Below are 47,255 nucleotides of genomic sequence, written 5' to 3'. Positions count from 1 at the left end.
ACATCGAAGCCTTTGGTGAGAATACAGTTCCCTATCAGCGACGGCGGGTATTGCCCAGCCGTGTCAGCGGTGAACTGCCGTTCAACATCAAGTCTCCTCGCTACGATGCCTACCATCGAGCCAAGTTGGGCTTCCCACAATTTGTATGGCAAACAATTATCCGCAGCTACATTGCACCAGATAGAACGCCGACCGCAGGTAACCCGGCTCTATTCCTAGATATGGCAAGAGGTATCAATCCTCAAGGCAAATTGCCTCAACGGATTTCAGCCATGAACATTGATATCGAAAGTACAGTTCCCTATCGCAAAAGATAGATAGACTTAACAACTGTGAGAGAGCGGGAACTGTCGTCCATTCATAGGCAGTTTCCGCTCTTTAAGTTTTATAGCGGTTCTCCCTCACGGTCACTAGATTCTGACTTCAGAAGCCAGGAGAGTTTTGTGACTCTGACTCCTAGCTTCTGAATTCTAACCAAGGAGTTGTAACTCATTCATTGGGAAATTGCTATAAACCAGTTCAGATTAAGCACATTCATCATTTTCTGGGCTAAACCCTAGTTCTAGAAGGGCTTTATGAATTTTTGCTTTCGATGGGCGGATTTTTGGTGCCGTTAATCCTAGTTCTCTGGCAGTTTCAAACAGTTCCCGCATGATTAAATCCAGAGAGCTATCATCGGTGTCTTCCGGGAGATTCTCAATTCTACCTTTATAGGCTAAAGTATACAACTCTAGGTGATGTTTTCCTATGACTCTAGCCATTTTCCTCAAGGTCTCAGGTGTCGGGCAGGTGCCCTTAAAGCAAGCCCCACGCAGCCTCGGTTGCGGAATCCCAGACAATTCAGCCAGATGGTTCATGCTGATCCCCTGCTCTTCCAGGTATTGAAGAATTAATTGCCCTAGGGGAGAACAGTCTTCCGATTTTATTTGCAACCTTGCTGGCATTGGTTTGGAATGAGGAAAATGATTACTAACTTAATATCTGATTCCCAAAAAGCATTTCAATGGGTTTTGGATCAGATTTAGAGGATGTTTTAAAGTCTTTGTTCTTGACATAAAAAAGTGACTAAAAGACCTTGCCTACACTCCTAAATAATCCAATTTGATGGCTGGAGTGGCTGGTCGTCATCAAGGCTTAATGTATATTACTGTAAACAAAAATCTGGAACCGTTCACACAGTTATCCGTCGCCGCAGGATGGTGAGGAGGGTGGTAAAGCTTTCTGGTGGCGGGGCGATGGCGCTAATCCAGTGACCAGACTGCGGGTGTTGGAGCTGCAATTTCCAAGCATGTAAGGCCTGACCGGGTAAGTTAACACCGACGAAGCGACCAGAACTGTAAACCGAGTCCCCCACGATCGGATGCCCCATTTTGGCGCTGTGGACTCGAATTTGATGGGTACGCCCGGTCTCTAGTTGAAAGTGCATCAGAGTATAGTTCCCTAGGCGTTCTTCGATGCGCCAGTGGGTGATGGCCCGTCGCCCGCCTGCGGATTCTGGCACCACGGCCATTTTCTTGCGGTCAATAGGATGACGACCAATGGGAAAATCTAAGCTGCCGCTGTTGGTTGCCGGAACACCATAGACAACCCCCAAATACTCCCGTCGAGCTGTTTTTGCTTTCAGTTGAGCCTGAAGATGATGATGGGCTTGATCGGTTTTGGCGATCGCGATCGCACCGCTAGTATCTTTGTCCAAGCGATGGACAATTCCAGGGCGTTGTACGCCGCCAATGCCGGGTAGGTGGGGACAATGGGCTAACAGAGCATTGACAAGGGTACCACTGGCATGACCCGGTGCTGGATGCACTACTAAGCCAGCGGGTTTGTTGACAATCAGCAGGGCGTCATCTTCGTAAAGAATCTCTAGGGGGATAGCCTCTGGCTCTAGACTCAAGGGTTGGGGTTCGGGAATGGCGACCTGTAGCCGATCCCCCGCTTGAATCCCTACCTTTTTCGAGGTACACACCTGACCATTGACCCATACCTGCCCCTGTTCAATTAACCGCTGGAGGTGCGATCGCGATATATCCGGTAAACAATCGGCGAGATATCGATCTAGGCGATCGCTGGCATCCGTGACTTGCCATTCAATTACTGGGATTGTCATTCCTATCGTTCATTCAATTGAGCACTGCTTCGATTATGCGCTGGCGACAGGGCAGCGTTAAAATCCAGAAGACAACGAAGGTATATAAGCATGCCCACTCCCCTAGTTGGAACCCCTCTACAATGGTCTGTCGTAGGGCTATTGAGCCTCATTTGCCTGTCAACCCCAGCTTGGGCTGCCAAGCCTGAACAAGTGCAGCAACTGTTGGCAACCAAACACTGTCGGGGCTGTGATCTGCGAGAGGCAGCCCTACAAGGTGCCAATTTGGCAGGGGCGGATTTAGAAGGCGCAAATCTGGAAGCTGCCGATCTGCAACAGGCTCACTTGAGTGGTGCATCCCTGACCAGTGCTCGACTGTTAAATGCCAACCTAGCAGGGGCAGACCTCAGCGGGAGTAACCTCAGTCAAGCCAACCTCATGACCGCCAATCTCCAGCAGGCGCAATTACCATCTGCCAACTTAAAAACGTGCCAATCTGCAACAGGTGAATTTAAAAGGAGGGCAACCTCAGCCATGCCCAGATGGATGGTGCCAATTTAACAGGAGCGAATCTGCTCAACGTCAACCTCAGTCAGGTCTCCGCAGTGGCGACCAACTTCCGTCGGGTCAACCTTAAGGGAGGGAACTTGACCGCCAGTAACCTGAGAGGGGCGAATTTGAGAGGGGCAAATTTGGCAGGGGTGAACCTGCTCCGCACCATTCTAGAAAATGCTAATCTTGCCCAAGCGAATCTCCAAGGTTTGTTCTTGAGTGACACTAACTTCAGTCGTTGTGATTTACAAGGCGCAAATCTTCGGGGGGCTGTGCTGGCGGCAACGGAGTTAAGTCGTACCAACCTTAGTAATACGGATCTCAGTGGCCTGAATTTGCGGGGGGCAAATTTGAACAACAGTAACCTCACAGGCGCAAATCTGATGGCTACAGATCTGCGTGCAGTGAATCTTACCCTAGCAGTGCTCACCAAGGCCAATCTGAGTAATGCCAAATTGAACAATAGCTACCTGTACGGCACCAACCTGGAGGAGGCGAATCTCATGGGTGCTGACCTCAGTAAAACCTATCTCCGTCGTGCCCAAATGCACCGCGCCAATCTGAGTAATACCCAGCTCCAACAGGCTGATCTGAGAGGGGTAGCCGCCGTTGAGGCTACCTTCAACAATGCCCAGTTACAGGAATCGATTCTAGTTAGCGCTGATCTGCGGGGGGCAAATTTCCAGGGAGCCAACCTCAGTGGTGCTGACTTGCGAAATGCAGTTTTGTTAGGCACCAGCTTTCAGGGAGCCGTCTTGCAAAATGCCAAGGTGGAGGGGGCGATTGGTCTTGTTCGGTAAGCCTGGAGTTCAGTAATGAGCAGCAACGATTGGACTCTTTGGGTTCGCCTATACTAACCCCCATGATCATTGACCCTGCTTTTTATCTAGGCATTGACTTTGGCACCTCGGGAGCCAGAGCTGTGGTCATGGATGCCCACGAGCAGCAGTTGGCTGAAACCCGATACACCTTCGGCAACAATCGTGATAGAACTGCCACTTGGCGCATCGCCCTTTTTAGCTTAATCAGAGACTTTCCGACAGAACTTCGCAACCAGATTCGTGGGATCGCCATTGATGGTACCTCTTCCACGGTGTTGCTGTGCGATCGCGCTGGGAATCCTCTGGATCAGCCCTTACTCTATAACGATGATCGAGGGCAGGCTGTTCTCCCGACCCTCCAGAGGATTGCTCCCCCCGATCATCCTGTTTTGAGTGCCACCTCCAGTCTGGCTAAACTCCTGTGGTGGCAGCAGCAGTCACATTTTTCAGCGGCTCGCTATCTCTTGCATCAAGCGGACTGGCTGGCCTATTTGCTCCATGGTCAACTGGGGGTCAGTGACTATCACAATAGTTTAAAGCTGGGTTACGATGTCGTTCATTTCTGCTATCCCGACTGGTTGACCCGCTTGGCGATCGCTGATTTATTGCCTTCGGTTCGAGTCCCTGGAGAAGCGATCGCCCCCATCTTGCCATCCGTGGGTGAGGAGCTGGGCTTACCCCCTGACTGCCAGGTGTGTGCAGGCACCACCGATAGCATTGCCGCCTTTTTAGCCAGTGGGGCACAGGTGCCTGGGGATGCAGTCACATCCCTGGGATCTACCCTGGTGCTGAAGCTGTTGAGTCATATCCCCGTAGAAAACGCCCACTTTGGGATTTACAGCCATCGTCTGGGCGATCGCTGGCTGGTGGGGGGGGCTTCCAACACAGGGGGCGCAGTCCTACAACAGTTCTTTACCGTTGAACAACTCCAATACCTCAGCCAGCAGATTCCCACCCATCAGGAGAGTGCCCTCAATTACTACCCCTTGCTCAAGCCAGGAGAACGCTTCCCCATCAATGATCCCCAACTCCAGCCACGGCTTCAGCCGCGCCCCAGCAATGCCGTGACATTTCTCCATGGCTTACTTGAAAGCATGGCGCGCATCGAGGCCGAGGGTTATGCCCAGCTACAAGCGTTGGGTGCAACGCCTCTATCCTGTATCTACACAGCCGGAGGAGGGGCTGCCAATACTGCTTGGTCTCAGATTCGGGCTCGACAATTGGGCGTGACCTTCAGGCAGGCGGCATCTGGAGATGCCGCCTATGGTGCGGCTCTTTTAGCCTTCAGGGGTTGTTGATGGCTGTCCTAAGTTCAATGAGAGACGGGGGCAAACACCTGAAGATGAGATTTTCAGGCAGAATTATAAATTACTGTAAACAAATATAAAGAACTTGCGCTGATACCTAGAATTAGCTTTCATAATAAATCTTAGCTTTTGTCCTTAACAATTCTTGTAACTTAAACGGTGCCTCCTATGATTCGGCTACTTAAGAATCTCGTTGGTGGAATTTTTGCATTTCTCAGCGGCTTATTTAAACCCAAATCCAAGTACTTCATGGAGTATCAAGGGAGTTCTCCGTCTTCGGCGAAGTCCGTCGACCAGGATTCCAGTCAAAAGGTGGAAAAAGTTGTCAAACCTGCGCCCGTTGAGATGCCATCGGCTGCTCCTGTTGCTAAACCCCCAGCCGCAGCAGCACCCTTGGCAGCAACTGCCAAGACCCTTAACCTCCCTGCACCGACGGTATCATTTGCCCCCACCTACTTGAACCCGATCGAGAGTTCAAATGGGGGGCGTCGCAGCCCTGGTGCCAATATGACATCTTTCTTGGATATGGCTAGCAAACTCAATGCATCTAAGTAAATAGCGTCTCTGTGCTTGGTTCATCTGGAGTTAATGCGAAAGAGTTCACTCAAGTTTTTGAGTGAACTCTTTCGGAAAAATTGCAACTACTATTCGTATCGGTCAGTATGGTTCTTGGAAATCTGCTTGTTCGACCTGAGGCCGAACAAGCAGCAGGCTAGGCTTATGTTTGGTATCATTCAACACTTATGGTATTGCCTAAGTACTGAACTTATTAAGCTTCACTTACTTGAAAAATGATGGGATTTTCATCGCATACCTAACGGCGATCGCAGCTAGTTTTTAAGTATTTTCGATCACGGGCGGTAGCACAACTTTTTGGGCTATCCCTAAGCTTCTTAGAAGTTGAATTGACCACCACGTCATATCTATTTCCCACCATTTCCAGCCAGCTTTTGCCACATTAGGGTGAGCATGGTGGTTATTATGCCAGCCTTCCCCATAGGTCAGAATTGCTGCCCACCAAAGATTTCGAGAATTATCATTCGTGTAAAAGGTTCGGTACCCTCTTAGATGAGTTGCAGAGTTGATCAACCACGTACTATGCCAGAGCAAAACAGCCCTTAAGAACACGCCATAGATAACAAATGACCAACCGCCAATAACAAATAGGCCAACTCCCAGGGGAAGCTGTAGCAATAGAAAATAACGATTGAGCCAGCGATAGAAGGGGTCTTTGGCTAAATCCGGGGCAAATTGCTTATAAGCTTCGTACTCAAAAAAATCCCCCTGGGGGTAGAACAACCACAGCATATGACTCCACCAAAAACCTCGGCGAGCTGAGTAGGGATCTTTGTCAATATCTTCGGTGTGCAGATGATGCAGACGGTGTCCAGCGACCCAAAAGATCGGGCCACCTTGCAAAGCTAAAGCCCCAATCACAGCAATCACATACTCTAAAACCTTCGGTACCTGCAAACTCCGGTGGGTTAACAAGCGATGATACCCCAAGCAAATACCAATGCTGCCGAACAACCAGTGCAGAAATATCGTCACGCCCAAGGCTGACCAGGAAAAAAACCAGGGAGCCAACATCGCGATCGCATGCATTGAGCCGAAGAACACCACATTGGTCCAGCTCAGCTGGAGTGACGCTTCCTTGGGAGCCGTTTGAATTGAATTGGAGGTCATAACTATCCTTGATTGAGATGTCAGAGATCAAATTGCCTGATCCGTTATAGTTCCCTCGGCCCTCTGTAGACGGACTCAACCTTGCACCAGCGAAGAAAGCAGCTACAGTAAGAACAGGGAATGCAAGTAGCACTTACATTTTGTAGCTTAACAACGATTTCTTTTTTCTGCAAGTGACACTTGCATTTTATCTATGACGGCTCAACGACATCCCACTCGCCAGCGATTGATTCAAGCAGCGCTGGAGTTATTTGCGTCTCAGGGGGTAACAGAAACCACAACCAAGCAGATTGCAGAATTGGCAGATGTCAATGAAGTCACCCTATTTCGCCACTTCGGTAATAAGCATGGCCTGCTCCTAGCCGTGATTGAAGAAGCGGCTGTATTTACCCAGTTGGGGCAAACGCTGATTCAGCAGACTAGCCAGACCAGCAGTGTTTATCAAGCGCTCAAGGACTATGCAACCGCTTGCTTACAAGCATTAGAGGCGGTTCCAGAGGTGGTGCGCTCCGTTGTCGGCGAGGCCGGACAGTATCCCTCTGAGAATCGCGAAGCCCTGGGTCGGGGCTTCACCCAAGCTAATCGCTATGTTGCCGAATATTTTGCGACCGTGATGCAGCGAGGCCAACTGCACACCCATCTCGCAGCTGAAAAGTTAGCCAGTTTGCTGAATGGCATGCTACTCGGGTATGCCGTGATTGAATTTACCAGCGAATTCCATGAACTATGGCAAGATCGGGATGATTTTTTAGAGCATCTAGTAACGCTGTTTTTGCACGGGGCAGTGTCTCAGAATTCAGACGCTGGTGGAGAACCTGCGGATCTCGATAGACCCAAGTTAAGGGCGGCCAACATTGCTCCCGAAAAAGTTGCTGACTTACCCGCCCACTTAGTTCACACCCTCCTGCAACAGTCTAAAAAACTAGGGTTGCAAGAATATGCCGGGGTGTACCTCCTGTTTGCTGCCGGACTCAGTTCTCAGGAACTGATCCAACTGGAACGAACTCACCTTATTAGCAATACTCACCAGCAAATTTTACAGATTACCCCAGGAGCCATTCGCCAAGTTCCCGTCAATCAATGGATTTTAGGCAAGCGCTATGGTTCCTCCACAAACAATCCCCTCACTCGCTGGCTCAAAAGCCGTAAGGACAATCAAACCGCTCTATTTCTCAATGAGGCTGGGCAACCGCTCTCGGAAATTGAACTCCTTCAGCAATGGCAAGCCGTCACTGAAGGATACCTCACCCCGGCAGGTCACGCCCCTAGAATTGAACAAGCCCAGCAGACTTGGTGTGTGGAAATGTTGATGCGGGGAATTGCTTTAGAGGATCTATGTATTCTTTCAGGTTGGGACGCTAAACAACTACAGCCCTATGCTTCCAGAGCCAGGGAAAAGATAGCCCTAGAGCAAGCCCTGCGTCTGGATCAAAAAAACTAGCCAGGAGGTCACCCCCAACCCACAAAAATTAAGCGCTGCTGGCATAACTGTATGAGATCATTGAATACGATTAACGGCGATCAACGAAGCTTTAACAAAAATGGGACAAGATCAGAAATTAACAGTCGTAATCACAGGTGCCTCCTCGGGCGTTGGTTTGTACACCGCGAAAGCACTTGCTCAAAAAGGATGGCATATCGTGATGGCCTGCCGCGACTTAGAGAAAGCAGCTCAAGCTGCCCAATCAGTGGGCATGGCACCGGACAGCTACACCCTGATTCATCTCGACCTCGGTTCCTTGGAGAGTGTGCACCGATTTGTCATCAACTTCAGAGCTAGGGACTTAACCCTTGATGCTTTGTTGTGCAATGCTGCCATCTATATGCCTTTGCTCAAGGAGCCGTTGCGTAGCCCCGAAGGCTATGAATTGACAATGACGACCAATCACCTGGGTCATTTTCTCCTGTGCAACCTTATGCTTGAGGATCTGAAAAAGTCAACGGCTGCGGCCAAGCGACTGGTAATTCTAGGCACGGTGACCCACAACCCCGATGAGCTAGGAGGGAAGATTCCGCCCCGCCCAGACCTAGGAAATCTGGAGGGTTTTGCAGCGGGATTCAAAGCACCGATTTCCATGATTGATGGCAAGCAGTTCGAGCCCGTCAAAGCTTACAAGGACAGTAAGGTCTGCAACGTGCTGACCATGCGGGAACTCCATCGGCGCTATCACAGTTCAACTGGCATCACCTTTAGCTCTCTCTATCCTGGGTGTGTTGCAGACACGCCCCTATTCCGCAACCACTATCCGCTGTTTCAAAAACTCTTTCCTTGGTTCCAGAAAAATATCACGGGGGGATATGTCTCTCAGGAACTGTCGGGGGAACGGGTGGCAGCAGTGATTGCTGATCCGGAATACAGTCAATCGGGTGCCTATTGGAGCTGGGGAAATCGCCAGAAGAAAAACGGCACCTCCTTTGTACAGAAAGTTTCCCCCCAAGCCCGTGACGATGAAAAGGCTGAGCGACTGTGGGATCTGAGTGCCAAGTTGGTGGGTCTATTTTAACCAGTTATGGACTGGGTAGTTGGGTCGTTAATATCGTCAGGACTTACGCGGTTGGTAAAAGAGAGAACAAAGGAGCAGCTAAGTAGGAGCGCATAGCCCCCCGAACAATGTTGAGTTTGGACTTATACGAACGGATGCCTGTGTTCTGAAAATGCCCACGAATCGAGTTGTGAAAAACTCAAAAAGGCCCTTCTAAAGAAGATTCCAGCCTATCTCAATCTTTATCTCAACACCATTTATCTCAGTCTGGATCTTCAGGATTGAGCATGATAGTGTTATGAGCTATACACTTCCACGGATATGCAGCCACTATTCACTCAGATCTTAAACTTAGAAGGTGTTGCAGTTGAAGATTACCGAGACTCCCTCCTGGGTTTTACTTGCCAGACAGAAGCGTTACAGTGAGGGTTGCGGTCGAGAAATTCAGTCAGACTATGGGTGTAGGCAGCAGTTCACGGCAGATTCACTTCGGCACCGATGGATGGCGGGGGATCATTGCTCAAGACTTTACGTTCGCCAAAGTACGTCAAGTGACTCAGGCGATCGCTCGTTACTTGCAACCTAAATACCGTCCAGAACGTCCGGTGATCGTTGGCTACGATACCCGGTTTCTTGCGGATCGCTTTGCTGAGGCAGCTGCTGAAACTCTGGCTGGCCTGGGCTGGAGGGTGAAGATTGCCGAACGCGATTGCCCAACCCCTGCGATCGCCTACCAGGTCAAGCATCTGAACGCTGCTGGGGCACTGATGTTTACGGCCAGCCACAACCCGCCTAACTACTGTGGGCTCAAGTACATTCCCGACTATGCGGGGCCAGCCACCACAGAGATTACGGATGGGATTGTGGCTCAATTGTCAGGGGGCGAAACCCTCCCGCCCAAACAGATGGTCGGCGATAATCCTGCTATCTTCCCCTTTGATCCCCAGCCAGACTATCTCAAGTTCCTCTACTCCCAAGTGGATCAGGGACGTATTCGCAGCGCCCGACTCCGGGTTAGCTACGATGCTCTTTACTCCACCTCTCGGGGCTACTTAGATACCGCATTGACCGCTTGTGGTTGCCAGGTCACATCCTTCCATAACTACCGGGACGTGTTGTTCGGAGGGGGACTGCCCGAACCCAGTCCTCAACAGTTGTCGGCACTGATAACTGCTGTGGAGCATGACCAAACCGACTTCGGACTGGCCACGGATGGCGACGGAGATCGCTTTGGGATCGTGGACAACCAGGGAAATATCCTCAGTGCTGACACCGTTTTGTTGCTATTGGCCCGGCACCTCCTGCTCCACAAAGGCAAAACAGGCGCGATTGTCCGCACCGTTGCCACCACCCATCTGTTAGATCAGTTGGCGACTGCCTATGGCTTGGAACTCTATGAAACCCCCGTCGGCTTTAAATACATCGGGGCAGTGATGCGCCAGACCTCGGTCTTAATCGGGGGGGGTAAGAGTCGGGGGGGTTAAGCATTCTGGGGCATATTCCTGAAAAGGATGGGATTTTGGCGGGTCTGCTGGTGGCCGAGGCGATCGCCTATGCGGGCAAACCCTTGAGTCAACTGGCCGCCGAAGCGATCGCTTCGGCGGGAGGGCCTCGATTCACCCATCGCTTTGATCGATCCCTGAGTGGCATGGAGCAATCCTGGCTGTTAAAACTCCCTGAGGCATCAGCCACCGCAGACCGTTGCTGGCATCCCGGTGCAGCGTATCGGCTACCAAGACGGCCTGAAATTATATCTCGAAGATGGCAGTTGGGTTCTATTCCGCGCCTCTGGAACTGAGCCCCTGTTGCGGGTTTACCTGGAAACCCATAGCCCGGAACAGGCCACCCAAATCACCCAGGCGCTCCAACAGCAGTTGGTCGCTATGCAATCTCGCATCGTTTAGCTATGCACCTTTTGATTCCTGCGGTGGCCGCTGGCTTGTTCGCCCTCTGGATGGCCGCGATCGCCATCCTCGCCGTGCAAAACGCGACCCCGGCTTCGCTCCAGTTTTTTGTCTGGCAGTCCATCCAAATTCCGATCGGGGTGATCTTGGCCTTTAGTCTGGCGATGGGTCTGTTGGGCGGCAGCCTTCTGATTGCCCTCCTGGCATTCGAGCGATCGCAGCTGCTCCCTGGAGCCGATGACGACGATTGATTAGGGATTGCAGTATAAACATTGAGCTGGGTCAGCGAACTCTTGTCCATTGGGGAAATACATTAACTGGCTGAAATCACACTTTTGGCATCGATGGGTCGATGCCAATTTCAAATCGGTAGGAAATCCACACAGGGCACAGGGTAATCCTGTTTTGTGCTCAACAGCCGTATATCCCGGACAACCACACTGGGGACAACGTTGGCTAAGGTTGTGAATTAGATTCTGAGTTGCTTCGGCAATCACCTTCATCCGCGTTGGATTGTGCATTGCCCGCATATCGGTTTCAAGATATGCTTGCCCAAATTTCTTCAGTAGCCAAGTTACGATTTCTACCAGTTCAGACTCCCGCGTCACCCCCTTAAATATTTGTGAGGATTGTATCTGCTCTGCATCCGACATTGCCACTAAACCATGGTCAGAGAAGCCAATTTTCTGGGCAAAGGCTAGAGCTGCCTCGAGGGTTGTCACGTACTGATGCCCATAGTTGGTTGTGGTTGAAAGCGCTTGACCAATCACTTCGATCCCCTGATCGCGATCGCGCATCAACACAATTTCATGGTCACTGATCAGCAGGGGCAGCGAGGGGTGAGGGCCAAAACTTCCTTCACTGGCAAATGCCAGGGTCAATCCGGTTAATGCTAGGGCTTTTTCGGCTTTAAGTTGGGCGGCGTTTAGTTGATCACCGGGACGTTTAATATCGCGGGTAAAGGTGCCGAACTCATCGGTATTCAGTCCTAGAGGGACAACAACTTCGATCCCAAGATGGTGTTTCAAAATGGGTGCGATCGCCTGCTCCTTCCGGTGCATTGTCGCCAGTACCCCAGACTTTTGGTGGAACCATGCTTGCAAGGATGAATCATTGATCATCAGCAAAATTCTTGAAAGGGACATCCATCACTGAATTAGCCATCGACCTGATGTTGCTGAATCAGCTGTTGTAAATGGGTGCTTTCCATCGCTAAGACACGCCTAGCAAAATCACAATCTCGTTCTAGCAGATCATCAAACGTATCAACTGGAATTGCCAACAATCGCGTCGGTGTTGCCGTTGCTACGATGGTACTGGACTGTTGAGTATGGGCCAGTACTTCTAATTCATCCAACACCCGACCGGGCAAAAGGTCTTGCGTGATCATCGGATGATTTGGCAGAGACCGTTGAATTTGGGCACTGCCCTCCATCAGCAATAACAACTCACGACAGGTATCTCCCTGCTCCGTGATTAATCCATGAGCAATGTAGGTCTTAACGACGGCGCGATCGGCCAATTGGATGAGGGTTTCACCCTGAACGCCACGAAAGAAGTCGCTATTGTACAAGAACACTAACTTTTCTAAGGATTTTAAAAGACACCAGTTCCAGGGCTGAGGTTGTTGCTGGTTCCAGAATGGTGGTCGCCACCTCCTGCACTAGCGGGGATAGTTGATAGTGAAAATCCACCAAATTTCTGGCCTGCTCCCGACCTCGCTGGGCATCGAGTTGATACACCATAAACAGGCTGACTGACTGGATCAGAGGATTTGGTTCAAAAACCAGGGCTACTAAATGGGTGGTAATCTCGCCGAGGGATAACTCCAAAGAACAGGTTGTTACCTGCTCACTGGGGTGGGTTAACAGAGCCAAAATCTCCGGACTCAGACGCAGTTGCCAGCGGAGAGAAGGATCCGAAAGTAAGGAGCTTTCCGCCAGTAAATCCTGGAGGATCGTGGGTGAAAGCTTAGCAAGGGTAAGTGCAATCTCGAATCCACCAGAAGTTGCGGTGCTCCCTGCCGATGAGGAGGGGGGGGCGAGATGCTCCAAAATTTCTAGCAATCCCGTCACCAAGAGCCGCTTTTTCAGCCTCACCGTAGCGCGCAAAAGGGTTAAAGGAGCATCCCATTGGTGCAATAAAGGCTGGTTCAACCCTTGGTAGCATCGAATTAAATCAGCGAGGCGATGGAGCAATAAATCTGCCCGTCGAAGAATCATCGTTTCTGGATCAAAATTCCCAAGAATCTCCTCTTCTTCTCGCAGGGTGACGGAATATTCTCGGCCTAAGCGTTGAATTGATTCTGGCTCTTGAGACAGCAAGTTTTGAATCGTTCTTTTGCCCATGGCCTTAACATCGATTTGCGGAGCTGAACGCTGTTGGAGGGACAGCACCCGCTCGAGGGCTTTGCGATACCCAGTCAGCCGCACCAAATTTTCCAGCGATCGCTGTCGATTTGGATCAAGCAGCTCTGGATCTTCTACTCCCAGCTCTTCCAAAATTAACCGATGATCTTCATTACTAATATCAAGCTCACTACGAATCTGTTGCAACATTTCCAAGCTACTGGAGGTGTTAATATAACCTTCTTCCAAGGACTCTTTCAAGACTCCCTTGTAGGCCTGACACCGCTTATTTTTGGTGAAACCCGGCAGCACCTTCGCCAGCACATACACTTCATCCGTGGTTAGGTCTGTGAGCGATCGCCCCTCTAAGAATTGAGCAACATTCAATTGCAATCGACTGAGTTGCCGCTGTAAGCGACTGGCAAGGCTCTCACGCAGGTAACGTTCAGGGCATCGCTGCCAAGTCTTGTAAAGCCAAAGTGTACTGAGCCCAACTAGAATCCCTTCATAAAAGAATTGTAGACTGAGGGGCAAGAGCAAAATCAGGGGTCTACCACCAAAGATAAAGAAGAAATTAAAAATACTAAAGGTACAAAGGGTAAACATCCGATGCCGCACCAATTCTGGACTCAGGACTTGCTTCCTGTCTTGGATATAGGTGAAATATTGAGTCTCTAGAAATCGCCCTAAACCGTAAAATCCGACACTAAATAAGGCCAAGGTGAGCGGCACTGCAACTAGCTTAGGAATTGGGATCGGGGTATTGAATAGGTACAGGCCAGGATGAAATAAAGTATCAAGCTGATTTTCTTGATGGGTCCAGATTCCTGAAAAGTAATAATCCCAATTCCCGGCATAGAGATAGTAGTAACAAAAGTAGCCAACAGCTAACCCGACATAGGCATAGTAGATAAACGGCTGTTGTGGTTGTTGAATTTGATCCCAGTAGGAGCGTTCAGAATCAATATCGATGCAGGTTTTCTGGCAAGCCACACAGGCACTTTGTTCTTTGCCATCATCCGTCACCCTTCGGCACATGGATTGAGTAATGCTTTGGTCGCCGACATGGGCTTGAGTGGCGAATAAGGCATTGGGCTCAGCAAAAATTGTTTGGACGGGAGCCATAGGGCAGAAATAGTGACACCAGGATTTGCCACCATAGAGAAAACCCACGGCGATCGCAGCCAAAATCGTCACCGTAAACCATAGCCCCAAGGCCAATCGGTTGGAGTTGATCACCAAAATTCGGGCACACAAACCAAGGTAGAGTAACCCAAATTGCAAATACAAATAATGACGCCCTAACCAAGAACCTGGCTTCACCTTCGCCAGCTCATATCGAACTTTTCCGGTTTGTGGATGCACTCGTTGGAACTGTCGTTGCCAACCCAAGGCTCTGGGAATTTGGGACAAAAAACGATAAGGGGCAAATGCGTCGCCACAACTCATGTCCAAAGATCAGGAGGATAAAAACTTGAGCTGGGTACGGCGATCCCCCAAAAGATCGTCGTACCCAGGGCATAGGGTTGCTCCACTAGACAAACACCTTGCACTTGGATGCATCGAGATGGATCAATGCTCAGCGGACTCAGGTGGTTATTAGGATCAGTAAACCAGGGAGAAATCGGATCAAAAAAAGTGAAAAAATCAGCAGTAGCCATCCACTGGTTAGAATCCATCGAACCGTATGCATCCGTTGTTCGGGAAGTTTAGCAACCATAGCTCCCTTGAAGAATCATCTGTAGTGATTTTAATGCGAATCAACAGCGTCAAGGACAAAAATGCTTGAAAGAAGAGTTCTGTCAGTCTAGGCATCTTCCCCTAGGAGTTCTCAGGGACGTCGTTGTCGGAGATTCATCACTCGCACAATCCAGTAGCTGATGGAGATGGCAAAAATCGCTACGGCCAGTCCCACCAGCTTGCCAACCGTATCGGGTTGATCAATATCCAGAATGATGATTTTTCGGGCTACGGCAATCAGGGATGTCACAATCACCATTTCCACGATTTGGGAAGAAACATCCGTTTTCAGATAGGCCGTAATGTTCTCTAAAATTTCTAAGGCAATCAACACGTTCAAAAACAGCCCAAAAATTTCCACCAGTCGCCCCGAGATTCTTCCTAAGGGCGGTGTTGATAGTTGCTGCACCAGAATCCATCCCAGATCAAAGGTAGCCGAAAGAATGACCACCAGCATTCCCAACGCAAGAATGCGAGAAGCAATCCCTTCGGCCTTTTTCAGCAGCTTAATAAACTGCTCATCATTGATACTAACCTCAATGACAGCTGCCAGGAGATGTTTTAACCACACCATGGGGGAGCGATCGCAGGGTTATTCGACATCATCATGCGCAAAGCGGTTATAGAGATAGTCCAGAATATAGTTTCGCATTTTATAGAACTCCGGATCTTCCATAATCCGATCGCGATCGCGGGGTCTGGGAAATGGAATCTCTAGGATTTCGCCAATCTTGGCGGCAGGGCCATTGGTCATCATCACCAGACGATCTGCCAGGAACAGGGCTTCATCAATGTCGTGGGTAATCATCAACACCGTACAACGATGATCATTCCAGATTTTCAGCAATTCCACCTGCAATTCCTCTTTGGTAATCGCATCCAGGGCACCAAAGGGTTCATCGAGAATCAGGACTTCTGGACGAATGGACAAAGCCCGAGCGATCGAGACTCGTTGACGCATCCCCCCCGAAAGCTGACCGGGACGCTTGTGGGCGGCTTCGGTTAGACCCACCATCGCCAGATGTTCCCGCACAATTTGCTTCTTCTCGGCTTCCCGTTTGCTGGGATAGACAGAATCTACCGCCAGATAAATATTTTCGTAGGCGGTGAGCCAGGGCAATAGCGCATATCCCTGGAAAACCATCATGCGATCGGGGCCGGGTTCAGTAATTCGTTTACCCTGTAAGGTCACCAGTCCAGCCGTTGGTTCCGAGAAGCCTGCCACCATGTTTAACAAGGTTGATTTGCCACACCCCGAATGACCAATTACACAAACAAATTCACCTTGTCGAACGTCTAAATTCACCTGCTCCAGTACAACATAGTCGCCCTTGGGAGTGGGATAGATTTTCGAAACATTTTCAATGTTCAGAAACGGTTCCGGGTTGCCCATCAGGGAGCTTATAGAGGATTGTGTGGTTAGAGTTTGCATCGTTAGAAATCATCCAAGAAGGTTAGGCAATTGTCAAAGCATGGGTTAATGGCACGTCCGCCATATAAATGTCATGCTTGATTTCCAAACTGTTGAGATAGGCGATGGGGTCATCGGCATTAAAGGTCGTGCCATCAAACAGTTGTACTGCCCCCCGACTATAGGTAATGTCCGTTAGTCCCAATTCCCGTGCGGCAGTACTAAAGGCACTTACACGACAAACTCGCTCGAGAATTTCTACCCAATTGCGAGGGAAGGGAATATCTCCCCACCGTGCCATTTGCGTCATCATCCATAGATGTTCAGTGCGGCTCGGACGATTGACACCCTGACCATAGAATTGATGGTGGGCATACTCCTTGGGGGAGGGATGAATACTGCACATCTGGGGATTGGGATCACCCAAATAAATGTATTGCAGGTCAGTTCCCAGGTATTCGCGGCGAGCCAGAATTTCACGGATTTCTTCGTGGTTGGCCTCATCAGTACAGTAACGACAGGCTTCTAGGAGTGCCTTCACCAGTGCAATATGAGTATTGGGATAGGCCAAAGCCCATTCCTCTCGTACCCCTAAAACTTTTCCTGGATGTCCATCCCAAACCTCTAGATCCGTTGCGATTGTATAGCCGATGCCCTCGACCGCTGCTCGCACATTCCAGGGTTCCCCCACACAAAATCCATCAATGTTTCCAGCTTGCAAGTTAGCAATCATCTGTGCTGGCGGAATGGTATTGAGGTGGACATCATGATCGGGATCAATACCACCCCCTGCTAGCCAATAGCGCAGCAACAAATTATGCATTGATGCAGGATGCACCACCCCAAACACATGCTGTTTATTTGGGGTTGCCAACAACATTTGCTTCAGATCTTGTAGGGTATGAATCCCCTGGTCATAGAAGCCTTTGTCAAGGGTAATGGCATTGCCATTACGGGTGAGGGTCAAGGCACTGACAGTGGGTAATGAGCGTCCCTCCATACCCCCCAAAGATAACCAGATCGGCATTCCGGAGGGCATTTGGGCAGCATCCAAATAATTCCCGGCAATCCCATCTTGAATCCCGCGCCAGCTAGATTCCCGCACAAGGTGAACTTCATCCAAGCCATGATGGGAGAAAAAACCTTTTTCTTGGGCGACAGCTAGGGGGGCGCAGGCAGTGAGGGGAACAAAGCCAATTTCTAAGTTGATTTTTTCTAAACCGTGACGGGCAACGGCTGCTTTTTTGCGCGATCGCAGTTGTTTTATCCGCTTTTGTTGATTGAGAAAATAGATGATTTCACTCCGCATTGAGTAGTAACTGGGGTGATTTACCACTTCTAAGCGTTTGCGAGGCCGGGGAATCTCGACTGCCATGATTTGGCCAATTTTGGATTCCGGCCCATTGGTGAGCATGACGACGCGATCGCTTAACATGATGGCTTCATCAACGTCATGGGTGACCATCACCGCCGTCACCTGACTTTCCTCACAAATTTGCATCAGCTGTTCCTGCAAATTACCCCGAGTAAGGGCATCCAAGGCTCCAAAGGGTTCATCGAGCAATAGCAGTTTGGGGCGGATGGCCAGGGCACGGGCGATCGCCACGCGCTGTTTCATCCCCCCTGACAACTGAGCCGGAGGTTTATCGGCGGCATGACGCAAACCCACTAAATCAATATGGTGTTCAATCATATTGCGTCGTTCTGGGGCAGATAGATGGGACAAGACCTCATCCACGGCTAGGGCAATATTTTCTCGCACCGTTAGCCAAGGCAATAATGAGTAGTTTTGGAAGACAACCATCTTGTCTGGTCCTGGTCGGCGAATTGTCTCACCATCTAGCAGTACAACGCCTTCCGTGGGTAAGTCCAAACCCGCAATCATGTTCAAAAGCGTTGATTTACCACACCCAGAGTGACCAATGAGTGAGACAAATTCGCCCTTGCGGATTTCTAGATCAATGCCTTTCAATGCCACATAGCGATCGCCGTTGGCTAAGGGAAAGGTTTTCTCAATATTTTCAACAGAAACAAAGGTTGTCATAGGAAGAAGGAAAGTAGGGAATGGGGGGATAGGAGTCAGGAGTTACCGTTGTTCTTCTGGCAAAATCACTGTTTGTACCCAAGCCAGCAACTTATCAAGCAATAGTCCCACAACGCCGATGTAAACCAATGCCAAAATAATTTCACTCACTTGACTGTTTTGGTAGGCATTCCAGATGAAGGAACCAATGCCAACGATTCCAGACATTACAATCTCAGCGGCAATAATGGCTAACCATGCCAGACCGATTGAAATTCGCAATCCGGTAAAGATGTAGGGCAATGCAGCCGGAAACAGAACTTTGAAGAAATACTTTCTTTGCGATAGCTTCAACACACGAGCCACATTGGTGTAGTCCTGGGGAATTTGTCGCACCCCGACGGCTGTATTGATTAAAATCGGCCACACCGCCGTAATGAAGATCACAAACAACGCCGCAGGTCGATTTTGCTGTAAGGCGGCGAGGGCGATGGGAACCCAGGCTAAGGGCGGCACCGTTCGTAAGAGTTGAAAAATCGGATCGAGGGCCTTGGATAAGGTTTTGTTCAGTCCAACTAGAATCCCGAGGCTGATTCCGATGATCGCGGCAAATGTATACCCAATTGCCACCCGTTGCAAACTAGCAAGCACCTGCCAGAATAAGCCCTTATCAGTACCACCTTTATCGTAGAAAGGATAGAGAATCAAAATCCACGTCTCTTGCACAACTTTAATCGGCCCCGGCAAGGTTGCATCGGGAAGCCAAGAGAAGAGTTGCCAGATGACGAGAAAAATGGCGATCGCAGTCATCGGAGGGAGCAAATCGCTGAATTTTTCCTTAATTTTGAACTTTGCAAGTAGGGGCAGATCGAACAAGGATTTAGTGGGTCGTTGGCGGGCAATCGTCATGGATACCTCCTGAAACTAAAGAAATGAACTGTGCTTACACTGCAAGTTAAATCCTATATGGCGGATGCCAAAAGCAATTAACCAAAATCTAAACTCGCTTAATCTTCAAGCTATCTAAATAAGCTTGGGGATTCTCAGGGTCAAACTTAGTGCCGTCAAAGAATTCCTCAACCCCGCGAGATGTGCTAGTAGGAATATCAGTTGCTGCGACTCCCAATTCAGTTGCCGCTTCCCGCCAAATGTCTTCACGGTTAACTTGTTTGATTAAATCCTTTGCCTTTGCTAAGGTGTCTTTCGGCAAAAATCCCCAACGCACACTTTCCGTGAGGAACCATAGGTCATGACTTTGATAAGGATAGGACACACTCCCCTTTCCATCCTTCCAATACAGTACCGCCATTGACTTGTCATCAATGGAACGCTCACCCAAGTTGTATTTGCCCATGAGCGGCTCAATTAGAAAAGTCTCTGATACACCAAAATATTCGCGTTTAGACAGAATTCCAGCCAATTCCTGACGATTATCAAAGTTGTCACACCACTGTTGGGCTTCCATCACTGCTTTGAGAATCGCTTTGGTTGCCTTAGGATTCTTGTCTACCCAATCTTTCCGAATTGCCAGATATTCTTCGGGATGATTCTGCCAAATCTCTGCGGTCAGGGCTGAGATAAATCCAATTTTATCTGTGACGATGCGGTTGGGCCAAGGATCACCGGTGCTAAAGGCATCCATTGCTCCCCGCTTCATATCAGCAACCGTTTGCGACGTTGGAACCGTCAACAATGAAACTTTTGCATCCGGATCAACACCATTCCCTGCTAACCAATAGCGAATCCAAAATTCTTGGTTTGCTTTAGGAAAGGTGTAGGCCGCTTTGAATTCCGATCCTTCCGACTTCAGCTTGTCAAAAAATACCGCTGGTTCAGCAATTTTAAGGGATAATCCCTTGCCTCGATGTTTGTTGGCGATCGCAATCCCATTCCCTTGGGTATTCAACTGTGCCAATACATACATCGGCACTTTTGTATTGTCAGTAATAATGCCTTCTGAGATCAGGTATGGCATCGGCATCTGCCACTGTCCACCATCAATCCCCCCACCAGCAGAACCAATTTTCACATTATCTCGCGCTGCGCCCCAGTTGGCCTGTTTGTCAATCTCAACATCCGGCATCCCGTACTTGGCAAACAATCCTTTCTCTTTAGCAACAATCAAGGGAGCTGCCTCAACAATTGGCAAGTAACCTAACTTGGCTGCTTTAACTTCTGGCATTACCTCCGGCTTTAAATCTGCAACCGGACTGGCTACAGTTGAACTTGGACTGGAAGTCGTTGTTTCGGGTGGATTCCCCAAACAACCCTTCAATAACACCGCCCCCGTGGATGCAGTGGCGATCGTCATAAACCGACGACGAGATACATTGGAAAAAAATGACATAAAACCTCCTTACATCCCAACTTCGGGTTGCAATCAAACATGTGTTATGCACAAACTGGCTTGTATTGCTACAAAACTTTCAGGCTCAAGCTGAACCCTATTCATTGCCAGCCAAGATCGCTAGAATCTTTAAGAACTCGAGCAAAAAGCAGATCTGAGTACTCTTGATGACTCAGAGCATTGATCAGTTCTTGACTCTTGAATAGATAAAAATCTATGCTTCCTAGAGATTGAATAGATAAAAATCTATTCTTAGAATACTTTAGCGGCACAGACTTAAAAGATCAATTGGATACTGTATATCGATTTACTATCCCAAAGATATCGATTTACTTATCATTACTGCCTAGGTAGCATCTGGACACTTATGCATTTTGAGCCTGAAATCCTTGCTTTTCCGTTGCTGCTGCCACTGTTAACGTGAATCCCGTCGCTTTTACATTTCGCAGCAAGGCTTGAGTTTTCTTGATGTTTGAGCAAATTCACATTAGCAAGTGATTTAATGAAGGCAACTCGCCTAGCCTTGCTATTCATGGAAGAGCCGCTGGATCAAGCCTTAGCAGTGGATGTATTAGCAGCCGCCTTGCAAATGGATGCCCAGGAATCGGGGGATTTACTGGAATTCTTGGCTAAAAAACTAGAACAAGCCTTGCCCCAATCGATCACGATCACCCGGAGAGGACGGTTTCTTTCCAATAAAAAGCCAGTTCAAGAAATTGTGGTGCGCTTTGATGATTATCATTATCTGATCGTGCGTGAGAAGCAGGGTTTTCTCACTGCCAAAGTGATGAAACTAGTGCGGGGAGTTGTCCTCAAAACCACAATTATCCCTATAGAACAGTGGACGGAGGAGATTGCCCAACAGCTTGCGATTCTAGCAGCGCGCAGTGGTAAAACCCGCACAGCATTGAGCAAATTTGTCTTAGGTGGAGGTTAGCTCCATGCCTCTCTGGGAATCTGAAGTAGATCGAAATCGCCGTGAAGCCCAGGAAGCCACGCGTCGAGCCTTGGAACGGGGGCAAATTCCCTACAAGGCTCGTCATCGATTAGAGATGCAACGTCGGAGTGGTGCCAACTTCTTCACCAGCGATCTAACCTCCAATGAGCATTTGCTCGCCCGTGAAGCCGGCTACGAGCCACTGGGTTTGGTGATGGGTACGGCCTTCTACAAAATCAGCTATTGGGGGTATTTCAACGGCTATCAAACCTACACCGGAGAACTTACAGCCTTAAGCCATGCCCAACTCGCAGCCCGAGAACTGGCCGTCAAACGTCTCCGCCAAGAAGCAGCTTTACTGGGGGCAAATGGCGTCATCGGGGTGCGTTTGAAGTTGAGGCAACAGCACTGGGGCGATCGCATTGTCGAGTTTACAGCGATCGGCACTGCCATTGGCATTCCCAATCGTCCTGCCGAAGCCCAGCCGTTTACCAGCGACCTCAGTGGTCAAGAATTCTGGCAACTGCATCAGGCGGGCTACTACCCCAAGGGCATTGTTTTCGGCGTTTGCTCTTACTACACCCACACAGATTGGAATACCCGCAATCTCACAAGGGGCGGGTTCTTTGGCAGGGGTAGTCGTACCAATCAGGAAGTCACCCAATACACCCAGGGCTTCCAAACTGCCCGCCATCTCGCCATCTCTCGGCTTACGGACGATATTCGCCAGCACCAGGCAGAAGGAGCTGTAGGAATGCATATCAATCTGGAGATCGAAGACATCGAATATGAACTCAACCAAACCACCTATCACGATCTACTGACACATTTTGTGGCGATCGGCACGTCCATCGTTCAGGATTCCCATGCCGCCGCATCTTCCCGAATCACCCCCTTGATCATCTTCGACCTGGCAACCAAAAAACAACATCCACTCAAAACCAATCACCTTTAAGCCTGTTCCCAGAGAAAACAACCACGCGTCCCGACTCACAACTCACGCTTCCTCTCTCCAACCCAGAAATCTACCGTCCTTCCACCTCCTATGACCAATCAACCCTTTCCCGCCGATCTGCCCATCCATGCCCGAAATCGTTTGACCGCAATGCGGGGCAAGGATGAAAAACATCGGCTGTTTACCAGTGATCTGTCGGTGAATGAATTCCTGTTGGTTAAAGAACTAGATTTTGACCCCCTGGGATTGGTGGTTGGCTGCTCAATGTACCACATTGGCTTTCAGTGGGCGGGTTTGAGCCAGAATCAGGAAATGACGGTGTTGTCCCAGGCCATGTACCATGCGCGGGAACTGGCGATGAGTCGGATGGAAGAAGAGGCAGATGCGCTAGGAGCCGATGGGATTGTCGCGGTGCGGTTGACCGCAAAACACATGGAATGGGAGCCGAATTTAGCGGAATTTGTAGCGATTGGAACGGCGGTGCGATCGCGCAACCGAGACATTCCTTGGCGGACGCTAGATCATAAACCCTTCACCAGTGACTTATCCGGACAGGATTTTTGGACGTTGTTACGGGCAGGCTACCGCCCCGTTGGCATGGTAATGGGCAACTGTGTTTACCATGTTGCGTACCAAGGACTCGGGCAGTGGTTCAAAAATATGGGCAAGAACGTAGAAATGACGAACTTTACCCAAGCCCTCTATGATGCCCGTGAGCTAGCCATGGAACGAATGCAGGCGGAAGCCACCCACCTTAAAGCAGAGGGCATTGTGGGTGTCCAACTTCACGAGGGGCGATATTCCTGGAGTTCCCATGTGATTGAGTTTTTTGCTGTGGGTACAGCGGTTCTGCCAATTCGTGAAGATCATCATATCCCAACTCCCCAATTGGTTCTATCGATCAACGATTAGCGCCATCCTTGGGTACAGGGGTGTCATTGAATAGAGGGCTTTACCCAGAGCCCGTGACGAGGATTGAACTCGTAACCTCACCCTTACCAAGGGTGTGCTATTGGTTTCTGAAAGTCTTGACTGATAAAGTTTTAGAGCATTCTCAATAACACATTGAGGCGTAGAACGGGGTGTGCTCACTAATGCGCTATTCTGCACTACTTCTTAAGCAGCAACAGAAATACACCAGCAACAACGCTAACAGAGAAATATAGCTCGTCTAACAGTGATAAATAATAAATAGATAATTTATCAGTTCCTGTGTGGTTGATCCATGCACGGGTTTTCTATTCGATGCCTTGGTATCGAGAAACGCTCCGATTGCAGGTGCTCTGGGTTATGCTGCACCTCCAGGGAAGAATGCAAGTTTAGCCAGAAAACCCAGTACCGTCAGGAAAGCCGCCGCGACAAAAGCCCAAAGTCGGTTGTCCTGGGAATCAACCCGTTTTTCCAGTCGTTCTAGCCGCTGGTCAATGCTGGTCAATTTTTCCTCAGTCCTGGCTGCAAATACATCAAACTTCTTGTCCAGGGACAAGATCAGATCTCGAATTTCTATCTCGGTTGATTGCGTCATGGGGTCGGTTTTGACATTGGGTGGCGTGCCGTTGGAGGAGAATATCTGGAAAGGCTTACCGGAGCAGTAAGTAGTAGAGGCGACCTTTGCTATTAATTAACCCAGCGCGATCGCTAGCTTGGGGGCCAGTTCCCATAAAAATATCCACCCGTCCGGGACCACGAATGGCATTCCCCGTATCTTGATCTAAAACAAAGCGATTAACCCACGGGTTGTCCTGCTGCCCACTGGGGGCTGAAGTTGGGATCGGAGCTTGGATTAAAGCCAATGCACCCGGTGGCATCAGAGTTTTATCCGTGGCAATGGAGCGCTCCGCCGTCACGGGGACCCCTAAACTGCCAGTAGCGGGTCGATTCCACGTCTCTTTAAAGAAGACAAAACTTTGGTTGCGGGGAAGATAGTCATCCATTGCCTCAGGATGGTGAATAAAGTAGTCCACCAAGGTTGGTAAGGTGAGGGCTTCCAGGGGAATTTTGCCATCCTTAACCAGTTCTCGCCCCACCCCGGTGTAAGGATATTGGGTGCGTCCAGCATAGCCCAGGCTCATGACACTGCCATCCGGAAAAAGCAGGCGGGCTGATCCCTGAACCTGGACGAGAAATGCCTGGAAGCGATCGCGCAACCAGGCTAACTCCAGCCCCCGCAATTTTTTTGTCCCGAGGCCATTGCGCCCCTCCAATTGTTCGCGGGTCGGATGGGGAGTGGCCCAGCGGTCAAAATCCGAGGGGAGCCGATAGAGGGGATAGCGAAACTCAGCGGTGGGAACGCGACTGGCCGCATAGATCGGCTGAAAATAGCCTGTAAATGCCACGGTTCCCTGGTGATCTTGACCACTGGCCTGGTAGAAGGCAAACTCTCGCTGCACCGCCTGCTGTAGCCCTGAGGGCGAGGTACTTTTGAGTAAAAGTTGACGAAATCGCTGCAAACTCCGCTCGACTCGACGGTGTGTCACCCCCGCAATGGGGTAGCGGCGATACACTGCTGCGGCCTGATCGGTACTTAAGTACTGTAAACTCCGGTCAATCGCCGTCACCAGGGCGGCGCGATCGCCCCCCGTGCCCCGAGGGCTGCCAAAGTTGAGCATCCCAACCGAGACAACGAAGGGAACAAACCGAGGTTGCGGTTTCCTGGAGACTCACCAATCGCAGCGGTGGAACTGCCCTGACGGGTTGCCACCAGAGGACAGTTGCCATGGCCAAACTACCCCAGATAGCAGCTGTATAGCGCCCCCCCCGTTCATCGCTCCACACTAGAACTAAAGAGCGGCTCCACTCGAATGGCGAGCACGGCCGAGGGCCGAATCACCATGTATTCTCCCTGAATATTCTTGATCGGCACCGTAATAAAGTCTGTGGAAGTAGACTTCGGCACCAGTTCGCCACTGTACCATTTCTGAAAATCCTGAATCGTGAGGAACCGGACTTCCTCCCGATGACCCCCTTCGATCATCAGATGGACGGCAAATTCTGAAGGTTTGGGCATAGCGCAGAATGGATGTAGGAGTGCAACGTCACCATTATCAATCGGGACAGCCGGGAAAGTATCGCTGTTTTATAGAAAACTCCGCTGCTTTTCCAGGTGACACTAGGCCAAGCAAATATACCGGAGTCTACCCATGCATCCCCTTCGCATTGCCCCTGCCCCTGGCCAGGAATCCGTCTGGGACTATCCCCGTCCCCCCCGCCTCGAAGCCACCCACCGCCATCTTCAGGTGATATGCAATGGCATCTCCCTGGCGGAAACCTGCCGTGGCCAACGGGTGTTGGAAACCAGCCATCCCCCGGTGTACTATTTCCCCCCTGAGGATATTCACCAACAATATCTTGTGGCCATGCCTCAGCGGAGTTTTTGCGAATGGAAGGGGCTGGCAACTTACTACACCATCGTCATCGGAGAGCACCGGGTGGTGAACGCAGCCTGGTGCTATCCTCAACCCACACCCCCCTTTGCTGCCCTCCGGAACCACATCGCCTTTTATCCCCAGGAAATGCAGGCTTGTTGGGTGGATGGGGAGCTAGTTCAGCCCCAACCGGGTAATTTCTATGGTGGCTGGATTACCATGGATATTGTCGGGCCCTTTAAGGGCGAACCGGGTACCGGAGGATGGTAGTATCACCGCCATGACCCCTCCAGACTCCTTCGAAAATTCTCACCTGCAACGGCTGCTGCTGTTTGTGTACCTGCTGCCGATCTTGGGATTACTCCCAGCATTATGGAGATTGTACCGTCCTTCAGGAAATCCCCAGCAACAGACGGTGAGTCGTCTGGCCGTCACCCTGGGGCTGCTGTGGCTGGGCGGTACCCTGTTAATGACAACGGGAGCCAACGGTTCAGAGTTTTTGCGCCTCCCCTTTCTGCTGGTCAGTAGTCTCTGGACATCGGGATATTTTCTCATCAGCCTGGGGTTAATGATCCGTATTTGGCAGCGACGACCACCCTGGTTACCGGGGGTCAGTGACTTGGGTGACCGTCTGTTCAAGAAATCCACGCCCCGATAGTTGCATTGAAACAGCGGGAACTTTCCCCAAACCCAAGCGTCTCTAGGGAAGGACGTGTTGATGTTTCTGCATCCGTAGCCCATGAGTTATTCTCTTCCTGTATCCTGGTCAGCAGTTGAGGCAGCCGCTCCTCGTGTACCTGTGTCCGTCGGAAAACTCTCCAACTATGATTTGATCCTGCTTTGTCAGGTTGGGGCTCACCCCGATCGGAGTGCGTTTTCTGAACTGTTGCGGCGGTATCAGTCCCATGTGGATCGGATTTTGTACCATCTTGCCCCCGACTGGCAGGATCGGGCGGATCTGGCTCAAGAGGTTTGGATTCGGGTCTACCGCAACATCAAGCGCTTGCAGGAACCAGAAAAACTTTCGCGGCTGGCTGAGCCGGATTGTCACCAATCTGTTCTATGACGAACTGCGCAAACGTAAACGGGTGAGTCATCCCCTATCTCTGGATGCACCCCTGATGTTGGATGACCGGGAAGTGGATTGGGAGATTGCTGCTGCCACGCCAGGGCCAGATGAGAACATGACCACCCAGGAGTTTTATGAGCACCTGCATACGGCGATCGCTGATCTCCCCGAAGCCTTTCGGGTCACCATTGTGCTGCGGGAAATTGAAGGCATGGCCTACGAAGAAATTGCCGAAATTATGGGTGTATCTTTAGGTACGGTCAAATCAAGAATTGCCAGGGCACGACAGCGATTGCAGTGCCAGTTACAGAGCTATCTGGAAAGCTAGCCAGACCTCCCGAGTGGGTGTGAGAGTTGAGCGGCGATATTTGTGCCCTATCAGTGATCTGAGTAATGTGAACAGGAAACAAGCTCAACGGTCATGGATATCTATATCAGAATCAGATTTTGCAGCCCCTGTGCATTTCCGTTCTGCCGGGATCTTTGTATGATTTTAGACTAGCTTCGTTGGTCTACTCCGCTGTGTGTTTTCCCTTAGCGTGATTGGGTAGTGACAAGACCATGACCTCTGATTTTGATTTTCAGCCTCCGTCCCACCAGGCATCGGCTGACTGCTTTGAACTCCTGAGCGCCTATTTAGACGGTGAAGTGACCACAGCCGAGCGGCGACAGGTTGAAAGCTGGCTAGACACCGATCCCAAGGTACAACGCCTTTATTCCCGGATGTTACGGCTCCGAGCGGAGGTAAAAGCCCTGCCCCTACCAGTGTCCCCTGAAGTTGCCGCGGATCAAATGGCCGCTCGGGTGTTTGCCCAGATTGATCGTCGGCCTCGGCGGATGCTGATCTGGGGAACTGCCGCCGCTGCGATCGCCGCCACCTGTGTAGCCGCCGTTGCTGGTTGGGTCGGGGGCGATCGCAGCTTGATCCCCAATGTCGCCTCAGCCACCAAAACGCCCCAAATCATTGCCTTTACCCCCACCCCGGAAGCGACCTCTGGAATTGACATCACGGATAGTCTCATGATTGCCCTCGATCAACCCGTGGTGCAAATACCCCATGCCCAAGGCTCCGAATCGCCCCAACCCCAAGGTCTTCAGCCTGATAATCGCAACGTGCGTTAATCTCCCACCGCAGTCCATCACCACTGACCGTCAGGGAGCAGACGACCGCCCCAGGTTTGAATCTTGTCCAAGGGCATGACGTAGGCCCAGGCTACTATCGCAAGATGGTTGGGACAGTAGGCAAGAACTTCGCAGCGCTGATATTCATTCTCCACCGGGAGCCGATGGGGGGCGTAATCTTCTAGTTCATCCAGAACCGAGAGAATGGTGGCGTCGGCAAAGGTGAGCAAACTCCCCTGTACCCAGCCCGTTTCCCCCAAAACCATGGCGGGATAGCCTAAGGGCAGTTCGTAGAGTTGACCCCGTACTTGAGCAGGAGAGGTTGCCAGAACCTGAGCTTGACAGACGGGGTAGTTACCGCCGCCAGGTTTGAGGGTGCCATAGACGAAAAGATGGGTCAACATCCGCCCTCGCTAAGCAATGCTGCCTCGCTTCCGAGCCTCTTTGTAAGAGGTGCCGACATTTCGCAGCCCCGATCGAATCATCTCCTGTTCAAGCACTGCAAAGAAACGAGCGCGATCGCCCCCTCGAACCACTGCCTGATTATGGGCTTCCGCCAAGGCTACGGGATAGCCATACCCCTTTTGAACCTGGGCCAGGATCAAACTCAAGGTGGTCTCCAACAAGGTCGGAGAGGCTGCAACCCAGGCTGGGAATTCCAGTCGGGCAATTTCCGTGCCCATGTGGACGTAACAGAAATAAATGGCGTGGCCACCGTAAAGTTCCAGAATCCGAGCAGAGCTGCGCCAGAGGGGACTGCGCTCTCCAGGTTGCAACTGGGTAGCCCAGAGAGAGGTGTCTCGTAGGGGATCGAAAACGTGGCAGGGAGCTGCGTCTGTTTGTCCCGAACAATGGGTACCACAGTCTGGTTGAGGATAGGGACAGACTTGTAACCGCAGAAAATTCAACGCTTCAGCGCTACGGGCAGCACTGAGATAGCCAACAATCGGAATGTTCAGGGTTTGGAGTTGATCCCAGGCCGCTAGGATCGGCGGCAGCAGGCGATCGCGGGCGGCACTCGGGAGGGTTTCCAGAAACCAATAGATCAAGGAGCCATCGACCATTGCCAGGGTCGGAGAAGCCGGTTGACTGAGGGTGAGGGCGGCTAATTCCGCCAGGGCAATGGTTTCTGAAACGGTGCGGCGATAGCCCATCCATTCCTCGGTGCGGAGACCCCATTGCCGACAAATATAGAGGTCTTCGGGGCGATAAAACACTTCGGGTAAGCTATCCAGGATCGGTTGGAGATTTTGTCCATAGTGCAAAGCCACCCGTCCGATATTAATCAGATAACAATAGGCAATTTCATGGTGGCTGGGGGCAATTTGAGAGCCATCCGTTGCCAGCACCGTATGAATCAGGGGGGCCGGGGAGATTCTCCGACGGGTATCGAGGGGTTCTAGGGGTGCCGCCGCCGTGAATCCCAGGCGATCGCGCCACTGTTGCTGTTGTGCCACCCACCCTGCCTGATCCGTGAGGGCTTGGCTGAGTAAGTTTTGTGCCAATTGCAAGCGTTGACGAACCGCAACGGATTCTTCTGCCAGGTGGTGACTGATTCCCTGCATTTGCTGAACCAGTTTGTTGAAATCAAGCATGGGGGATGCTGACAGAAGATTGGAAGTGAATCGATCAGTGAGGGGAGCTCCTCCCGAGGTCTAATCCTTAGAATGGAGCTCAAACGACCGACCAATGCTCTGCATCTTAGTTGATTCTGGCATCGGCCAATCGCCGAAGTCCTGTCCAAACATGGGGAGGGAGAGTAATTGCACCCGTCCATCCTCCTGAGCGGCTGACCGTTCTGCGGCGGTGTTGTAACCCCAATCTGCCAGATACAGCCGGATCTGGCTCAGATCTCCATGGGCTTGCACGGTTTGCAGTGTCTTCAGGCGGTCTTCGACAAACCAGATCCTGGAGGGGGCAGCCACTGCCATCAGGTGACGCAGAACTTGATATTTAGGTTGTTTAGACTCCTTGCCAATCATCGGATGGGTTCCCCAGTCAATGCCCTGTTGCTGCAACAATTGGCGAATGAAGCGGCTTTCTTTGGTGGAAATAATCATCGGCTGGGTTGAACTCGCAAGCACGACCTGCAAGCGTTCCACAACGCCGGGATAAAATCGGTGCAGGGACAACCATCCAGACAGATCCGTGTTTATCCATTGATCTCGGAGTTGATCGAGGGTGAAGGCGACTTCCTGGGCTTTAATGCCATGATCTGCCAGCAGCTGAGGGGCGATCGTCCCCCAGTTGCTGAAAATCTCAGACTCAGAAATATCTAGCTGCAATGCTTGAATTAAAACAGGCATCTCCCAGCCAGTTTCCACCACTGGACGGAGGCGATAGAAGCGATCTGCCAACGCCTCGGGAACAATGGCGCGATCTGGCTTCCAGATCTGGAAGTAGGCACGCCATGACACCTGAAAATACTCCAACAGACCATCACAGAGCACACCATCAAAGTCCAGTGCGAGAATTGCGGGGGTTGCCGACATCATCGTTTTTTCGTTTGTTTAATCGTGATGCATTGTAATCTTTAAGCTACTGTGCTAGAGCGGTTTTCAATTGTGTGAGGTACAGTAACAACAATTAGTAAACCAGTTGTAGATGTCTTGTAAAGACACTTGCCATCATCCCACCATTTCCTAAAGGAATACTAGACCATGGAGGAGGGGGGATAGTCCTTGGGCAAGCATCGCCATCCACATCCTTTCATGAGCACAGACCAGATTACTGGCCTCAAGTTGACCCTACGCGGTCTTCCAGTTGGAGCAGCGGCAGGCAGCAGCGACGCGCAAACAGTTCATATTGTCAGAGGTTAGGTCTGTGGGCTATCTTGTATTCATTGCTTTCGAGATGGCTTTGGGTTTAATCATAGTGGTTCTCGGTCAAGTGCAGTACGCTCATAGACCTGAATCCTTATGTTAGTCAGATGTTAGTGAGAAATTGATTGTACTTTATCAGCTTAATAATGACCATATTTGAGCCTTCACACTCAGAAGCCTTTTTCATACGGTTGTCATTTGTTACTTTCTAAACATCCTCTAAGGTGAAGCGATCGCTGATGAAAATCGAAAAAATGTTACTGACGGGATTAATGGGAGGATTAACCTTTGGGGTGACCCTGTTAGGCTTCTCTGGAATGGCGGCTCAAGCGCAATCTCAGGTTACTCAGAACCAAAATGCCGCCCTGAATGCGATCGCAAAGATGATGGAAGGGCAACGGACTTACTACGCTAAAAACGGACAGTGGCTCAACGTTGTCAGCAATGTTCAGAAAGATTTTGATGCGGTCTTGCCCCCTACTTTTGACTATGCTATCCGCACAACAACGGAGGCAGCCTATAGCTACGTCATTCCTGCTACTTCTCCCTTGATCAATCAGCTGAGTTCTTATGTTGGCGCTGCCCTGTTGGTGCCTAATAGCAAGGTACTGATCATCACGATTATCTGTAAAAATAATCAACCCGGTCAGATTCGGCCATCGGATCCACAAATCGTCAGAGGAGCAGATCCCACCCAACCCCCCCTTTACCTTGCCTGTGGGGATAATTCCGTTGAGATTCCAGCCTCTATCTATACCGAGAAGTAGGAACCCCATTCCTGGGCAATCAGGATTCAGAACTCACCCAGGGGCAACCCCACGTCGGTTCAATATCCCCAAGCCAATTGACATCTCCACTGGGATTGGCTGCGACTGTAACACGAATACCAGCAAGATCCCTGACATTCTGGTGATAATGAATGTAAGAAAGTAAACCACCAGCAGTATGACTAGTGGTTTACTTGACCTCATGAGATTGGTCTGCACTAAGCTACAGCAGCGATCGCAGCCTTTACGAATGAATAGGTACGATTTCTGGGAAGTAACAATCTTAAGTTCCCTGCCTTAGAGGATGTTTTAAAAGTCTTCCTGGGTGTATCCAACCACTCAGACCACCTAGAGACCGCTACGACAGAATCAGGGTTTATGGATTTTAGATTGCACCACTGAGTCGTATTTGAGGCTCAAGACGACCCTTTTAAAACATCCTCTTAGCGACCATCCTGTATCCCATATCGGACTTGGGTGATTGCCTGGTTGACGAGATCGATGGCTTTGACTCGATGTCCCCCCTTATTACCTGTTGCTGCTGACAGCTCAGCTTTCGCCTGTTGCAGAAACGACAGTGCATTTCGCATGCGGGGCTGATCTGCCGTTGCTCGACCCGCAACAAAGCTGCCCACTGCTAAACTCCCGATGAGTAGGCTTAGTAACCAGGTTGACAATTGTTTTTGGCTCATGGTGATGGCCTCCTCCAGTTCCAACGAACGTTCATTTGGATTTCAACAATCCCAATCCAGGGATCTGTTCCCTTAGTGGAGGAATGGAATGAACTTCAATTTGTTCCGAGGTTGGGGGAATTGGGTCGGGAAGTGAGCCCTCCTATGCTAAATTTCTTCCGGGATGGTAACTACCTTGAGTAATGGATCTAGCTGCATGTCTCTGCGCTCCCTTCCCCGTCGATCGCTGCTGTTCTGGTTAGGATTCACTCTCTGCACCTGGGGCTGGAATCCTTTGCCTGCGGCAATCGCACAACGGTTTAACGCCCCCCCAACTGGAAGCTATCGCCCCCCCCGCTCAACCCTGCCCGATCGGCGGGTGGGCATTGGTAGCAGAGGCCCCTGTATTCAAGGTTCCAAGGAACTCACAGCGTTAATTCCCTCAATGGGGCCAGCCCTGACCCTGGAGGCTTACCCCACCTTCTTTTGGTTTGTGCCACCTTCTTTGGCAGCGACGGCGGAATTTGAGCTGCTTGATGACACAGATCAGGAGCTGTATCAAACCACGTTGCCATTAACTACCCAGTCTGGAATCGTGAGTTGGCAACTGCCCAGCGATCGCCTGCCCCCACTAGAAGTGGGTAAGACCTACCACTGGCAATTTTCAATGATATGCAGTCCCCAGTCGCCCTCTGCCAATCCATTTGTTGAAGGGTGGGTGCAGCGAGTTACCCCATTACCTGAAGTAGAACAGGCATTACAGCAGTCTGACCCCCGTACCCTTGCCACTGTGTACGCTACTGCTGGCATCTGGCATAATCTCCTATCCTCCCTAGCCTCCCAACGCCAACAAGCCCCCAAAGACCCAAAGGTGAGTTCGGATTGGCAAACTCTCATGGAGTCAATTGGTTTGGGGTCTTTAGCCCAGGAACCTCTGATTCCTTGTTGTCGGGAGTCTATCAGGCCGTGATTAAACTAATCAGCACTCATTTTCCCAAGCTGATCACCAGAAGGCTAGGTCAACAGCATAACCCGGATGATGTGCTGCAACAATTATTTAGCGTGGATGAAATTGCCTGTGGACGGGATCTGTCGGGGGCATTGCCTAGACAAGACCGAGTGAAGCAGGAAAGTCTCAGGATCGATCTTGAGAAGCCCGCACTGTATGCCTAGCATCAGCGTCGGGAGTGGTCACCGATCATTACTCCTAGGGGCGTAAATGGATCGCATGGAAGAGACTCAAAACATCACACTGCCAGTCCGGTAATATCAGCGTCATTGCGATCTCTTCAAGGCTGTTAATCAGACAGAGTCCAATCGCCAGCCAGAGGGTGTTGGGGTAGGCAAACCCAAAGAGCCCAACAGTGGCGGTTAAGAGGGTGAGTCCCCATATCTTCGCAGTATAGGTGTGGAAGCAGGGGAATTTTTGAAACTTCAGCAGGCTGATGATGAACAAAACCATCTGAGCACTCATTGCCAACAATAACGGCATCTGGAAATCCAACACGACCTGGGGATATACCCACCACGTACTAACAGCAATGCTCAAATACAGACAGATATCGGCCCAGCCATCTGCCTGCCGCAGTTGGACAGTACTGACGCCTAATCGACGGGCAATAATTCCATCAAAAATGTCTGAAAGGACGGCAATCAGGTAGAGGGGTAGGAACCAGGCACTGATGGTGTGATCGCAGGCATCCAGAAGCAGGAGGGGGGCGATGGCAAAGCGAACCCCGATCAGAATGCTGGGAATCTGTGCCAGTTTGATCATGGATTCCCTTGACACAAGGTCTCAACCCGCTGCAGCACCGCCAGTAAGTTCAGGGGCAGATCCCGACGAATGCGGCGTTCAATCAAAGCAACGGGCATGGTGCGTTTGGGAAGAATCGTCACCGTGTAGTTGAGACCCGTCATGGGCTGATCGGATTGGAGGGTCGCCAGTTGCCAGCAACCCGAAAAAGCTTTGAAATCTCCTTCTACCATCTGAAAACTAATTTGCTGGAGAAATTGTTCTTCGATGTCAAGAACGACCCGAGCCGAGAAGTTGAGGCGCAACAGTCGTTGTGTACCCACCTGCTCAAGGCGAATGCCACCGCTGGGATGCTCCAAGCGTCTGCTGGTTTTAAGATTGGGAATAAAGTCAGACAGGGCTTCGTAATCCGTCAGCACTTGCCAGACAAAGGTTGCAGGGTAGGGAATTTGAATCCGGGCCGACAATTTGCGCTCTCGGCCTCGGGTGGCTTCTGTCCAAACTTCCACCTGTTGCAGCAGTTGGGAATCGATATCAACAGCGTCCGCTGACTCCGCTGCTAGGGCTAAATCGGCATCTTCTTCAAGAAAATCCTCTAGTTCGGCATCATGTTCGACATCCGTCACGGGGAGTGCCTCTTCTCAAGGGGGCTGATCTGGGGAGCAGCGTCAGGGGGAAACTTTGGATGGGGCAGGAGGCAGAAGCCAGGATTCAACGTTCTCCTGTCTCTTCGCTTCTGGATGCCTCCATTACCCTGCTTTCCCAGCTGAAGTTGGTAGCCTGATCTTCCCATAGCAGGGGTCTCACTGTCTCACCCCACACGGTTCCCATGCCATCCATACAGGCATGAGTCCCAGGATAAGGGAGTTTGTCTTAGACTACATTGGTTGCTGTAATCGTTTATCTGTGTTGTCTCTGTTCGAGCAATGCATGGTGTTGGTATTCCCTTGAACCTTGAACAATCGTATTTTTAACCATGGATGTCGTATCCCCTGCTGCCGCTCTGAGTAATCCGGTGATCGGCACGGTCAAAGGGCCGGGAGATCAGAGTAATCAATATGTATTTATTACCTCGGATCAGAGAGGGATCAAAATTGGTGAGTTTGTCTACTACGAAATTGTAGAGACCAGCAGCCAATCCCAGCCCTCGGCGACCCTGGAAATTTTGGGCAAAATTTCAGCCCTGCGGTTGATTGATCACCTCCCCGATCGGATTTTTGCCGATACCGCCATTAGCCCGGAAACCATTGCCGCCTTAGTGGGGTTTACCTACGAAAACCCGGAGATTTATGAGGTGATGGTGGAGGTGATCGGCCATTTTCACCCTGCCCTGGGGTTTATGAATCCTCGACAGGCACCGACACCGGGAACGCGGGTTTTTCTTGCCGGCGATCGCAGCTTACAGGCAATTCTCAATAAAAAACAACCAGGAGAGTTGGGATCTGCCCACATTGGTTCCCTGTTGTTGCGACCCGACAATGCGGTGCCCGTCGTGTTGGATGTCAAGGAACTCGTCAGTACCCACATGGCAATTCTGGCCGGAACGGGTTCCGGTAAATCCTATACCGCCGGGGTACTCGTGGAAGAATTATTACTCCCCCATAATCGGGCAGCGGTGCTGATTTGCGATCCCCACGGGGAGTATGGCACCCTGGCGCAAATTCAGGGTCACCCTGCCTTCCAAGCCCCCGATGGCTATGCCCCCACGGTGAAAGTGCTGACGCCGGAGGAGATTCGCATCCGTGTCTCCTCCCTGGACTACTACGATATCTTGGCGTTGTTACCGACGATGAGCGATCGCCAGAAGTCCATTTTAGATAAAGCCTTTTTAATTCTGCAGCGGCATCGGAAAGGGCAGTATCGCTGGGCGGTTCAGGATCTCATTAGCGCCGTTTATGAAGCCGACCGCCAAACCGATGAGGACGGAAACGAAAAAACCGGGTCTTCGGCACCAGCATTGGAGTGGAAACTCAGCCAACTCGAGCGATCGCCTTATTTTCATGCCTACGAGCACCTAGCCCCCAAGGATCTGTTTCAACCGGGACAGGTGACGGTCTTACAAATGAATGAAATTAGCCAGGATCATCAGCAGGTGATCTGTGCTGCGATCTTGCGCCAGGTGAATCAAGCCCGGATGCATACCCAAAAGGAGTCCATCAGCAGCGGCGATGAAAACTACCTGCCCTATCCGGTGTTTATCTTGTTAGAAGAAGCCCATCGCTTTGCCCCCGCCCACGAACCCTCCCGCTGTAAAGCGGTGCTAAGGACGATTCTCAGTGAAGGTCGCAAGTTTGGTCTGGGAGTGGGGCTGATTACCCAGCGTCCCGGTAAGTTAGATGCCGATGTGCTGTCCCAGTGTATGAGTCAGTTCATCATGCGAATTGTCAATCCCGTGGATCAGGATAGCCTCAAGTATGGGGTCGAGGCTGCAGGACGAGATTTACTCCAGGAACTCCCCGCTCTCACCAAAGGACAGGTGATCATTTCTGGGATGTGTGTTAATACCCCCGTGCTGTGCAAAGTCCGCCAGCGGCTCACAACCCACGGCGGTGAAACCCTCAACGCTCCGGCTCTGTGGATGAATTACTTCCAACCCCACCAAGTGCAGGCGCGAACCATTGAGCAGGCCCCCATGGTCAGTCGCCCGCGATCGCAGACGATTCGTGGCGTCAGTATTGAATAACAGGGGATAGGCTGTGCTCCTGAGGGATGGTCTTAACCGATGGCACCCAAGGTCAGCAAATCACCCATGCCCTAACTTTGCCTGCGGTAAAGTAATCGATGCGACAACGACCTTGTCCCATCCGCCTGAGAATTTTAAGATGATGGGATCTGCGCTCCTCCTCTTTCGGTAAGTGAATGTTGCAACTGTTTAGCTCCGGGTTACTGTCTCTCTGGCTGGATCAGATCAATCCGTCACCGATCCAGATTCCAGTGAATCCATCGGTGATCGAGCAATCTCCCCTGGTGTTGTTGTCCAACCCCACCAATGCCCCAGCAGACGCTACGGTGGAGCAGTATCTCAAGAATCTCGCCGCCAAGGGCTTTAATGTACAGCAGCAAGGGGTTTGGCTCCAGTCTGACTATGAGATTCTCGGTACCCACTTAGGCACTACCCCCCTCCCCGCTGCGTCCCTCACGAAAGCTGCTACGTCCCTCGTTGCCTTAAAAAACCTGGGGGCCGAATCACCAGTTCCAAACCTTGATCGGGGTAACCGGCACAATTCAAAATGGGGTGGTATCTGGAGATCTGGTCATTCAGGGGGGCGGAGATCCGTTATTTGTGTGGGAAGAGGCGATCTCCCTCGGCAATACCCTGAATCGCCTCGGCATTCGTCAGATCACAGGCAATTTGGTAATTGTGGGCGATTTTGCCATGAACTATGAACCCGATCCTAAATTGTCTGGGGAAATGCTCCGGCAAGGTCTGAATGCCCATAACTGGTCGGAGGAAGCCACCTATTACTATGAAACCCTGCCCGAAGGAACTCCCAAACCCGTTGTTGAAATTACAGGTACGGTTCAAGTCATCGCCCAACCGCCAACCGACCAAAAATTGCTGCTGCGCCACTGGTCGTTGCCCTTGGTGCAGATTCTGCGAGAGATGAATGTCTTCAGCAACAATGGCATGGCTGAAATCTTGGCAACCAGACTGGGTGGAGGCTCTGTGGTCGCCCAACGAGCCGCTTGGGCTGCCTCCGTACCCTCTGAAGAGATTCAATTGATCAATGGTTCGGGATTGGGGCCACAAAACCAAATCTCTCCCCGTGCGGTTTGTGCTCTGTTTATCGCCATTCATCGCTATCTGCAAAACTGGCGATCGCCCGCCGGAACTCCTTATACCATTGCCGATGTATTTCCGGTGGCAGGGCGGAATGAGGGAACCATTGCTTACCGCAAGATGCCCCCAAATGCAGTGGTGAAAACGGGGACTCTAGATGATGTCAGTGCCCTTGCGGGGGTGCTGCCCACCCGTGATCGTGGCCTTGTGTGGTTTGCCCTCATCAATCGCGGTGAAGATCTGGATGGCTTCCGGAGCCGTCAGGATCAGACCCTACAGATTCTGCAAAAGCAATGGGGAGTGACCTCCCTGGCACCAACTGCGGTGATGCCGATGGAACCCCCCGGTGTGGTTAATGCCCCAGCTCTGCCCACAGCGTTTGGGGCGGAGGGGCGTAACCAGGTTTTCTAAGTTTAGATAGCGGCAACACCCTTGCCGGACTTTCACCACCAGGGCATGGAATTGACATCCTCCCTCCCCCGCCTTATGGCTGAGGGTAGGGATTCCTCGGATCGCTCCGAAGATTTCCTGTTTCACAGCCAGTTGACTAGACAACATGACCGCCATCCCCGTTACCTCGGCTCCACAGGCATTTTCTATTCCCCGTTGCCCACGGGTACAAATCACTTGCGGTGCTGCAATATCTCTGGGTTTGGTTGAACCGCACTTTAGATTTGAACTAGCGCTGGGAGTCAACGGTTATCTGCGGCGGATCAACTCAATCGTTCCTTTTTGATTGATTGTTTAGCGGGTTACTTCTAACAGACGGGAAAAATAAAAGCGAGTCTTCGTCATTGCCTGACGTTGAACTTGCCACCCTTGGCTGGTGAGGATCTGAACGATCTCAGCCTCTGGGTGCAGGTAAGCACGAGTAGCCTTACTCGGGCCAGGGAAAAAACTCACCAATTTTCTTCAGCAGACTGTAGGCCAGGGTTTTGGGGGCAAAGCTGAATATTAGCCTTGACTCTGCCAGGGAGCAGAGATGGGCAATCATCTCTGCCATCTTTTCCTGGGGATAGTGAATCAACACGTCCAGGCAAATGACCGTATGGAATAGTCCCTGCAACGCCTCTAAGTCCTGAACTGCAAAGGTTAAATTCTGGGTAGAGCTGAGGGTAGCTTCCGCCCTAGCCTTGGCCTCTTCCACCATTTTTTCCGAGAGATCGCTCGCAAATACCTTGGCTCCAGCGGCTGCCAGGGGAAGACTCAGACTACCGACTCCACACCCCGCGTCACAGATCGACAGTAATGGTAAGTTATCATCCTGTTGGAGCCAGTCTAGAACTGTATCAACCGTTTGCTGATGTCCTTTCCGGATATCCAGCTGAACCTTGTTAACTTCGCCGTCTCCATAGATGCGATGCCAGCGATCAAACCCAGTGGAGTTAAAGTAGTTCCGGACAATTGTTTTGTCGTCAACTGCGGCCATACAGGTCAAGTTCATGCTTTTTAACAGGTTCACTCTATCATTTTGATGGGGATTACTAGAAGATTATGGTTAACCCACTCAGGTGAATACCTACTGCTAGGAATCCAGCCGTACCTCATTTTGAAAGCTCTGACGGTGTTTTAATCCCGTGCTGCTAGGTGCAGACAAGAAAGCGATTGTCCACAAAACCTGAGATCCCATGGGGGGCAACGATCTTTGTCCAGTAGCCAATGGATTGTCGAAATTGCACAACGGTTCCAGTGGCTAGGGTGCTGACGACTTTTGCATTCGGGATCGGGCTGGCTCGTACATGCACTGCGCCACCATCTAGGGTTCTGATCCGCAAGCTTGCCGGAACTTGAGTCGAGATAGGATGCTCCACTAAAAATTGGGTAGCCACCCAACCCGTTTTCCCCCCTGGGATAGTGACTTCTGCCCAATTGCCATCCCGATTGCTGAGATTAAACAGCACCTGAGTGGCGTTGGGAATCTCGCCCAGGATCTTGGCATCCGTATGAGGCTGCGATCGCAGTTTAAGAGACCTGCCATCAGGGGTTTTAACCTGCCTGAAACTCGACCCACAGGTTTGGGCAGTTTGGGCAACACCCAGTTGCTTGGCCAGTTGAGTTGGCGATGAGGCCGGGGTGAACTCAACAGGTACCGCCGCGATCGCTGCTGGGGCAGCTATTGCCATTAATCCTAGCCACTGCCCAATCCAACTGATCCAACGGTTCATAGAGGTTAGCCTCAACGCCAGAATACATATCGTAGTCCAATTGCTAGGAGGAAAAATCCGTAGAGCTTTTTCAACAGTTCACTGGTGATAAAGGTTTGATTCGCAAACAAAGCTCCGAAGTAGTTACCCACTAACAACCCAACCGCAATCAACAGAGCATCGCGAAGATTAAGATGATTTTCCCGATAGTAGACCACCGCTCCCAAGAGGCCAATGGGCAAAATTTGCGCGGCGAGAGAAGTCCCCGTCGCTAGTTTTTGATCCATCCCCATTAGCAGCACCATCGCGGGCACCATGATCGCCCCACCACCAATCCCAAACATACCCCCAGCTATCCCAGCTACCAGACCAATCAGCAGCAATGGCAGAAAAATATTGAACATCAGATTTTATTTTGTAGGAACTCTATCGGTGTATTTACGTTCCGAAAAGACTATACACTAAGATTCTCAAAATCATCCGGGTTTCAGGGATTTAGCTGCAACGGCCAGAGGTAGGTCTAGCGATGGAGGAGTATTTTATGAGGGTTTTCACCCCATCAAAGAAATCTCGACAGACCACTACCTAACAGGCGCGTCCGAAAGCCGGATCTACTTCGATTTTTCATAGGCAAATTCTACCTGGATATATTTTTTACAACCTCACCCCATCAATAGATATTCCGATCGTGTTCTGAACCAAGGCTTGTGAATCACTTAGAGGATGTTTTAAAAGTCTTTCAGGGTGTGTTTCACCACCCTAGCTACCTAGAAGCTAATACGAGAGAATCAGGGTTCCAGGGTTTGCGATCGCGCCTCTGAGTTGTATTTGAGGCTAAAGCCTACCCTTTTAAAACATCCTCTTACCTCGCAAACCTAGAGATAGCTTTCCATCTACGTCCCACAGATAACTCAGAGGGCTAACGTTCGAGGTAAGCGGAGCGAGGGGTTAGGCCTCACTGCAGATGACGTTGCCACGGTTGTCTCGCAACTCTTCGATCCACCACTGACGATTCTCGGTTGGCGTTATGAACCGTATATGGCTCGCGATCGCGGTAAGTCGACCAGAGTCAAGGTCTAACGTTCTTGCGACGAAGTCCGGAAGACTGAGTCCCAGCTCAAGGAATTCGAAGCCGTCGTGCTCGAACTCGAAGACCTTTCCCGCATCCGAGCCAACTGTCGGAACCAGTAGGTAGTTGCCGCTCCGCGGTATCTCTCCAATCACAATGCAGTCGTTGATCCAATTGGGCAAGAACTCATCTACCTCTTCTTCATCGATCACGTCGAGCCAAGGCCTAAAGTCGCTATTTAGTTCCTCCCATTGCGACGGGCTGGCAATGAAGTAGGCTGCGTCTCCGCTTTCCTCCTCAAAGTACAAGGTAAGTTGGGAATAGGTTCCGTAGAACTCCTCAAGGCCTTGAATTTTGGGTATCACTAGGCCGGCGTCTGGAGGGAGACCAACATGGCGGAAGTGAACAACCTTGGTGTTCTCCTCCCTATTGATTTCGCTGCACGAAAACTGGCCAGTATGGGACTGAACTGCAGAGTGAAGTGACTCAAGGAAGGGCATGACCTCTCCAAACTTAAGAATGGTGAATCTGAGGCTGAGGCCTAACGGCTAAAATGAGCGGCGGCTAGTAACTTCTGCCACACTACCTTGATCTCTCGCTCCGTCCGCTCCATCGCGTTGTTAGTCTGCGATCGCTTCGCCCAGTTTTCTAGGGCTGTCGCCAGTTCTCGGTCTGTAGACCAGGAACTCGATCGAATTCTCTTTGATTTGCTGTGATCATGAGAAGGTTATGTTGTAGCGCAGTAGCCGCAATCAAGACATCGTAAGCACCAATTGGCTGCCCTTGAGATTTAAGGACAGCACGAATTTGCGCCGCTTGTTCTGCTTCTACGGTGCTGAAAGGGAGAATTGTTACAGAAGACAGAAAGCTAGAGATCGCTGGTTCAACCTTCTGGGCACGTTGAGGATTGAGTGCCAATCCGTAGCGTAACTCCATGACCGTAATTGCCGAGACAGCAATATCAACAGGTGGGGTTTGTTTGAGCCTGATTTTAGTGCCAGCTTCACCCTTGATGAAGTCGCTGATGACGCAAGTATCGAGTAAATATTGCATCAGAATAGCTCTGGCTCAGGGGGTGGAAGGAGTTCGTCACGATAGGACTCAAACGGAGGGAAGTCAGGGATTCCTTCATAGGACAATATAACCTCCGACCACCAAGAAGTGGAAATACGGGGAATTTGAGTCATTTGACGTAAGACTTGCAGAATTAAGGTTTGAAGCGGAATATTTGATTGCGCTGCTTGACGAATCAGATCTTGTTCAAGATCTGGCGGTAGGTCAATCGTAATTTGCATCATTTATCTCCAGTCATCATCAGATACAACTTTTTACTCTCCCTTAATTCCAACTTCGATCGCTTTCACAAATGGGCTAACCCACCACTGATCTGAAGCTTTTTGAACAGCTTCAAAGATAAATGCCTGCCCCCCAACTTTCACTCGCTTCAGCAAAGTTGGATTTTGCTTCACCTCCTTCACTGCTTCTGCCACAACAATTTGCTGCTCAGATTCAGTTGATGCCGGATAAGTCTGAGTAAGTCGATTGAAAATCTGCTTAATTTCATAAAAAGCTTCTACCAAATTTTGCTCTGAAGCATAACTGTGTTGTGTACCAATTTGATCTCCATGCACAGTGCTGTTGACATTAACTGCACCTACAGATCCACCAAAATTGAGATTTCCTTGCATAATCAGAACTCCTGTTTGAATGTTCATATTTTGATCATTTAGCTGACTACTGACAAGTTGAAGGATCTGCTCTGGTTGAGGCGGTTGCCAGGTTTTACGCCGCATATTTACTTGGGCATCGATCAACGTTTTTGTGAGCCAAGTTATGCTAGGCAGTTCCTGAATAAGGCGTTGAACTTCAGCACATGCTTGAAGAGTTCCTCGTTCTTTTAGTTTCGATAAAACACCACCTCTCAGATCCACAATACCGTCTCTAGCTGTCACAGAGTACGCCATCACCTCATTGCTATGATCAGGATCTTCATCGTAAGGATATTCATGCACTAGCCAAATATATAAGTCAGCCAATTGTGTTTCAGTTAAATTTAATTGAATTCCGTGCGAGTAATGATAGGCAACTAATTCAAAAACTTCCCGTCCAAACGATGAATCTCGCTGGATGAATACCCAGATGAATGACCAGCTAGATGGATCTGAATTTTCAACCAGCACTCTAGCCGCAATCAGAGCTTTTTCCCGCTCATTCTCAGCTAATGGTAGTGGAAAAGAAATTAGAGACTTCGCAAAATCTCTAGCTTCAGTTAACCCTTGCTTTAGAAGCTCTTCGAGTAGTTGCCCAATACATTTTGGTTTCAGTGTAGGATCTTTAGCCTTTTCTAGCAAAGCTAACTTCAATCGTTCATCCCAACACTTATCAAAGCGACTAATTACAAATATATAGTCATGTTCCTGATTCTCTTTGTCAATGAGCGTTATCAATGTATTGATAGATTCTTGGGGAGCATTTACATAAGCGCATTTGACTATTTCTAGATAGAGGTCTTCATGTTGATTACTACTGGGAGCAGCGATAATAACAGGTGCCCACTTTTTCCATATTTCAGATGAGAGGTTATCTAAAAAGTTTGGACTTTCCTTCAGAAGTAATTGAAAAGCTCTACAACCTGCTAGTACTGGTCGGTTATATGTGTTTGTGCCTATCCAATCGTAAGCTACGTCAGTGTACTGATGAATATATTTCTTTGCACCTTCAATAATTCTTTTTTGAGTTACTTCGTCAGCTTCCATCCATCCATTGAGTTTAGTCAAACCTAACTCAAGCTCATTAATGTAACGCCGACTATCAGGTTTTAAAGTCATTTCCCTATTAAGTTGCCACCAAGCAGATAAATCTCCAGATTCTAACTTCTCTAAAAGTTGGAGGACTCGTTCTCTGGGCGGTGGATCTAGCAAGGGAGGGTTTTGCCTACGATGTTGCCTTTCTTGCATTCTGAGATAATCAGATCTCAGTTTTTCAGCTTGAATTGAATTTAGCTCAATAGGCGCAAAGTAAGATGCAAAAACTTCTTGCAAACTATTATTGGTTTGAGTAGCTACAACAATTGCATCTATTTGATTTACATCTTGACGGTTAAAGCTCCACTTAAGAAGTTGAGACCAGATCTTTTCAGCCTTTTCAAAATTAGAATTCTGAAGCTTTTCAAGCATCCAAAAAATATCTTCTGAAATGAGAATATTTTCGGTCAAAGAACTTAAAAGAAAATATGGATCTTCTTCAGTTTCTGAAATGATTAAAACTGCTTGTTCGATTAGTGTATGTCGTTTTTCGCTATCGTTCAGAAGTGATGATGCAAATTGTTGTTGTAGCTTGTCATCATCAGTAATGATTCTCTGATGCTCTTTCCACTGTACTAGAGCTACTCTAGTAAAATTTTCTGCTATTCCAGGCAGCTCAAGATTTTCCCATGCCTTTAAGAGAATGGCATTCCCAAGCTTTTCAAAGAGATATCCAAAGCACCTAATACCTTGATTTCCAAGCCAGTTAAGGGCAACTACAAAATCATCTGGCTGAAGTCTTGGTACTAACTCAAGATCGATAAATATCTGGTAAGATCCAAGAAAATTTCTCTTTTTTGGTCGGGTAAGAACACTGAATAACTCCTCTGCTGTGAGAAGATCTGACCAGAGTGCCCGTAATGCGTAACCTTTTAGCCGATCATCTTCATCTTCTGGAAGCTGCTCAATAGCTAGAGGCTTCAGTCTTAATCTTGTACCTGCATCACCGATTGAGCAAAGAGCCTTAGCTGCGCTTACTCTCAAGTAAATTGATTGCGATGAATCAAGAGCAAGGTTCACTAGCTCTTCTTGAAGCTCAGAAACTTCGCAGACTTCAGCAATGTCGATCGCTGTATCTCTTGCATTAATCTGCTTAGTAGGGTCTTGAAGATATGTACGTAATTGAGCAGCTAAACCTGGATGCTTCAGTTTTCCATAATTGCGGTACTGGTTTCTCTCGTAGTCATACAACTTTTCCTGTTCATATTGCATCAATAAGTTGGTTACTATCGCTTCTCGGAGATCTGAATCTGTAGGAATATCACTGCGTAACAGCACATCTGGATCCGTCTCAATAATCTCCTGACACACATCCATCCTCATGCTGGCTATCCATGCAGCGGTTTCATGAAGCTGAGGAATTAACTTACAATCTGGTTCTTCAGATGAAAAGATTAATCCTGTTATCTGAGCTAGAGGCATTTCATGTTGCACCAAATACCAGGCAGCTAAAAACTCAGCATAGGTTTGGTGCGCCCATCCCATCCGATGTAACCCGCGAGATGAAAACAAACCAGTATCTAAAACTTCTTCGATGACTACTCTGGTAATCTCAAATTCTCTTCCATTAGCAGTTTCATAACCGTGACATAAATTTTGAAGCAGGGCATCTTCGATGGGTACATTCCCCTGATCAACTCCAGTCCATACAGCAAAACGGTTAGCAAAGATTGTGATAGCCGCAATTCGGGCAGCAACAATGAGACGTTGGTCAACATCGAGATTGCCCCTCTGGTTTGAAGCCCGACGGCTTTCACTAATTACCTCACAGAGAAGCTTGCACCCCTCAAGATAGAGCTCATGAAGCCTCTGATTAGGAGGGAATCGACCACCGTGACGATGGTAAGTATTCAGCAAAAATCTCAAAGTGATTGGTTTTATCGCCAGCGGTACAATATTCTTCTGGTTAACTTCCTTTAGAAAGTCATCAGGAGAACATCTCTCTGCTTTGGCGGCTTCGATAACGTCTATACGCCGAAGCGGAGCAAGTTCATAGACTCCCACAGAATTTTCACCCCAAATTTCTTTTAATCCTTCTTCCAGAACTGCTGGCCACACAGCCGTTCGACAAGCGATACGTAAACACAAACGGTGAACTTCATTGTGGTAGCGTTTAAATTCATCGACTAAAAGTGTTGCCAATGTATCTACTCGTAGCAAGCATTCATCGAAGCTATCCAAGAAAATGTGTAATCGGTGAGTGCCAGTCTGCCATTCTTTAAATACTGGGCTGTCAAATAGGCTGAGAACTAATCTGTCTTCACTTCCATACGATCGCAGATCTAGAAAGAGTACCTGATCGCCTTGTTCTTGAATTTTGCTAACAATTTTACTCCGCTCCATCTCTAGAGCCTGGGTTTTGCCAATTCCCGATTCACCTAAGAGTGCCAAGCATGGCAGGTGAGAGATAGTCTCAAAAATTACTAAATCCGGGTTATATGCCTTTCCCCATTCTCCCTCTGGATCGTACAGGTACCCCCCATCAGCTAGATTTATGCTGCCTGACCGAGGGCACCAAAACCGTTTCCAACCGTATACCTGCTCTGACATGTTGAACAGCAAGGGGACAAAACTCTTTTTCAAGGATAACTTTATTCAAAAGTCTTTGTATCTTAGAGGATGTTTTAAAAGTCTTTCAGGGTGTGTTTCACCACCCTAGCTACCTAGAAGCTAATACGAGAGAATCAGGGTTCCAGGGTTTGCGATCGCGCCTCTGAGTTGTATTTGAGGCTAAAGCCTACCCTTTTAAAACATCCTCTTATCCTCTGGCTCAAGTCATAGCTTGGTTGGATTGGCCTTACCGAATTTTGCATTCCAACAGATGTCCTTCAAGGTACAGTCTCAACTGATGCTTGAGCAGACTAACGTTCCCGCTCACCGGACGCAGATGGCCTTGAATACTCAACCGACCAACTTGCAGCGTTCCGGTGCAGCGACTTGTTAGCTGGCGTTGCTACAGATACAAGATTGTTCGTAGTCCATCATCTATCTCCTCCTGCAAGCCGCTTGGTAGGGAACCAATACATTCAACCAAGAATGTTTTATCGACTGTGAGAATTTGAGATACATTAGCGACTGAATCTCTAGACAAGCCTGTTGCTCCTTGCGGTAACAATACATTGCCTGGAGCTTCTGCCAACTGAATATTTGAAGTGATAATGACAACGATGACTGTATTGATACGGCTTTAGAGTAAAGGTATCATCTTGAACGACTAAAACGGGACGCGGTATCCAGGCTCTGAACCTACTGGATCAGGTAAATTCGCCCACCAAATTTCCCCCGATA

Annotated in this window: 46 protein-coding genes and 5 pseudogenes; 21 read left to right on the top strand and 30 right to left on the bottom strand. The window is 49.8% G+C overall.

The genetic code is table 11. The features are described from left to right. Nucleotides 1-317 (top strand): annotated as a pseudogene (locus DO97_RS24495) (phycobilisome rod-core linker polypeptide); the annotation flags it as partial. A 207-nt stretch (nt 318-524) separates the two neighbouring features. On the opposite strand, the gene DO97_RS17550 reads toward DO97_RS24495, so the two are convergent. After that, entirely contained in the window at nt 525-944 is a 420-nt protein-coding gene (locus DO97_RS17550; RefSeq protein ID WP_036535930.1) for a helix-turn-helix domain-containing protein, read from the bottom strand. Nucleotides 945-1,171: 227 nt separating this feature from the next. Then, nucleotides 1,172-2,107: an RluA family pseudouridine synthase gene (locus DO97_RS17545; RefSeq protein WP_036535928.1), complete on the bottom strand. Its 936-nt coding sequence runs from the start codon at nt 2,105-2,107 to the stop codon at nt 1,172-1,174. Nucleotides 2,108-2,197: 90 nt separating this feature from the next. Between DO97_RS17545 and DO97_RS21450 the strand changes: the two genes are divergently transcribed. From DO97_RS21450 to DO97_RS17530, 4 genes are all read left to right on the top strand, one after another. Beyond that, nucleotides 2,198-2,647, top strand: coding sequence for a pentapeptide repeat-containing protein (locus DO97_RS21450; RefSeq protein ID WP_052128906.1), 450 nt, complete (start codon nt 2,198-2,200; stop codon nt 2,645-2,647). Beyond that, nucleotides 2,629-3,438, top strand: coding sequence for a pentapeptide repeat-containing protein (locus tag DO97_RS17540; protein WP_052128905.1), 810 nt, complete (start codon nt 2,629-2,631; stop codon nt 3,436-3,438). Before DO97_RS21450 ends, DO97_RS17540 begins: the two co-directional genes overlap by 19 nt. A 62-nt stretch (nt 3,439-3,500) precedes the next feature. Continuing rightward, the gene (locus tag DO97_RS17535; RefSeq protein ID WP_036535927.1) at nt 3,501-4,757 is read left to right on the top strand and encodes an FGGY-family carbohydrate kinase; all 1,257 of its coding nucleotides are present in this window, start codon (nt 3,501-3,503) and stop codon (nt 4,755-4,757) included. 177 nt (nt 4,758-4,934) lie between these two features. Then, nucleotides 4,935-5,321, top strand: a complete 387-nt coding sequence (locus DO97_RS17530) for a hypothetical protein (protein ID WP_036535926.1) — start codon at nt 4,935-4,937, stop codon at nt 5,319-5,321. A gap of 282 nt (nt 5,322-5,603) precedes the next feature. On the opposite strand, the gene DO97_RS17525 is transcribed toward DO97_RS17530, so the two are convergent. Further along, nucleotides 5,604-6,452 carry an acyl-CoA desaturase gene (locus DO97_RS17525; RefSeq protein WP_036535924.1) on the bottom strand — a complete coding sequence of 283 codons (849 nt, stop codon included), beginning with the start codon at nt 6,450-6,452 and terminating at the stop codon, nt 5,604-5,606. Nucleotides 6,453-6,645: 193 nt separating this feature from the next. Here DO97_RS17525 and DO97_RS17520 point away from each other — a divergent pair, with 193 nt between their 5' ends. From DO97_RS17520 to DO97_RS17505, 4 genes and pseudogenes are all read left to right on the top strand, one after another. Further along, complete coding sequence (locus DO97_RS17520) at nt 6,646-7,893, top strand: TetR/AcrR family transcriptional regulator (RefSeq protein WP_036535921.1); 1,248 nt, start codon at nt 6,646-6,648, stop codon at nt 7,891-7,893. A 100-nt stretch (nt 7,894-7,993) separates the two neighbouring features. Next, nucleotides 7,994-8,956 carry a protochlorophyllide reductase gene (locus tag DO97_RS17515; RefSeq protein WP_036535919.1) on the top strand — a complete coding sequence of 321 codons (963 nt, stop codon included), beginning with the start codon at nt 7,994-7,996 and terminating at the stop codon, nt 8,954-8,956. Nucleotides 8,957-9,390: 434 nt separating this feature from the next. Beyond that, a pseudogene (locus DO97_RS17510) lies at nt 9,391-10,839 on the top strand (phosphoglucomutase/phosphomannomutase family protein). A gap of 2 nt (nt 10,840-10,841) precedes the next feature. Further along, entirely contained in the window at nt 10,842-11,090 is a 249-nt protein-coding gene (locus DO97_RS17505) for a lipopolysaccharide assembly protein LapA domain-containing protein (RefSeq protein ID WP_036535916.1), read from the top strand. On the opposite strand, the gene DO97_RS17500 is transcribed toward DO97_RS17505, so the two are convergent. The 8 genes from DO97_RS17500 to DO97_RS17465 all read right to left on the bottom strand — a co-directional run bounded on the left by DO97_RS17500 (nt 11,091) and on the right by DO97_RS17465 (nt 20,708). Then, complete coding sequence (locus DO97_RS17500; protein ID WP_036535914.1) at nt 11,091-11,960, bottom strand: DUF6671 family protein; 870 nt, start codon at nt 11,958-11,960, stop codon at nt 11,091-11,093. It lies immediately after the preceding gene. A gap of 35 nt (nt 11,961-11,995) precedes the next feature. Further along, complete coding sequence (locus DO97_RS26940) at nt 11,996-12,418, bottom strand: cyclic nucleotide-binding domain-containing protein (protein ID WP_239651838.1); 423 nt, start codon at nt 12,416-12,418, stop codon at nt 11,996-11,998. Then, nucleotides 12,402-14,636 carry a cyclic nucleotide-binding protein gene (locus DO97_RS21445; protein WP_239651837.1) on the bottom strand — a complete coding sequence of 745 codons (2,235 nt, stop codon included), beginning with the start codon at nt 14,634-14,636 and terminating at the stop codon, nt 12,402-12,404. Before DO97_RS21445 ends, DO97_RS26940 begins: the two co-directional genes overlap by 17 nt. A 382-nt stretch (nt 14,637-15,018) precedes the next feature. Further along, nucleotides 15,019-15,501, bottom strand: coding sequence for a phosphate-starvation-inducible PsiE family protein (locus DO97_RS17485; protein WP_036535908.1), 483 nt, complete (start codon nt 15,499-15,501; stop codon nt 15,019-15,021). 18 nt (nt 15,502-15,519) lie between these two features. Beyond that, nucleotides 15,520-16,359, bottom strand: coding sequence for a nitrate ABC transporter ATP-binding protein (locus tag DO97_RS17480; RefSeq protein WP_036535906.1), 840 nt, complete (start codon nt 16,357-16,359; stop codon nt 15,520-15,522). Between the two features lie 22 nt (nt 16,360-16,381). Then, nucleotides 16,382-18,382 (bottom strand): ABC transporter ATP-binding/substrate-binding protein, encoded by a 2,001-nt coding sequence (locus DO97_RS17475; protein WP_036535904.1) that lies wholly within the window; start codon nt 18,380-18,382, stop codon nt 16,382-16,384. 42 nt (nt 18,383-18,424) lie between these two features. Then, on the bottom strand, nt 18,425-19,270 hold the full coding sequence (gene ntrB, locus DO97_RS17470) for a nitrate ABC transporter permease (RefSeq protein WP_036535902.1): 846 nt from the start codon (nt 19,268-19,270) through the stop codon (nt 18,425-18,427). An 88-nt stretch (nt 19,271-19,358) separates the two neighbouring features. Next, nucleotides 19,359-20,708, bottom strand: coding sequence for a CmpA/NrtA family ABC transporter substrate-binding protein (locus DO97_RS17465; RefSeq protein WP_036535900.1), 1,350 nt, complete (start codon nt 20,706-20,708; stop codon nt 19,359-19,361). A 502-nt stretch (nt 20,709-21,210) separates the two neighbouring features. Here DO97_RS17465 and DO97_RS17460 point away from each other — a divergent pair. From DO97_RS17460 to DO97_RS17450, 3 genes are all read left to right on the top strand, one after another. Further along, the gene (locus DO97_RS17460) at nt 21,211-21,645 is read left to right on the top strand and encodes a hypothetical protein (RefSeq protein ID WP_036535898.1); all 435 of its coding nucleotides are present in this window, start codon (nt 21,211-21,213) and stop codon (nt 21,643-21,645) included. A gap of 4 nt (nt 21,646-21,649) precedes the next feature. Then, entirely contained in the window at nt 21,650-22,600 is a 951-nt protein-coding gene (locus DO97_RS17455) for a heavy metal-binding domain-containing protein (RefSeq protein WP_052128904.1), read from the top strand. A 90-nt stretch (nt 22,601-22,690) separates the two neighbouring features. Continuing rightward, nucleotides 22,691-23,512, top strand: coding sequence for a heavy metal-binding domain-containing protein (locus DO97_RS17450; protein ID WP_036535897.1), 822 nt, complete (start codon nt 22,691-22,693; stop codon nt 23,510-23,512). 376 nt (nt 23,513-23,888) lie between these two features. Here the strand turns inward: DO97_RS17450 and DO97_RS17445 are convergent, their stop codons facing one another. The 4 genes from DO97_RS17445 to DO97_RS17435 are packed head-to-tail and all read right to left on the bottom strand — an operon-like array spanning nt 23,889 to nt 25,607. Beyond that, nucleotides 23,889-24,125, bottom strand: coding sequence for a hypothetical protein (locus tag DO97_RS17445; RefSeq protein WP_036535896.1), 237 nt, complete (start codon nt 24,123-24,125; stop codon nt 23,889-23,891). 55 nt (nt 24,126-24,180) lie between these two features. Then, complete coding sequence (gene mltA, locus DO97_RS17440) at nt 24,181-25,209, bottom strand: murein transglycosylase A (protein ID WP_052128903.1); 1,029 nt, start codon at nt 25,207-25,209, stop codon at nt 24,181-24,183. Then, nucleotides 25,145-25,375 (bottom strand): hypothetical protein, encoded by a 231-nt coding sequence (locus DO97_RS25445; protein ID WP_204368730.1) that lies wholly within the window; start codon nt 25,373-25,375, stop codon nt 25,145-25,147. Before DO97_RS25445 ends, mltA begins: the two co-directional genes overlap by 65 nt. Beyond that, nucleotides 25,362-25,607 carry a hypothetical protein gene (locus DO97_RS17435; RefSeq protein ID WP_036535895.1) on the bottom strand — a complete coding sequence of 82 codons (246 nt, stop codon included), beginning with the start codon at nt 25,605-25,607 and terminating at the stop codon, nt 25,362-25,364. The genes DO97_RS25445 and DO97_RS17435 overlap by 14 nt, the downstream gene beginning before the upstream one ends. A gap of 133 nt (nt 25,608-25,740) precedes the next feature. Between DO97_RS17435 and DO97_RS17430 the strand changes: the two genes are divergently transcribed. The 4 genes and pseudogenes from DO97_RS17430 (at nt 25,741) to DO97_RS17415 (ending at nt 28,156) form a co-directional block, all read left to right on the top strand. Then, nucleotides 25,741-26,235 (top strand): DUF427 domain-containing protein, encoded by a 495-nt coding sequence (locus tag DO97_RS17430; RefSeq protein ID WP_036535893.1) that lies wholly within the window; start codon nt 25,741-25,743, stop codon nt 26,233-26,235. Nucleotides 26,236-26,245: 10 nt separating this feature from the next. Beyond that, complete coding sequence (locus tag DO97_RS17425; RefSeq protein WP_036535890.1) at nt 26,246-26,623, top strand: hypothetical protein; 378 nt, start codon at nt 26,246-26,248, stop codon at nt 26,621-26,623. An 81-nt stretch (nt 26,624-26,704) separates the two neighbouring features. After that, nucleotides 26,705-27,362 (top strand): annotated as a pseudogene (locus DO97_RS17420) (sigma-70 family RNA polymerase sigma factor). A gap of 233 nt (nt 27,363-27,595) precedes the next feature. Next, nucleotides 27,596-28,156 (top strand): anti-sigma factor family protein, encoded by a 561-nt coding sequence (locus DO97_RS17415; RefSeq protein WP_052128902.1) that lies wholly within the window; start codon nt 27,596-27,598, stop codon nt 28,154-28,156. A 17-nt stretch (nt 28,157-28,173) separates the two neighbouring features. Here the strand turns inward: DO97_RS17415 and DO97_RS17410 are convergent, their stop codons facing one another. From DO97_RS17410 to DO97_RS17400, 3 genes are read right to left on the bottom strand one after another with little or no spacing between them, the layout of a single operon-like run. Continuing rightward, a complete protein-coding gene (locus tag DO97_RS17410) occupies nt 28,174-28,560 on the bottom strand; it encodes a gamma-glutamylcyclotransferase family protein (RefSeq protein ID WP_036535886.1) in 387 nt (128 codons plus the stop codon). A gap of 9 nt (nt 28,561-28,569) precedes the next feature. Beyond that, entirely contained in the window at nt 28,570-29,751 is a 1,182-nt protein-coding gene (locus DO97_RS17405; protein ID WP_036535884.1) for a DNA double-strand break repair nuclease NurA, read from the bottom strand. A gap of 60 nt (nt 29,752-29,811) precedes the next feature. Next, nucleotides 29,812-30,651 (bottom strand): HAD family hydrolase, encoded by an 840-nt coding sequence (locus tag DO97_RS17400; protein WP_239651836.1) that lies wholly within the window; start codon nt 30,649-30,651, stop codon nt 29,812-29,814. A 566-nt stretch (nt 30,652-31,217) separates the two neighbouring features. Between DO97_RS17400 and DO97_RS17395 the strand changes: the two genes are divergently transcribed. Continuing rightward, on the top strand, nt 31,218-31,745 hold the full coding sequence (locus tag DO97_RS17395; RefSeq protein WP_239651835.1) for a type IV pilin-like G/H family protein: 528 nt from the start codon (nt 31,218-31,220) through the stop codon (nt 31,743-31,745). A gap of 443 nt (nt 31,746-32,188) precedes the next feature. On the opposite strand, the gene DO97_RS17390 is transcribed toward DO97_RS17395, so the two are convergent. Continuing rightward, nucleotides 32,189-32,437: a hypothetical protein gene (locus tag DO97_RS17390; protein WP_036535942.1), complete on the bottom strand. Its 249-nt coding sequence runs from the start codon at nt 32,435-32,437 to the stop codon at nt 32,189-32,191. Nucleotides 32,438-32,633: 196 nt separating this feature from the next. Here DO97_RS17390 and DO97_RS17385 point away from each other — a divergent pair, with 196 nt between their 5' ends. Together DO97_RS17385 and DO97_RS17380 are read left to right on the top strand one after the other, a co-directional pair. Then, entirely contained in the window at nt 32,634-33,386 is a 753-nt protein-coding gene (locus DO97_RS17385) for a DUF928 domain-containing protein (RefSeq protein ID WP_052128901.1), read from the top strand. Further along, nucleotides 33,383-33,589, top strand: coding sequence for a hypothetical protein (locus DO97_RS17380; RefSeq protein WP_036535881.1), 207 nt, complete (start codon nt 33,383-33,385; stop codon nt 33,587-33,589). Before DO97_RS17385 ends, DO97_RS17380 begins: the two co-directional genes overlap by 4 nt. A 34-nt stretch (nt 33,590-33,623) precedes the next feature. Here DO97_RS17380 and DO97_RS17375 read toward each other — a convergent pair whose 3' ends face one another. Together DO97_RS17375 and DO97_RS17370 are read right to left on the bottom strand one after the other, a co-directional pair. Then, nucleotides 33,624-34,190, bottom strand: coding sequence for a CDP-alcohol phosphatidyltransferase family protein (locus DO97_RS17375; protein ID WP_036535878.1), 567 nt, complete (start codon nt 34,188-34,190; stop codon nt 33,624-33,626). Then, a complete protein-coding gene (locus tag DO97_RS17370; protein WP_036535875.1) occupies nt 34,187-34,795 on the bottom strand; it encodes an SRPBCC family protein in 609 nt (202 codons plus the stop codon). The genes DO97_RS17375 and DO97_RS17370 overlap by 4 nt, the downstream gene beginning before the upstream one ends. Before the next feature lie 350 nt (nt 34,796-35,145). Here DO97_RS17370 and DO97_RS17365 point away from each other — a divergent pair, with 350 nt between their 5' ends. Beyond that, the gene (locus DO97_RS17365; RefSeq protein ID WP_052128900.1) at nt 35,146-36,852 is read left to right on the top strand and encodes an ATP-binding protein; all 1,707 of its coding nucleotides are present in this window, start codon (nt 35,146-35,148) and stop codon (nt 36,850-36,852) included. Between the two features lie 233 nt (nt 36,853-37,085). On the opposite strand, the gene DO97_RS25440 is transcribed toward DO97_RS17365, so the two are convergent. Beyond that, the gene (locus DO97_RS25440; RefSeq protein WP_204368728.1) at nt 37,086-37,232 is read right to left on the bottom strand and encodes a hypothetical protein; all 147 of its coding nucleotides are present in this window, start codon (nt 37,230-37,232) and stop codon (nt 37,086-37,088) included. Nucleotides 37,233-37,371: 139 nt separating this feature from the next. Here DO97_RS25440 and DO97_RS17360 point away from each other — a divergent pair, with 139 nt between their 5' ends. After that, nucleotides 37,372-38,361: a D-alanyl-D-alanine carboxypeptidase gene (locus tag DO97_RS17360; RefSeq protein ID WP_204368726.1), complete on the top strand. Its 990-nt coding sequence runs from the start codon at nt 37,372-37,374 to the stop codon at nt 38,359-38,361. A gap of 333 nt (nt 38,362-38,694) precedes the next feature. Here the strand turns inward: DO97_RS17360 and bchM are convergent. The 8 genes and pseudogenes from bchM to DO97_RS31435 form a co-directional block, all read right to left on the bottom strand. Further along, nucleotides 38,695-39,379 (bottom strand): annotated as a pseudogene (gene bchM / locus DO97_RS17355) (magnesium protoporphyrin IX methyltransferase). Nucleotides 39,380-39,533: 154 nt separating this feature from the next. Then, entirely contained in the window at nt 39,534-40,115 is a 582-nt protein-coding gene (locus DO97_RS17350; RefSeq protein WP_036535873.1) for an SH3 domain-containing protein, read from the bottom strand. Between the two features lie 11 nt (nt 40,116-40,126). Beyond that, nucleotides 40,127-40,498, bottom strand: coding sequence for a sulfite exporter TauE/SafE family protein (locus DO97_RS17345; protein WP_036535870.1), 372 nt, complete (start codon nt 40,496-40,498; stop codon nt 40,127-40,129). 544 nt (nt 40,499-41,042) lie between these two features. After that, nucleotides 41,043-41,663 carry an SMI1/KNR4 family protein gene (locus DO97_RS17340; protein ID WP_036535867.1) on the bottom strand — a complete coding sequence of 207 codons (621 nt, stop codon included), beginning with the start codon at nt 41,661-41,663 and terminating at the stop codon, nt 41,043-41,045. Nucleotides 41,664-41,811: 148 nt separating this feature from the next. Continuing rightward, nucleotides 41,812-42,216 (bottom strand): type II toxin-antitoxin system VapC family toxin, encoded by a 405-nt coding sequence (locus DO97_RS17335; RefSeq protein ID WP_036535865.1) that lies wholly within the window; start codon nt 42,214-42,216, stop codon nt 41,812-41,814. Next, nucleotides 42,216-42,458: a hypothetical protein gene (locus tag DO97_RS17330; RefSeq protein WP_036535862.1), complete on the bottom strand. Its 243-nt coding sequence runs from the start codon at nt 42,456-42,458 to the stop codon at nt 42,216-42,218. Before DO97_RS17330 ends, DO97_RS17335 begins: the two co-directional genes overlap by 1 nt. A gap of 33 nt (nt 42,459-42,491) precedes the next feature. Further along, nucleotides 42,492-46,550 (bottom strand): NACHT domain-containing protein, encoded by a 4,059-nt coding sequence (locus DO97_RS17325; RefSeq protein ID WP_204368725.1) that lies wholly within the window; start codon nt 46,548-46,550, stop codon nt 42,492-42,494. A 370-nt stretch (nt 46,551-46,920) separates the two neighbouring features. After that, a pseudogene (locus tag DO97_RS31435) lies at nt 46,921-47,255 on the bottom strand (type II toxin-antitoxin system PemK/MazF family toxin); the annotation flags it as partial.

The sequence above is a fragment of the Neosynechococcus sphagnicola sy1 genome (assembly GCF_000775285.1).
Classification (GTDB): Bacteria; Cyanobacteriota; Cyanobacteriia; order Neosynechococcales; family Neosynechococcaceae; genus Neosynechococcus; species Neosynechococcus sphagnicola.
This window is presented reverse-complemented; position numbering and strand designations above follow the sequence as displayed.

Coding starts and splice junctions, on each gene's coding strand:
- DO97_RS17550 (WP_036535930.1), bottom strand. CDS start 944: ATGCCAGCAAGGTTGCAAATAAAATCGGAAGACTGTTCTCCCCTAGGG.
- DO97_RS17545 (WP_036535928.1), bottom strand. CDS start 2,107: ATGACAATCCCAGTAATTGAATGGCAAGTCACGGATGCCAGCGATCGC.
- DO97_RS21450 (WP_052128906.1), top strand. CDS start 2,198: ATGCCCACTCCCCTAGTTGGAACCCCTCTACAATGGTCTGTCGTAGGG.
- DO97_RS17540 (WP_052128905.1), top strand. CDS start 2,629: ATGGATGGTGCCAATTTAACAGGAGCGAATCTGCTCAACGTCAACCTC.
- DO97_RS17535 (WP_036535927.1), top strand. CDS start 3,501: ATGATCATTGACCCTGCTTTTTATCTAGGCATTGACTTTGGCACCTCG.
- DO97_RS17530 (WP_036535926.1), top strand. CDS start 4,935: ATGATTCGGCTACTTAAGAATCTCGTTGGTGGAATTTTTGCATTTCTC.
- DO97_RS17525 (WP_036535924.1), bottom strand. CDS start 6,452: ATGACCTCCAATTCAATTCAAACGGCTCCCAAGGAAGCGTCACTCCAG.
- DO97_RS17520 (WP_036535921.1), top strand. CDS start 6,646: ATGACGGCTCAACGACATCCCACTCGCCAGCGATTGATTCAAGCAGCG.
- DO97_RS17515 (WP_036535919.1), top strand. CDS start 7,994: ATGGGACAAGATCAGAAATTAACAGTCGTAATCACAGGTGCCTCCTCG.
- DO97_RS17505 (WP_036535916.1), top strand. CDS start 10,842: ATGCACCTTTTGATTCCTGCGGTGGCCGCTGGCTTGTTCGCCCTCTGG.
- DO97_RS17500 (WP_036535914.1), bottom strand. CDS start 11,960: ATGATCAATGATTCATCCTTGCAAGCATGGTTCCACCAAAAGTCTGGG.
- DO97_RS21445 (WP_239651837.1), bottom strand. CDS start 14,636: ATGAGTTGTGGCGACGCATTTGCCCCTTATCGTTTTTTGTCCCAAATT.
- DO97_RS17485 (WP_036535908.1), bottom strand. CDS start 15,501: ATGGTGTGGTTAAAACATCTCCTGGCAGCTGTCATTGAGGTTAGTATC.
- DO97_RS17480 (WP_036535906.1), bottom strand. CDS start 16,359: ATGCAAACTCTAACCACACAATCCTCTATAAGCTCCCTGATGGGCAAC.
- DO97_RS17475 (WP_036535904.1), bottom strand. CDS start 18,382: ATGACAACCTTTGTTTCTGTTGAAAATATTGAGAAAACCTTTCCCTTA.
- ntrB (WP_036535902.1), bottom strand. CDS start 19,270: ATGACGATTGCCCGCCAACGACCCACTAAATCCTTGTTCGATCTGCCC.
- DO97_RS17465 (WP_036535900.1), bottom strand. CDS start 20,708: ATGTCATTTTTTTCCAATGTATCTCGTCGTCGGTTTATGACGATCGCC.
- DO97_RS17460 (WP_036535898.1), top strand. CDS start 21,211: ATGAAGGCAACTCGCCTAGCCTTGCTATTCATGGAAGAGCCGCTGGAT.
- DO97_RS17455 (WP_052128904.1), top strand. CDS start 21,650: ATGCCTCTCTGGGAATCTGAAGTAGATCGAAATCGCCGTGAAGCCCAG.
- DO97_RS17450 (WP_036535897.1), top strand. CDS start 22,691: ATGACCAATCAACCCTTTCCCGCCGATCTGCCCATCCATGCCCGAAAT.
- DO97_RS17445 (WP_036535896.1), bottom strand. CDS start 24,125: ATGACGCAATCAACCGAGATAGAAATTCGAGATCTGATCTTGTCCCTG.
- mltA (WP_052128903.1), bottom strand. CDS start 25,209: ATGCTCAACTTTGGCAGCCCTCGGGGCACGGGGGGCGATCGCGCCGCC.
- DO97_RS17435 (WP_036535895.1), bottom strand. CDS start 25,607: ATGCCCAAACCTTCAGAATTTGCCGTCCATCTGATGATCGAAGGGGGT.
- DO97_RS17430 (WP_036535893.1), top strand. CDS start 25,741: ATGCATCCCCTTCGCATTGCCCCTGCCCCTGGCCAGGAATCCGTCTGG.
- DO97_RS17425 (WP_036535890.1), top strand. CDS start 26,246: ATGACCCCTCCAGACTCCTTCGAAAATTCTCACCTGCAACGGCTGCTG.
- DO97_RS17415 (WP_052128902.1), top strand. CDS start 27,596: ATGACCTCTGATTTTGATTTTCAGCCTCCGTCCCACCAGGCATCGGCT.
- DO97_RS17410 (WP_036535886.1), bottom strand. CDS start 28,560: ATGTTGACCCATCTTTTCGTCTATGGCACCCTCAAACCTGGCGGCGGT.
- DO97_RS17405 (WP_036535884.1), bottom strand. CDS start 29,751: ATGCTTGATTTCAACAAACTGGTTCAGCAAATGCAGGGAATCAGTCAC.
- DO97_RS17400 (WP_239651836.1), bottom strand. CDS start 30,651: ATGATGTCGGCAACCCCCGCAATTCTCGCACTGGACTTTGATGGTGTG.
- DO97_RS17395 (WP_239651835.1), top strand. CDS start 31,218: ATGAAAATCGAAAAAATGTTACTGACGGGATTAATGGGAGGATTAACC.
- DO97_RS17390 (WP_036535942.1), bottom strand. CDS start 32,437: ATGAGCCAAAAACAATTGTCAACCTGGTTACTAAGCCTACTCATCGGG.
- DO97_RS17385 (WP_052128901.1), top strand. CDS start 32,634: ATGTCTCTGCGCTCCCTTCCCCGTCGATCGCTGCTGTTCTGGTTAGGA.
- DO97_RS17375 (WP_036535878.1), bottom strand. CDS start 34,190: ATGATCAAACTGGCACAGATTCCCAGCATTCTGATCGGGGTTCGCTTT.
- DO97_RS17365 (WP_052128900.1), top strand. CDS start 35,146: ATGGATGTCGTATCCCCTGCTGCCGCTCTGAGTAATCCGGTGATCGGC.
- DO97_RS17350 (WP_036535873.1), bottom strand. CDS start 40,115: ATGAACCGTTGGATCAGTTGGATTGGGCAGTGGCTAGGATTAATGGCA.
- DO97_RS17345 (WP_036535870.1), bottom strand. CDS start 40,498: ATGTTCAATATTTTTCTGCCATTGCTGCTGATTGGTCTGGTAGCTGGG.
- DO97_RS17340 (WP_036535867.1), bottom strand. CDS start 41,663: ATGCCCTTCCTTGAGTCACTTCACTCTGCAGTTCAGTCCCATACTGGC.
- DO97_RS17335 (WP_036535865.1), bottom strand. CDS start 42,216: ATGCAATATTTACTCGATACTTGCGTCATCAGCGACTTCATCAAGGGT.
- DO97_RS17330 (WP_036535862.1), bottom strand. CDS start 42,458: ATGCAAATTACGATTGACCTACCGCCAGATCTTGAACAAGATCTGATT.